At 69.9% G+C, this 57,671-nt stretch carries 45 protein-coding genes (2 of these 45 only partly in view); 17 read left to right on the forward strand and 28 right to left on the reverse strand.

The genetic code is table 11. The features are described from left to right. Positions 1-840 carry the 5' portion of an RluA family pseudouridine synthase gene (locus tag FOZ76_RS10175; protein WP_246129398.1) on the reverse strand. 153 nt of this gene lie to the left of the window's left edge, so 840 of the gene's 993 nt are visible here — the first part of the coding sequence; its start codon is at positions 838-840; its stop codon lies beyond the left edge, outside the window. Between the two features lie 655 nt (positions 841-1,495). Between FOZ76_RS10175 and FOZ76_RS10180 the strand changes: the two genes are divergently transcribed. From FOZ76_RS10180 to phnE (FOZ76_RS10200), 5 genes are all read left to right on the forward strand, one after another. Further along, a complete protein-coding gene (locus FOZ76_RS10180) occupies positions 1,496-4,717 on the forward strand; it encodes an Rne/Rng family ribonuclease (RefSeq protein ID WP_143948072.1) in 3,222 nt (1,073 codons plus the stop codon). A 196-nt stretch (positions 4,718-4,913) separates the two neighbouring features. Continuing rightward, on the forward strand, positions 4,914-5,885 hold the full coding sequence (gene phnD / locus FOZ76_RS10185; RefSeq protein ID WP_143948074.1) for a phosphate/phosphite/phosphonate ABC transporter substrate-binding protein: 972 nt from the start codon (positions 4,914-4,916) through the stop codon (positions 5,883-5,885). Beyond that, positions 5,882-6,763 (forward strand): phosphonate ABC transporter ATP-binding protein, encoded by an 882-nt coding sequence (gene phnC, locus FOZ76_RS10190; RefSeq protein WP_211366181.1) that lies wholly within the window; start codon positions 5,882-5,884, stop codon positions 6,761-6,763. Before phnD ends, phnC begins: the two co-directional genes overlap by 4 nt. Beyond that, positions 6,760-7,581, forward strand: a complete 822-nt coding sequence (gene phnE / locus FOZ76_RS10195) for a phosphonate ABC transporter, permease protein PhnE (RefSeq protein WP_143948075.1) — start codon at positions 6,760-6,762, stop codon at positions 7,579-7,581. Before phnC ends, phnE (FOZ76_RS10195) begins: the two co-directional genes overlap by 4 nt. Next, entirely contained in the window at positions 7,578-8,393 is an 816-nt protein-coding gene (gene phnE / locus FOZ76_RS10200; protein ID WP_143948077.1) for a phosphonate ABC transporter, permease protein PhnE, read from the forward strand. The genes phnE (FOZ76_RS10195) and phnE (FOZ76_RS10200) overlap by 4 nt, the downstream gene beginning before the upstream one ends. 65 nt (positions 8,394-8,458) lie before the next feature. On the opposite strand, the gene FOZ76_RS10205 is transcribed toward phnE (FOZ76_RS10200), so the two are convergent. The 12 genes from FOZ76_RS10205 to FOZ76_RS10260 all read right to left on the reverse strand — a co-directional run bounded on the left by FOZ76_RS10205 (position 8,459) and on the right by FOZ76_RS10260 (position 22,480). Next, entirely contained in the window at positions 8,459-9,124 is a 666-nt protein-coding gene (locus FOZ76_RS10205; protein ID WP_143948079.1) for a glutathione S-transferase, read from the reverse strand. 171 nt (positions 9,125-9,295) lie between these two features. Then, positions 9,296-9,448 (reverse strand): cytochrome bd-I oxidase subunit CydX, encoded by a 153-nt coding sequence (gene cydX, locus FOZ76_RS10210; RefSeq protein WP_143948081.1) that lies wholly within the window; start codon positions 9,446-9,448, stop codon positions 9,296-9,298. 149 nt (positions 9,449-9,597) lie between these two features. After that, positions 9,598-10,749, reverse strand: coding sequence for a cytochrome d ubiquinol oxidase subunit II (gene cydB / locus FOZ76_RS10215; protein WP_143948083.1), 1,152 nt, complete (start codon positions 10,747-10,749; stop codon positions 9,598-9,600). A gap of 3 nt (positions 10,750-10,752) precedes the next feature. Beyond that, positions 10,753-12,342 carry a cytochrome ubiquinol oxidase subunit I gene (locus FOZ76_RS10220; RefSeq protein ID WP_143948084.1) on the reverse strand — a complete coding sequence of 530 codons (1,590 nt, stop codon included), beginning with the start codon at positions 12,340-12,342 and terminating at the stop codon, positions 10,753-10,755. Between the two features lie 25 nt (positions 12,343-12,367). After that, positions 12,368-14,137, reverse strand: a complete 1,770-nt coding sequence (locus FOZ76_RS10225; RefSeq protein WP_143948086.1) for an amino acid ABC transporter ATP-binding/permease protein — start codon at positions 14,135-14,137, stop codon at positions 12,368-12,370. Beyond that, entirely contained in the window at positions 14,137-15,792 is a 1,656-nt protein-coding gene (gene cydD, locus FOZ76_RS10230; RefSeq protein ID WP_246129400.1) for a thiol reductant ABC exporter subunit CydD, read from the reverse strand. Before cydD ends, FOZ76_RS10225 begins: the two co-directional genes overlap by 1 nt. Positions 15,793-16,385: 593 nt before the next feature. Beyond that, positions 16,386-17,261, reverse strand: a complete 876-nt coding sequence (gene accD, locus FOZ76_RS10235; protein ID WP_143948088.1) for an acetyl-CoA carboxylase, carboxyltransferase subunit beta — start codon at positions 17,259-17,261, stop codon at positions 16,386-16,388. Between the two features lie 60 nt (positions 17,262-17,321). Continuing rightward, positions 17,322-18,173, reverse strand: a complete 852-nt coding sequence (trpA, locus tag FOZ76_RS10240; protein ID WP_143948090.1) for a tryptophan synthase subunit alpha — start codon at positions 18,171-18,173, stop codon at positions 17,322-17,324. A 10-nt stretch (positions 18,174-18,183) separates the two neighbouring features. Beyond that, positions 18,184-19,383, reverse strand: a complete 1,200-nt coding sequence (gene trpB / locus FOZ76_RS10245) for a tryptophan synthase subunit beta (RefSeq protein WP_143948091.1) — start codon at positions 19,381-19,383, stop codon at positions 18,184-18,186. After that, positions 19,380-20,051, reverse strand: a complete 672-nt coding sequence (locus tag FOZ76_RS10250) for a phosphoribosylanthranilate isomerase (RefSeq protein WP_143948093.1) — start codon at positions 20,049-20,051, stop codon at positions 19,380-19,382. The genes trpB and FOZ76_RS10250 overlap by 4 nt, the downstream gene beginning before the upstream one ends. A gap of 36 nt (positions 20,052-20,087) precedes the next feature. Then, a complete protein-coding gene (gene truA, locus FOZ76_RS10255) occupies positions 20,088-20,876 on the reverse strand; it encodes a tRNA pseudouridine(38-40) synthase TruA (RefSeq protein WP_143948095.1) in 789 nt (262 codons plus the stop codon). Further along, entirely contained in the window at positions 20,876-22,480 is a 1,605-nt protein-coding gene (locus FOZ76_RS10260; RefSeq protein WP_143948096.1) for a type IV pilus assembly protein FimV, read from the reverse strand. Before FOZ76_RS10260 ends, truA begins: the two co-directional genes overlap by 1 nt. A gap of 203 nt (positions 22,481-22,683) precedes the next feature. Between FOZ76_RS10260 and aptA the strand changes: the two genes are divergently transcribed. From aptA to ftsH, 6 genes are all read left to right on the forward strand, one after another. Continuing rightward, on the forward strand, positions 22,684-24,012 hold the full coding sequence (gene aptA / locus FOZ76_RS10265) for an omega-aminotransferase AptA (protein ID WP_246129402.1): 1,329 nt from the start codon (positions 22,684-22,686) through the stop codon (positions 24,010-24,012). A 288-nt stretch (positions 24,013-24,300) separates the two neighbouring features. Further along, on the forward strand, positions 24,301-25,605 hold the full coding sequence (ugpB, locus tag FOZ76_RS10270) for a sn-glycerol-3-phosphate ABC transporter substrate-binding protein UgpB (RefSeq protein WP_143948097.1): 1,305 nt from the start codon (positions 24,301-24,303) through the stop codon (positions 25,603-25,605). A gap of 44 nt (positions 25,606-25,649) precedes the next feature. Beyond that, positions 25,650-26,531 carry a sn-glycerol-3-phosphate ABC transporter permease UgpA gene (gene ugpA, locus FOZ76_RS10275; RefSeq protein WP_143948212.1) on the forward strand — a complete coding sequence of 294 codons (882 nt, stop codon included), beginning with the start codon at positions 25,650-25,652 and terminating at the stop codon, positions 26,529-26,531. A 13-nt stretch (positions 26,532-26,544) separates the two neighbouring features. After that, positions 26,545-27,396 (forward strand): sn-glycerol-3-phosphate ABC transporter permease UgpE, encoded by an 852-nt coding sequence (ugpE, locus tag FOZ76_RS10280; RefSeq protein WP_143948099.1) that lies wholly within the window; start codon positions 26,545-26,547, stop codon positions 27,394-27,396. 6 nt (positions 27,397-27,402) lie between these two features. After that, on the forward strand, positions 27,403-28,488 hold the full coding sequence (locus FOZ76_RS10285) for a sn-glycerol-3-phosphate import ATP-binding protein UgpC (protein ID WP_143948100.1): 1,086 nt from the start codon (positions 27,403-27,405) through the stop codon (positions 28,486-28,488). Positions 28,489-28,556: 68 nt separating this feature from the next. Beyond that, on the forward strand, positions 28,557-30,380 hold the full coding sequence (gene ftsH / locus FOZ76_RS10290) for an ATP-dependent zinc metalloprotease FtsH (protein WP_425473261.1): 1,824 nt from the start codon (positions 28,557-28,559) through the stop codon (positions 30,378-30,380). 176 nt (positions 30,381-30,556) lie between these two features. Here the strand turns inward: ftsH and FOZ76_RS10295 are convergent, their stop codons facing one another. The 6 genes from FOZ76_RS10295 to FOZ76_RS10320 all read right to left on the reverse strand — a co-directional run bounded on the left by FOZ76_RS10295 (position 30,557) and on the right by FOZ76_RS10320 (position 37,090). Beyond that, positions 30,557-31,306, reverse strand: coding sequence for an ABC transporter ATP-binding protein (locus FOZ76_RS10295; protein ID WP_143948102.1), 750 nt, complete (start codon positions 31,304-31,306; stop codon positions 30,557-30,559). Then, positions 31,299-33,098 carry a branched-chain amino acid ABC transporter ATP-binding protein/permease gene (locus FOZ76_RS10300; protein ID WP_143948104.1) on the reverse strand — a complete coding sequence of 600 codons (1,800 nt, stop codon included), beginning with the start codon at positions 33,096-33,098 and terminating at the stop codon, positions 31,299-31,301. Before FOZ76_RS10300 ends, FOZ76_RS10295 begins: the two co-directional genes overlap by 8 nt. A gap of 4 nt (positions 33,099-33,102) precedes the next feature. Continuing rightward, positions 33,103-34,140: a branched-chain amino acid ABC transporter permease gene (locus FOZ76_RS10305; protein ID WP_143948105.1), complete on the reverse strand. Its 1,038-nt coding sequence runs from the start codon at positions 34,138-34,140 to the stop codon at positions 33,103-33,105. A 153-nt stretch (positions 34,141-34,293) separates the two neighbouring features. Continuing rightward, positions 34,294-35,445: an ABC transporter substrate-binding protein gene (locus tag FOZ76_RS10310; RefSeq protein WP_246129423.1), complete on the reverse strand. Its 1,152-nt coding sequence runs from the start codon at positions 35,443-35,445 to the stop codon at positions 34,294-34,296. Between the two features lie 195 nt (positions 35,446-35,640). Continuing rightward, on the reverse strand, positions 35,641-36,522 hold the full coding sequence (htpX, locus tag FOZ76_RS10315; RefSeq protein ID WP_143948109.1) for a protease HtpX: 882 nt from the start codon (positions 36,520-36,522) through the stop codon (positions 35,641-35,643). Between the two features lie 124 nt (positions 36,523-36,646). Next, on the reverse strand, positions 36,647-37,090 hold the full coding sequence (locus FOZ76_RS10320; protein WP_170235378.1) for a response regulator: 444 nt from the start codon (positions 37,088-37,090) through the stop codon (positions 36,647-36,649). A 317-nt stretch (positions 37,091-37,407) separates the two neighbouring features. Here FOZ76_RS10320 and egtD point away from each other — a divergent pair, with 317 nt between their 5' ends. Both egtD and egtB read left to right on the forward strand, forming a co-directional pair. Then, positions 37,408-38,388, forward strand: a complete 981-nt coding sequence (egtD, locus tag FOZ76_RS10325) for an L-histidine N(alpha)-methyltransferase (protein ID WP_143948111.1) — start codon at positions 37,408-37,410, stop codon at positions 38,386-38,388. Position 38,389: 1 nt separating this feature from the next. Next, positions 38,390-39,673: an ergothioneine biosynthesis protein EgtB gene (egtB, locus tag FOZ76_RS10330; RefSeq protein ID WP_246129404.1), complete on the forward strand. Its 1,284-nt coding sequence runs from the start codon at positions 38,390-38,392 to the stop codon at positions 39,671-39,673. A gap of 71 nt (positions 39,674-39,744) precedes the next feature. On the opposite strand, the gene FOZ76_RS10335 is transcribed toward egtB, so the two are convergent. From FOZ76_RS10335 to FOZ76_RS10355, 5 genes are read right to left on the reverse strand one after another with little or no spacing between them, the layout of a single operon-like run. Continuing rightward, complete coding sequence (locus tag FOZ76_RS10335) at positions 39,745-40,752, reverse strand: lysylphosphatidylglycerol synthase domain-containing protein (RefSeq protein WP_143948114.1); 1,008 nt, start codon at positions 40,750-40,752, stop codon at positions 39,745-39,747. 25 nt (positions 40,753-40,777) lie between these two features. Continuing rightward, positions 40,778-42,043 carry a cardiolipin synthase ClsB gene (gene clsB / locus FOZ76_RS10340; RefSeq protein ID WP_143948115.1) on the reverse strand — a complete coding sequence of 422 codons (1,266 nt, stop codon included), beginning with the start codon at positions 42,041-42,043 and terminating at the stop codon, positions 40,778-40,780. Continuing rightward, positions 42,040-42,843: an endonuclease/exonuclease/phosphatase family protein gene (locus FOZ76_RS10345; RefSeq protein WP_143948117.1), complete on the reverse strand. Its 804-nt coding sequence runs from the start codon at positions 42,841-42,843 to the stop codon at positions 42,040-42,042. Before FOZ76_RS10345 ends, clsB begins: the two co-directional genes overlap by 4 nt. Positions 42,844-42,878: 35 nt before the next feature. Beyond that, positions 42,879-43,760 (reverse strand): TVP38/TMEM64 family protein, encoded by an 882-nt coding sequence (locus FOZ76_RS10350; RefSeq protein WP_143948119.1) that lies wholly within the window; start codon positions 43,758-43,760, stop codon positions 42,879-42,881. A gap of 27 nt (positions 43,761-43,787) precedes the next feature. Beyond that, positions 43,788-44,006 carry a dodecin gene (locus tag FOZ76_RS10355; RefSeq protein ID WP_143948121.1) on the reverse strand — a complete coding sequence of 73 codons (219 nt, stop codon included), beginning with the start codon at positions 44,004-44,006 and terminating at the stop codon, positions 43,788-43,790. A 118-nt stretch (positions 44,007-44,124) separates the two neighbouring features. Here FOZ76_RS10355 and FOZ76_RS10360 point away from each other — a divergent pair, with 118 nt between their 5' ends. Then, positions 44,125-45,036, forward strand: a complete 912-nt coding sequence (locus FOZ76_RS10360; RefSeq protein ID WP_143948123.1) for a recombination-associated protein RdgC — start codon at positions 44,125-44,127, stop codon at positions 45,034-45,036. Positions 45,037-45,106: 70 nt separating this feature from the next. Here FOZ76_RS10360 and pdeM read toward each other — a convergent pair whose 3' ends face one another. Genes pdeM through FOZ76_RS10380 form a run of 4 tightly spaced genes read right to left on the reverse strand, consistent with a single transcriptional unit; the run spans position 45,107 to position 51,070 of the window. Then, positions 45,107-45,769: a ligase-associated DNA damage response endonuclease PdeM gene (gene pdeM / locus FOZ76_RS10365; protein WP_143948124.1), complete on the reverse strand. Its 663-nt coding sequence runs from the start codon at positions 45,767-45,769 to the stop codon at positions 45,107-45,109. Beyond that, a complete protein-coding gene (locus tag FOZ76_RS10370; RefSeq protein WP_143948126.1) occupies positions 45,766-48,399 on the reverse strand; it encodes a ligase-associated DNA damage response DEXH box helicase in 2,634 nt (877 codons plus the stop codon). The genes pdeM and FOZ76_RS10370 overlap by 4 nt, the downstream gene beginning before the upstream one ends. Then, the gene (locus FOZ76_RS10375) at positions 48,396-50,042 is read right to left on the reverse strand and encodes an ATP-dependent DNA ligase (protein WP_143948215.1); all 1,647 of its coding nucleotides are present in this window, start codon (positions 50,040-50,042) and stop codon (positions 48,396-48,398) included. The genes FOZ76_RS10370 and FOZ76_RS10375 overlap by 4 nt, the downstream gene beginning before the upstream one ends. Before the next feature lie 14 nt (positions 50,043-50,056). After that, positions 50,057-51,070, reverse strand: coding sequence for a ligase-associated DNA damage response exonuclease (locus FOZ76_RS10380; RefSeq protein ID WP_143948127.1), 1,014 nt, complete (start codon positions 51,068-51,070; stop codon positions 50,057-50,059). A 191-nt stretch (positions 51,071-51,261) separates the two neighbouring features. Between FOZ76_RS10380 and glgA the strand changes: the two genes are divergently transcribed. The 3 genes in view from glgA to treS are tightly spaced (at most 46 nt apart) and all read left to right on the forward strand, a layout consistent with a single transcriptional unit that may run on beyond the window. Continuing rightward, positions 51,262-52,905, forward strand: a complete 1,644-nt coding sequence (glgA, locus tag FOZ76_RS10385) for a glycogen synthase GlgA (protein WP_143948129.1) — start codon at positions 51,262-51,264, stop codon at positions 52,903-52,905. 22 nt (positions 52,906-52,927) lie between these two features. Then, positions 52,928-56,077 carry a maltotransferase domain-containing protein gene (locus tag FOZ76_RS10390; protein ID WP_143948130.1) on the forward strand — a complete coding sequence of 1,050 codons (3,150 nt, stop codon included), beginning with the start codon at positions 52,928-52,930 and terminating at the stop codon, positions 56,075-56,077. A gap of 46 nt (positions 56,078-56,123) precedes the next feature. Next, positions 56,124-57,671, forward strand: partial view of a maltose alpha-D-glucosyltransferase gene (gene treS / locus FOZ76_RS10395; protein WP_143948131.1) — the 5' end (the start) only. 1,815 nt of this gene lie beyond the right edge of the window; 1,548 of the gene's 3,363 nt are visible here — the first part of the coding sequence; it begins with the start codon at positions 56,124-56,126; its stop codon lies beyond the right edge, outside the window.

Here is a 57,671-nt window from a genome sequence, read left to right on the forward strand (position 1 = left end):
GTGCAGGAACATGCGGCGCAGCCCGTAGCGCCTGGCGAAGAGGTCGCGCACGGCGTCCTCGCCGTATTTGTCGTCGCCGACGATCGGAAAGCCGCTGGCGGCCAGGTGCACGCGGATCTGGTGCGTACGGCCGGTACGCAGCTCCGCCTCGACCAGGGTGTACCCGCCATAGCGCTCGCAGGCGCCGACGATGGTGTGCGCGCTCAGACCGGCGTCATCGACGCGCACGCGCCGCTCGCCGCTCTTGGTGGTCCACTTCAGCAAAGGCAGGCGGATGTGCTGGCGCGCGTTCTGGAAGTCGCCCTGGACCAGCGCGTAGTATTTCTTGGTCGAGCGCCCCTCGCGCAGCATGGCGTGCAGCGCCACCAGGGCGCTGCGCTTCTTGGCCAACATCAGCAGGCCGGAAGTCTCGCGATCGAGCCGATGCGCCAGTTCCAGAAAGCGCGCCTCGGGGCGCGCCGCGCGCAACTGCTCGATGACGCCGAAGGCCACCCCGCTGCCGCCGTGCGCGGCCACGCCGGCGGGCTTGTCGATCACGAGCAGCGCATCGTCCTCGTACACCACCGGGAAGCGGCCCGCCGGGACGAAGCGCGGCGCCTGAGTGGGCAGACGCAGCGGCGGCACGCGCACCAGGTCGCCGGCCTGGATGCGGTAGTCCACCGGCACCCGGCCGCGATTGACGCGGACCTGCCCGCCGCGGATCGCCTTGTAGAGATGGCTCTTGGGTACCCCCTTGCACAGCCGCAACAGGAAGTTGTCCAGGCGCTGCCCATCGTGCTCGGCGTCGATCTCGACGAGGCGGGCGGCGGGCGCGGCGGGCGCTAGGGGCTTTGTTTGCACGATGCGGAAAGCGGCATATAATCGTGAGGCCTGAAACGAGTGTCAGGCGGGGGTTGCAACGCGCCCTGGCGTCGAGACGCGCAATCCAGTCATGTGAAAAAATAACGATTCACGACTGTTGCCGTCGTCTCCGTCGGCGCGCTGGCATTGGGGCGACACGCATTGTACCGCCCACCCGCCCGATTCTCGACGGGCCGTCTCGGCCGCCAATCGTCGCCACTCGGTACAACCGAACGCCATTCCCGGTGTCGGCGATGCGCTCTTTTGCCGACGCAGCAATTCCGTAACCGTCGTACATACACCCCGCGCCCGGCCCCGCACCATCGTGAACCCTTCGCGATATGCACCGAGCGCTCCGCCGGCTCGCAGCCCCTGACATGACCTTACGCGCGTCATCGTTCCGTCACCGCTTCCTGCGCGCCCTCGCGCGGGCGGGTCGGACGATCACGCGCCGTGCCGGCTCGCCGGCCGCGCATTCCGTGTCAGGACCTGGCTCCCCTCCCTGTTCTTTCGCGCCCGCCGGCGCAACGTATCCGCCCGTTCCTGACGGGGCGCGCTGACGCGCGCAGGTTTGGTTTGCCCGTCGGCCATGCCGGATGGCCCGCAAGGCGGTGCGTCGAACATCGACGCGCCAACCTTACGGAGAAGCACATCCATGAAGCGCATGCTGTTCAATGCAACGCACCAGGAGGAACTGCGCGTTGCCATCGTCGATGGGCAGAAGCTCATCGATCTCGACATCGAGACTGCCGGGCGCGAACAACGCAAGGGCAACATCTATAAAGGTGTCATCACCCGCGTCGAGCCCAGCCTGGAAGCCTGCTTCGTCAACTACGGCGAAGAGCGCCACGGTTTCCTGCCGTTCAAGGAAGTCGCCCGTTCCTACTTCAAGGAAGGCGTCGACGTGCGCGGCGCCCGCATCCAGGACGTCCTGCGCGAAGGCCAGGAGATCATCGTCCAGGTCGAGAAGGAAGAGCGCGGCAACAAGGGCGCGGCCCTCACCACCTTCATCTCGCTGGCCGGCCGCTACCTGGTCCTGATGCCCAACAACCCGCGCGGCGGCGGCGTATCGCGCCGCGTCGAGGGCGAGGACCGCCAGGAGCTGCGCGAAGCGATGGACCAGCTCGACGTGCCGCAAGGCATGAGCCTGATCGCACGCACCGCCGGCATCGGGCGCAATGTCGAAGAGCTGCAGTGGGACCTGTCCTACCTGATGCAGCTCTGGCGCGCCATCGAGAGCGCCGCCAGCGAGAACGCCGGCCCGGTCCTGATCTATCTGGAATCCAGCCTGGTCATCCGCGCCATCCGCGACTACTTCTCGCCCGACATCGGCGAGATCCTGATCGACACCGACGAAATCGCCGAGCAGGCCACCGCGTTCATGAGCGTGGTGATGCCGGACAACGTGCAGCGCGTCAAGCGCTACCGCGACGACGTGCCGCTGTTCTCGCGCTTTCAGATCGAACACCAGATCGAGACCGCGTACTCGCGTACCGTGCCCCTGCCCTCCGGCGGCGCCGTGGTGATCGACCACACGGAAGCGCTGGTCGCGGTCGACGTGAACTCGGCGCGCGCCACGCGCGGCAGCGACATCGAGGAAACCGCGCTGCGCACCAACCTCGAAGCCGCCGAGGAAGTCGCCCGCCAGTTGCGCCTGCGCGATCTGGGCGGCCTCATCGTCATCGACTTCATCGACATGGAAGACAGCCGCAACCAGCGCGCTGTCGAGCAGTGCCTGCGCGAGTCCCTGCACGTCGATCGCGCGCGCGTACAGATGGGCAAGATCTCGCGCTTCGGCCTGATGGAGCTGTCGCGCCAGCGCCTCCGCCCGGCGTTGAACGAGGGCTCGCACATCACCTGCCCGCGCTGCAACGGCACCGGCGTGATCCGCGACACCGAATCCTCCGCCCTGCACGTGCTGCGCCTGCTGCAGGAAGAGTCCATGAAGGACAACACCGCGGCGGTGCACGCCCAGGTGCCGGTCGAAGTCGCCACCTTCCTGCTCAACGAGAAGCGCGGCGACATCGCCAAGCTCGAAGCCCGTCTCAAGGTCAACGTGGTGCTGATTCCCAACAAGCACCTCGAGACGCCGCACCACCACCTGGAACGCCTGCGCCACGACGATCCGCGCCTGGAAGAAGCCAAGTCCAGCTTCGAGCTGGTCGAAGCGCCCAGCACGATCATGGACTGGGTGCCGCCGGGCGCCGATGTCAAGGTCAAGCCGGAAGCGCTGGTCAAGGGCATTACGCCCTCCCAGCCGGCGCCCACGCCGTCCCAGCCCGTGCCGGCAGCCGCGGCCGCCGCCGCCCCGGCCATCATGGAACGTCCGCCCAAGAGCTTCCTGCGCCGCCTGGCGTCGTGGCTGGGCCTGGAGAGCGCCCCGGCCCCCGTGGAAGCCGCGCCCGCCGCGCCGGCAGCCCCCGCTGCCAAGTCTGAAGGACAGGGCCGCCGCGGTGGCCGTCAGGGCGAACGCGGCAACGGGAACCGTCGCCCGCCGCGCCGCGCCGAGGACGGTGCCGCCCGTGCCGAGCGGGCGCCGCGCACCGAGCGCAGCGAACGCGGCGAGCGCGTGGAAAAAGCCGACAAGGCCGAGCGCAGCCGCCGCTATGACGCCGACCAGCTCGACCTGAGCGCCGAGCGCACGTCCGCCGAACTCGCCGAAGCCGCCGAAGGCCAGGACGCGCGCGGCGCGCGTGGCCGCCGCGGCCGTCGCGGCGGTCGCCGTGACGAGGCGCGCGCCGAGCGCACCGACGAGGCCGTGCAAGCCATCGATACCGCGGCCGGCGCCAGCGTCGCCGCCACGGCCGAGATTGCCGCCGCAGCCCCCGCCGCGCTCGCGCCGGAGAAGAAGCTGGCCGACATGGACTTGCCCGACCTCGAACTCGCGCCGTCGGCCGACATCGAGGAAGGCGCCGAGGAAGGTGGCGAGTTCGCCACCACCGACGAGAACGGCGAACCGGAACGCGCGCGCCGCCGTCGCCGCCGCGGCCGTCGCGGACGTCGTTCGGGTGAGGTCGAGGGCAGCGCCGACCAGGCAACCGAGGGCGGCGACGCCCCGGCCGCCGAGCCAGCCGATGCCGCCGCCCTGCCCGTGGCCGCGGCGACTGCGGTGAGCACGGTCGGCATCGCCGCCCATGACGTGAACGAAACCGCCGCCCCGGCAGCCGAACGGCCCGCAGCCGGCGACCTGCCGGCCTCCGAGCCCGTGGCCGCGACCCCGGCCACGCCGGCGAGCCCGGTCGAAACGGCTTCCACGGCCGCGCCGGTGCAGGCCGACGTCTCCGAGCCTGTGGCTGTCGAGCCCGAGCCCGTGCAACCGGCGGCGACGGTGTCCGCCGCTGCTGCTACCGCGGCCCAACCGGCCGCCGCCGAAGCACCGGCTGCGCCGGCGAACGCAGCGCCTGCCGCACCCGCCGCCGAAGAGGTCCAACGCGCGCCGGCGCCCGAGGCCGCAAGCGCCTCGCCGCAAGCCCCGGAGGCGTTCACGCCGGATGCCGAGCCCCACGCGGCGCCGGCCGTCTCGCCGGCCGACACCATCGCCCCGGAAGATGCCGTGCCCCATGCGCCGGCGCATCCGGCCGAAGCCGCCCAGGGCGTCACGGAGCCCGTCGCGCCGGCATCGATGCCCGCCGCCGCGCCTACGGCACAGCAACCGGCGCAGCAGCCGGCAACGGCCAGCGCCGCGGCCCCCGGCCTGCACGCCGCAGTCGAAGCCGCCGGCATGCAGTGGATCGAGACCGACCCGGCACGGCTCGCCGCCATCCGGGCCGAGATCGCCAGCGCCCCGCGCGCCACGCACCCTCCGCGTGAACGCAAGCCGGCGCCGGTCGTGGCCAACGAGCCGCTGATCCAGGTCGAGACCCGCCGGCAAGGCTGACCGCAGCCCTCCTCGCGGCCCAAGCCCTGCGCGACGTCTGTCGTGCAGGGCTTTTTTCTTGCATCTTGCTTTCAAAATGGGCAAAACCCCCGGCACTTTCCGGTATTTTGCCGTCAACCCGTTTATGCGTCGGCGTCACGGGCTTGTCACATGAGGTATCCACAATACGTGGACTCCTCATGACAGGTCCGACGACATGAAACAGTTTCTCAGTCTCTCGCTGGTGGGTGTTGCTTGCGCCTTTGGCGCGCCGGCTTTCGCAGCGGAATGCCCGCGCGGCGCCCTGGACGCCAAATTCTGCGACGTGGACGACGACATGGTGGCGGACGCGCCGACCGACCCGAAGCAATGGGTCGACCCCGGCACCCTGATCTTCGCCTATACCCCGGTCGAGGATCCCGAGGTCTACCGCGGCGTGTGGGACGAATTCCTGCGCCACATGGAGAAAGTCACCGGCAAGAAGGTCCAGTTCTTCCCGGTGCAGTCCAACGCGGCCCAGCTCGAGGCCATGCGTTCCGGACGGCTGCACGTGGCGGGCTTCAACACCGGCAGCAATCCTCTCGCGGTGAACTGCGCCGGCTTCGTGCCCTTCACGATGATGGCCGACAAGCAGGGCGTCTATGGCTACGAGATGGAGATCATCGTGCCGGCCGCCAGCCCGGTGCAGAGCATCGAGGAGCTCAAGGGCAAGACCATCGCCTTCACGTCGCAGACCTCGAATTCCGGCTACAAGGCGCCCTCGGCGCTGCTCGCCAGCAATTACGGCATGCAGGCCGACAAGGACTACAAGACCGCCTTCTCCGGCAAGCACGACAATTCGATCATCGGCGTGGCAAACGACGACTACGATGCCGCCGCAGTGGCGAACTCGGTGCTCAACCGCATGGTCGCGCGCAACGCGGTGGACTCGGCCAAGCTGCGCAGTATCTACAAGTCGCAGTCCTTTCCCACCACCGGCTACGGCTACGTCTATAACCTCGAGCCCGGGCTCGCCGCCAAGGTCAAGGACGCCTTTTTCACGTTCGACTGGGAGGGTAGCGCCCTGCTGAAGGAATTCGGCAAGTCCGAGCCGGCACAGGAAGCCTTCATCCCCATCACCTACAAGGAACACTGGGCGGTGGTGCGTGGCATCGATCAAGCCATGAACGTGTCTTACGCCTGCCAATGAGCACGCCAGCCCGACCCGCCGCGCTGCTCGAACTGCAGGGGCTGGCCAAACGCTACCCCGGCGGCGAGCTTGCCCTGGACCGGGTCGATCTCGCCGTGCCGGCGGGTCAGGTGCTTGCCCTGATCGGGCCTTCGGGCGCGGGCAAGAGCACCCTGATCCGCTGCATCAACCGCCTGGTCGAGCCCAGCGGCGGCGACGTGCTGCTGCAGGGCCGCAGCCAGTTGCGCCTGGGCGCGCGCGAGCTGCGCCTGGCACGCCGTCAGCTAGGCATGATCTTCCAGGAGTACGCCCTGGTCGAGCGCCTGACGGTGATGGAGAACGTGCTCTCCGGACGGCTGGGATACACCGGCTTCTGGCGAAGCTGGGCCCGGCGCTTTCCCGCCGTGGACGTGGGCCGCGCGTTCGAGCTGCTCGAACGCGTCGGTCTGACCGGTTTCGAGAACAAGCGTGCCGATGCGCTGTCTGGAGGACAGCGCCAGCGCGTGGGCATCGCCCGCGCGCTGATGCAGGAACCGCTGCTGCTCCTGGTCGACGAGCCTACCGCCAGCCTGGACCCGCGCACCTCGCGCCAGATCATGCGGCTGCTGTGCGAGATCTGCCGCGAACGCGGGCTGTCGGCCATCGTCAACATCCACGACGTCGGTCTCGCCGCGCAGTTCGCCGACCGTATCGTCGGCCTGCGCAAGGGGCGGCTGGTCTATGACGGAAAGCCCGCCGGCTTGACCCCGGAGGTGCTGACCGAGATCTACGGCCAGGAGGACTGGCAGACCGCGGGACACGCCGACGATGCTGGCCAGATCGCGGACGGCGCCGCCGCCGGCGCGCCGCCATCCGACGCCCGCAGCGCCGCCTGGCACTCGGCCCCGACACCCGCATGAACCCGCCGATCCCGAGCCGCCCCGCGCCGCCACCGGCGCAGTGGCGCAAACCGCCGTTCATCCGGTCGGTGCGTTGGCGTGCCCTGCTCCTGCTTCTCGTCCTCGCCTACCTGGTGGCCGCCTTCGCGTCGATTTCGGTCGACTGGACACGGGTGGCGCAGGGCCTGGTACGCGGATGGCGCTTCGTGGCGGCCTTCGCCGAGCCGGACTTCGTCAGCCGTTGGCGGGAGATCAGCGAGGGCCTGCTCGAGAGCCTGGCCATGGCCGTCGCCGCCACCGCTCTGGGCGTGCTGCTGAGCATTCCCGTCGGCCTCGGCGCGGCGCGCAACCTCAGCCCGCTGCCGGTGTATCTCGCATGCCGCGGCTTCATCGCAGTGACGCGGGCGTTTCCCGAACTCATCATTGCCATCCTGCTGGTCAAGATGTTCGGCTTCGGCCCGCTCGCCGGCATGATCACGCTGGTGATCGCCTCCATGGGCTTTCTCGGCAAGCTGCTGGCCGAGGAGATCGAGACGGCGGATCGCGGCCAGCTCGAAGCCGTGCGCGCCACCGGCGCGCGCTGGCCGCAGTGGATCGTGTACGCGGTGCAGCCGCAGGTCATGCCGCGCCTGATCGGCTTGTCGCTGTATCGCCTGGACATCAACTTTCGCGAAGCCGCGATCATCGGCATCGTCGGCGCGGGCGGCATCGGCTCGACGCTCAACACTGCCTTCGACCGCTATGAGTTCCAGACCGCCGCCGCGATCCTGCTGCTGATCATCGGCATCGTGATGCTCTGCGAGTACGCCTCGGGCCACGTGCGCCGGAGGTTCCTGTGAGCGGCCGTCCCGTCGAGCCCGCGCCGATCTGGCAGCGCCGCACGGCGGCCGCGCAGCGCTGGTCCTGGCTGTGCTGGGCCGGCGCCGCCCTGATTTTCGCGGCAAGCTGGAAGCTCGTCTCGGACAACACGATCTGGGCCTTTGCCGCCGACGCCCCGGCCGCCGGGTGGGACATGGTGTCGCGCATGTGGCCGCCGCGCTGGAGCTACCTCGGCCAGCTTCTGCGACCGCTCTGGGACACGCTGAACATCGCCACCCTGGGCACGGCGCTGGGCACGTTGATCGCCGTTCCGCTGGCGTTCCTGGCGGCACGCAACACGACCCCGAGCCGCTGGCTGATGCGTCCGCTGGCGCTCACCATCATCGTCGCGTCGCGATCGATCAACTCGCTGATCTGGGCGCTGCTCCTGGTGACCGTGGTCGGACCGGGCGTGCTCGCCGGCATCATCGCCATCGCCCTTCGCTCGATCGGCTTCATCGGCAAGCTGCTGTACGAGTCGATCGAGGAAATCGACGTCGGCCAGGTGCAGGCCATCAGCGCCACCGGGGCGAGCCGGTGCCAGGTGCTGAGCTATGCCGTGATGCCGCAGATCATGCCGACCCTGGTCGGCACGACCGTCTACCGCTGGGACATCAACATCCGCGAGTCGACGGTGCTCGGCATCGTCGGCGCGGGCGGCATCGGCCTGCCGCTGGCCGCGTCGGTCGACACCCTGGCGTGGCCTCAGGTGACAGTCATCTTCGCCGCGATCCTGCTCACCGTGTTTGCGGCCGAATGGGTATCGCTGCGGGTCCGCCAGGCTCTGATCTGATGGCTTGCACCCGGGCCCGGAGCCCGGGAAAGGCTGTGGACTGCAGGTCAGACCCGGTTGCGGACCTATTTCTTCTGCGCCGCGGCGGCCGCTGCGCGCGCCGCCTGCTTGCGATCGTCCCCCACCCGGCGCACGTGCGGCCGCTCGCCGACCATCTCCAGGTAGCGCTTGACCCGATCCGCGCCGAGCGCCTCGGCGAGCAGGTCCTCGCCATACACCTGCCTGCAGGCCGAGCCCACCAGCGGCAGGTGCACGATGGCCGCGCAATCGGCCTGCGAGAACACCGGCCCGCCGAAATACGGATCGAAGCGGGCCAGCCGTGCCAGGGCCTTCAGATTGCGTTCGAGCTCGCGGCGCACCGAGGCGTTCAGGTCGGCATTCTTGGGCGCGCCGAAGAACGCCTGCGGATACAGCTTGCGGGCGACCAGCTCGACGTGCAGCTCGAGGTACTGGATCAGTTCACGACACTTGGCGCGATGGTAGACATCCTGCGGAAACAGCGACACCTGGGGATAGGCGTCCTCCAGGTATTCCACGATGGTGTGCGATTCGGAGATCGGGCCTTCGTCGGTCATGATGAAAGGCACTTTGCCGAGGGGTGAGTAGCGCAGCATGGCCTCTTCCTGCGAAACTGGCTGTTGCACCTCCTTGAACTCGACTTCCATTTCCAGCAGCGCCAGCTTGACCTTGTTGTAGTAGTTGCTGATCGAAAAACCGTGTAGTTCCAGCACGTATCGTCTCCTCGTAGGCATGGGCGCGACTCGCCGCCCGGCGGGCCGTTCGCCCATGTTACCCCCTGCGCCGCGCGCCGAGGCGGCAATCAGCGGCCCTTCGGCCGCACCGGGCGGCGCGAAAGGCGCGGCCAGAACCGAACGCACAGGGGGCGATAGCGTCGACAGGCCCTAGGCCGCGTCCTCGGACGACCCGACGCTGGCCGAGCCGCGCGCCGCGGGCCGGCCCGTGCCTTCCCGCTCCATCAGTTCGTACCACATGGCGTTGAGCACCGCGAAGGTCGCGGCCAGGCCCAGCCCAAGTATCCACGCGAAGTACCACATCGTCGTTTCCTCTTTACGGTTTGTCTGGTGAGTCTTGCCGTCCGGTGACGGGCACATGCCCGCGCCGGACGCAGGGCGCCTGAGGCGCCGGGGTGGACCGATCTCGCCAGCCTTGCCCGAACGGCGAGGCTGGCGCTTCGGTCCCGTGGTCAATAGGCGTGGCCGCCGTCCTCGATGCTGCTACGGTCGACTTTGCCCCACAGCACGCGATACACCCAGGTCGTATACGCCAGGATGATCGGCATGAAGATCAGGGTCACGACCAGCATGATGAACAGCGTCAAGTGGCTGGACGAGGCATCCCACACCGTGAGGCTGGCGCGCGGATCGGCCGAGGACGGCAACAGGAAGGGGAAGGTTGCGAAGCCGACGGTCAGGATGATGCTCAGCACGGACAGCGAGCTGGCCAGCATCGTGGCCCCTTCCCGGCGGGCGCGCATCAGCACGAAGGCGAGCAGGGCGCCGCCCACGCCCAGCACCGGCGCGATCCAGGTCAGCGGCTGGGCCGCGTAATTGTCGAACCAGGCGCGGCCGGCGACCTCGACCGTCTTGCGCAGCGGATTGGACACGCCGGTCGGATCGATCGTGCTGACGATGCGATAGCCGTCCACCAGGTACCACAGCACCACGCCGCCCAGGGCGAACAGCACGGCCGTGAGCAAGGCGGCGATGCTGCCGAAGGCGCGCGCACGCTCGCGCACCGGGCCCGTGGTCTTGAGCACCAGCCAGCTCGCGCCGTGCATGGCCAGCATCGCCACCGAGACCAGTCCGCACAGAATGGGGAACGGCGTCAGCAGCCCGAAGAAAGTGCCGTCGTAGAAGATGCGCAGATCGTCGGTCAGGCGGAACGGTACGCCGAGCAGCACATTGCCGATGGCCACGCCGAAGATCAGCGAGGGCACGAAGCCGCCGATGAAAAGCGCCCAGTCCCAGCCGCTGCGCCAGCGCGCGCTCTCGTTCTTGCTGCGGTACTTGAACCCCACCGGGCGCAGGATGAGCGCGAAAAGGATCGCGAACATCGCCAGGTAGAAGCCGGAGAAGGACACCGCGTAGAGCGGCGGCCAGGCGGCGAAGATCGCACCGCCGCCGAGAATCAGCCAGACCTGGTTGCCTTCCCAGACCGGGCCCACGGCGTTGATGACGATGCGCCGCTCGAGATCGGTGCGGCCGACGAAGGGCAGCAGCATGCCGGTGCCCAGGTCGAAGCCGCCCGTGACGGCGAAGCCGATCAGCAGCACGCCGAGCAGCAGCCACCAGATCAGGCGCAGGGTGTCGTAGTCAAGCAGTGTGTGCAGGATCATGGCCTACTCCGAAGTGACGAGGCGTTGCGAGACCTGGTCGGTGACCAGCGGCACTTCCCGCCCGGGATCGGGCTCCGGCCCCTTGCGTATGGCCTTGAGCATGAGCGACATCTCGATGACGATGAGCACGGTATAGATCGCGCCGAAGCCGATGATGGTGCCGAGCACGGTGTAGGGGCTCAGGCTGGACACCGCCGAAGCCGTGGGCAGCACGCCCTCGATCACCCACGGCTGGCGGCCGTACTCCGCCACGATCCAGCCCAGTTCGGCTGCGATCCAGGGCAGCGGAATCGACCACACCGCCACCTTGAGCAGCCAGGGCCGGCCGGCGAGGTTGCGCCGCGCGGACAGGATGAAGAAGACGGCCATCAGCACGATGAAGTACATGCCGAGCAGCACCATGATGCGGAACGACCAGAACAGCGGGGCCACGCGCGGTACGGTGTCGCGCGCGGCCTGCGCGATCTGCTCGTCGGTGGCCTGACGCGGATCGTCCACGTAGGGATGCAGCAGCAAGGCATAGCCCAGCTCGAGCACGTGCTCCTCCAGCGTGGCGACGTCCTCGGGGCTGGCCGATTCCCGCCCGCCGGCGGCGCGCACCTTGAGCATGGCGTCGTACGCCTGGATGCCGTTGCGGATGCGCTGCTCGGCAGACTCGATGAGATCCTTGATGCCCGGGATCTCGCCGGTGAGCGAACGCGTGCCGATCAGCCCCATCATCATCGGAATGTGCACCGCGTAGCGGTTCTCCTGGCCGTCCTGGTCGGGGATGCCGAGGATGGTGAACGCCGCCGGCGCGGGCTGGGTTTCCCACATGCCTTCGATGGCCGCGAGCTTCATGTGCTGGTGCTCGGTGGCGAGGTAGCCGCTCTCGTCGCCCAGCACCACCACCGACAGCGCAGCCGCCAGGCCGAACGAGGAGGCCACGGTCATCGAGCGCTTGGCCAGGTCGATGTGCCGCCCCTTGATCAGATACCAGGCCGATACGCCCAGCACGAACACCGCCGCGGTGACATAGCCCGCCGACACCGTGTGCACGAACTTGGCCTGCGCCACCGGGTTCATGAGCACCGCCATGAAGTCGGTGACTTCCATGCGCATGGTCTCGGGGTTGAAGGTCGAGCCCACCGGGTTCTGCATCCAGCCATTGGCAATCAGGATCCAGAGCGCCGAGAGGTTCGAGCCCAGGGCCACGCACCAGGTCGCAACGAGGTGGCCGACGCGCGAGAGCTTGTCCCAGCCGAAGAAGAACAGCCCGACGAAGGTGGCTTCCAGGAAGAACGCCATCAGGCCCTCGATCGCCAGCGGTGCGCCGAAGATATCGCCGACGTAATGGCTGTAGTAGCTCCAGTTCATGCCGAACTGGAACTCCATGACGAGCCCGGTGGACACCCCGAGCACGAAATTGATGCCGAACAGCACCCCCCAGAACTTCGTCATCTGCCGCCAGATCAATCGGCCCGTCATGACGTAGACGGTCTCCATGATGGCGATCAGCACCGACAAGCCCAGTGTCAGCGGCACGAACAGAAAGTGATATAGCGCTGTGAGCGCGAACTGAAAGCGCGATAGCGCGACGACATCCAAGTCCATACTTCTCTCCTTCCCCAAGGAAAACTCAATCCGGGCGCAAGTCCCTCAGCCCACGTTCGAATGCCGGCTCGCCGCGTCGTGCGTCGGTGAGCAGCCTGCCGTCGGACAGGATCAGCAGGCGGTCCGCAAGCTGCGCCTCGCGGCGCAGATGCGTGGCAATGAGCAGGGTGCGGCCATGCGCGTGTTCGGCCAGCCGGGCCAGGACGTCGCGGGCGGTGGCCGCGTCCAGCCCTTCGGTGGGCTCGTCGAGCAGCCACAGCGGCGCGGGATGCAGGAACAGGCGGGCGAGCGCCAGGCGGCGCGCCTGGCCGCCGGACAGGCCCAGCCCCTGCTCTCCCAGCGGCGTGTCGAGGCCGCGAGGCAATGTATGGACATGATCGGCCAGCCCGGCATCGGCCAAGGCTCGCCACAGGCGTGCTTCGTCGGCGCGCGGATTGGCCAGGCGCAGGTTCTCGCGCACGCTGTCGCGAAAGATGTCGGAACGCTGCACGAGCCATGCGCTGGCCGGCGCCTCGACACGCCCCGTCCAGGCATCGGCCTCGCCCGCGATCAACGCGAGCAGGCTGCTCTTGCCGGCGCCGCTCGCGCCGAGCACGGCCACGCGCTCGCCGGCGTCGATGCGCAGCGTCATCGCGTGCAGCACGGGCCGGCCCGAACCGGCGGGCGTCCAGCCCGCTTGCTCCAGGCGCAGCGCGGCCTCGTGCGGCGCGGCGGCCTTGGCCGGGGCCGTGCCGGCGCGCAGGCGCGGCGCCGTGCGGCGTACGGCCACCAGCATGCGGCCCGACTCGACCGCGCCGCGGCGCAAGGCGGCCAGCGGCTCGGCCGCGCCGAGCAGAAAGAGCAGCACCAGCATGGCCTGCGGTGCATCGATCCGGCCGGCGGCGAACCAGGCACCCACGCCGGGGATCAGCGCGGCCAGCGCGACGGCCTGCACGGCGCCGAGCAGGAAGGCGGCGCGCGCATCCACGCGGCTGCCGGCGAGATCGGCGGCAGCGAGCCGCCGCTCCAGCCTTTCGATGCCGTCGACGGCGAGCGCCAGGCGCCCGGCCATGGCCAGCTCGACCTGCCCCGAGACGAGATCGATGGTGCGCGAGCGCAGCGCCTCGAGCGCCAGCGCGCGCCGGGCCGCCGAACGCGCCGCCGCGCGCCCCGTGTGCAGCAACACCAGCGCACTGGCCAGGGCCAGCCAGAGAAACAGCGAGAGGCCGGCCCACGGGGCATACCAGGCGAGCAGCGCCCCCGCGGCCAGCCAGGCGAGCAGGGCACAGGCGGCCGGCACGATCAGGCGCAGGTACAGGCCGTCGAGCGCGTCGACGTCCGATGTCAGGCGAAACAGCGCCCGCGCCGGGCGGGCCAGCAGTTCGCGCGCGCCAGAGGCCGCCGACCAGCCGGCGAAAAGCCGCAGCCGCAGCGTCGCCAGAGCGGCCAGCGTGGCGTCGTGCGTGAACACCCGCTCGCCATAGCGCGTGAAGGTGCGGCCGACGGCCAGCAGGCGTATGCCGGCGGACGGCACGAACACATCGAAGGCCAGCGCCGTGCTCAGCGACAGGCCGGCGATCGCGGTCGCCGTGATGAACCAGCCCGACAACCCCAGCAGGGCCATGCCCATGGCCACCGTCAGCGCCGCCAGCGCCATCCCGGCGAGCAAGGTGCGGCGCCGCTGGCCGCCGATCGCGCAAAGCACCGTGCGCAGGTCGGTAGCGGCGGTGGCGGTGGCGGCGGCCCGGGGCGTGGACGCCCCCGCGCCCTGCCCGGTCCGGCCGGCGACGGGATCGGTGCGATGCTCGGTGGACATTACGCAGCCTCCGCGCGTGGAGCGGGATCGGCCAGCTCGACGCTGCAGCCCAGCCGGGCGACGAGGCGCGGGTCGTGCGTGGCCACGAGCAGCGTGCGGCCCTCGCCGAGCGCAAGCAGGCTGTCGATGACCGCATCCGCGGTGGCGCGATCCAGGTGCGCGGTGGGTTCGTCCGCCAGGATCAGATCGCATGCCGGATCGGCTGCAGCCCGGGCGATGGCCAGGCGCACGGCCTCGCCCCCGGACAGGCCGGCGGCGCCCTCGCCCAGACGAGCCGCACCGCGCCGCTCGGCCACGAGATCCAGGTGCGCCAGGCCGAGCGCCCGCCGCACGGCGGCGGCATCGACGCCGGGCCGGCCCAGGCGCACGTTGCCGCCCAGCGTGGCGGCGAAGAAATGCGGGCGCTGGCCGACCCAGGCCATGCGCGCACGCAGCCGGGCGGCGTTGGCGCCATGCAGGGTTTCGCCCTGGATCAGCACGCGACCGCTGTCCGGCGCGAGCAGGCCCGCCACCAAGGCCAGCAGCGTGGATTTGCCGGCGCCGCTGTCGCCGGTGATCGCCAGGTGCCCGCCCGCGGCCAGCTCCAGCGAGAATTCGCGCAGCGGCGCCGACGCATGGCCCGGGTAGGCGAAGCTGACCGCATCGAGGCGGACTTCGGGTGGAACGCGGGCGCCGGCCGCAGGCGCCGCCGCGGACGCGCCGCCCGGCAGCGGCAACACCTCGCGCCCTAGCGCCGCGAGCGCGGCCTCGCCGGCCTCGCCGGCTGCGCGGTCGTGCCAGACGCTCGCCAGCTCGCGCAGGGGTTCGAAGAATGCGGGCGCCAGCAGCAGCACGAACACGCCCTGGCCCAGGCTCAGGCTGGCGCCCCAGGCGCCGAAAGGCAGTTGGCCAAGCAGGTGAAAGCCGACATAGACGGCGACCAGCGCCACGCCCAGCGCGGAGAACAGCTCCAGCACCGCCGAGGAAAGAAAGGCGATGCGCAGCACGGCCATGGTGCGGATGCGCAGCGACTGCGACAGGGCGCGCAAGCGCCGCCGCGTATAGGCCAGGGCGCCGAGCCCGCGCAGGCTGGCCAGGCCGCGCAGGCGATCCAGCACATAGGCGTTCAGGCTGCCCAGCTCGCGCAGGTGGGCCTCGCTCGCGGCCTGCGCCCGCCAGCCCACCAGGGCCATGAAGATCGGAATGAGCGGCGCGGTGAAGACCAGGATCAGCGCCGCCAGCCAGGAAACGCAGGCCACCGCGGCAGCCAGCGCCAGGGGCACGACCTGCACCTTGACGCGTGCCGCCCGGTAGCGCGTGAGATAGGGAGTAATGGCCTCGGCCTGCTCGGCCAGCGCGCTCGCGGCGGCCCCGGCCGCGACGCGGCGAGCGTCGAAAGGCGAAGCGCCGGCCAGCGCGCGCAGGCCGGCCCTGCGGCGCTCGCCGACCTGCGCGCGGGCCCGGGCGTAGCTCAGACGCACGCCCCAGGCATCCGCCGCCGCACGCGCCAGCGCCAGCACCAGAAACGACCCGCCGATCAGGGCCAGCCAGTCCAGGCCGGCCTGCCCCGCCGCCAGACGCTGCGCGACCCAGGCCAGCAGGGCCGCCTGGGGCAGCCACAGCAAGGCCGCGAAAGTCTGCAGGGCAATGCCGAAGGATGCCGACGGGATACTCACTGGACTACCCTCCTGTCGCTGGCGCGACATCCTCCCCACGGGAGGAATCGCGCCACCTTCGGACGGCCGGGCGGTGGCGCTCATGCGCGTACTCCCGGACGGCGACGCGCCCGGCTTACGCGCGCCATGCGCGGCGACGGCTCGCGCAGGCAGGCCCGACAGGACGCAGCAGCGCCGGCGCCACAACGCAACGCCGCCGTGCGCGCCCCATCGAACGTGCTCATATCGGGATGCATATGGATACATCCGACGCACACGTCCGGCCGTTGCCTTCCAGAAAACCCTCGTACCGTCATTGTCGGATCGCCAGACGCTGCGCGAACCCTTCAGGTGAAGAGCCGCCGGAGCGATTGAATAACCTAGTTTACGTCAGGGATATTACGTCTGGAATGGGGCATTATGACTCAGGGGCCCCAAGCCCATGCCTCATTGCGGGGCATGCGCTGTCACGCCGCATCGTTTCGCGCGCCGGGCGCGCCGCAGGCGTTGCGCGCGAACGACAGACGCACACGCTCTCGCCGCCCGCATGGGGCGGCGAGAGCGGCGGTCGAATGCAGGATGGGCCGGCGAGCGCCGGCCTCAGGCACCCTTCGTCAGGAGAGGACGGCCTCGGCGGGCTGGCGCGTGAGCAGGGCCAGCAGTTGCGCGATCTCGTCGCGCATGCGGCGGCGGTCGACGATCATGTCGATGGCGCCCTTCTGCAGGAGGAACTCCGCGCGCTGGAAGCCTTCCGGCAGCTTCTCGCGCACCGTCTGCTCGATGACCCGCGGGCCGGCGAAGCCGACCAGGGCCTTGGGCTCTGCGATGACCACGTCGCCCACGAAAGCGAAGCTGGCGGACACGCCGCCCATGGTCGGGTCGGTCAGCACGCTGATGAAGGGCAACTGGTGCTGCGCGAGCTGCGTCAGTACGGCGTTGGTCTTGGCCATCTGCAGCAGCGACAGCAGGCTCTCCTGCATGCGCGCGCCGCCCGAGGCGGCAAAACAGAGATAGGGGGTGTGCTGCTCGATCGCGGCGCGCACGCCGACGGCGAAACGCTCGCCGACCACCGAGCCCATGGAGCCGCCCATGAACTGGAACTCGAAGGCCGAGGCAACCAGCGGAATGCCGCGCACGGACCCGCTCATGACGACCAGGCCTTCGGATTCGCCGGTCTGCGCCGCCGCTTCCTTCAGGCGATCGGGATACTTCTTGGTGTCCTTGAACTTGAGCGTATCGACCGGGCCGATGTCGCCGCCGAGTTCCGTGCGGCCCTCGCGGTCCAGGAAGGCGTCCAGGCGGTCGCGCGCACTGATGCGCAGGTGGTGATCGCACTTGGGGCAGACCTGCAGGTTCTTGCGCAGGTCATCCTGGTACAGGACCGATTCGCAGGCCGGACACTTGGTCCACAGGCCTTCCGGAACACGGCGCTGGGTCTGGTTCTCCGACGTCTTGATACGTGGCGGAAGCAGTTTCTCGAGCCAGCTCACGATGTAGGATCCTTTGTTGGGTAGACGAAAAAGCCCGGGCCTGGGCCCGGGCGCATTGGGTCAGGCGGCCTTGCCCTGGCGGGCGTCGAGCGCGCTGCGGATCGTGGCGAGCCACTGCCCTGCCGCGCGCGCGGCCGCTTCCGGCTGTGCGGCGGCATCCACGCCCTGCACGGCCTGGGCGATGGTGTCGACGAGCTTGGAGCCGATCACCACAGCGTCGGCCACCTCGGCCACCGCGCTGGCGCTGGCCGCGTCGCGAATGCCGAAGCCCACGCCCACCGGCAGCGTCACGCTGCGGCGGATGCGCGCCACGTTGCGCGCCACGTCGGCGGTGTCCAGGTGCCCCGCCCCCGTCACGCCTTTGAGCGAGACGTAATAGACGTAGCCGCGCGCGACCTCGGCAACCGTGGCGATGCGCGCATCCGAGGACGTCGGAGCGAGCAGGAAGATCGGGTCGATCTGCCGCCCGCCGAGCAGACGCGAGAACTCGTCGACCTCTTCCGGCGGATAGTCCACCGTCAGCACACCGTCCACCCCGGCTTGGGCGGCCGCATCCACGAAGGCCGCGGCGCCCATGCGCTCGATGGGATTGGCGTAGCCCATCAGGACGATGGGGGTGTCAGCGTCCTGCGCGCGGAACTCGCGCACCATGCCGAGCACGTCGCGCAGGCTCACGCCGTTGGCCAGCGCGCGCTCGGCGGCGGCCTGGATGACCGGGCCGTCGGCCATCGGGTCGGAGAACGGCACGCCCAGCTCGATCACGTCGGCGCCCGCCGCCACCAGGGCGTGCATGGCCGCGACGGTGACCGCCGGGGCGGGATCGCCCGCCATCAGGTAGGGAATCAGGGCCGTGCCGCCCTGGCGGGCGGCGAAGGCGGCGGACAGGCGGGGGGAGGATTTCACGGTCGTCATGGCGATCTCCTCACAGTTGCAGCCCGGCGCGCTCGGCGACCGTGTGCATGTCCTTGTCGCCGCGGCCGGACAGGTTGACCAGGATGATCTGATCCTTGGCCATCGTAGGCGCGATCTTCACGGCGTGCGCGATGGCGTGGGCCGATTCCAGCGCGGGCATGATGCCCTCGATGCGGCAGCAGCCGTGAAAGGCCGCCAGGGCTTCGTCGTCGGTGATGGTGACGTAGCTCGCCCGCCCCGAATCCGCCAGCCAGGCGTGCTCGGGGCCGACGCCCGGATAGTCCAGCCCCGCCGAGACCGAATGCGTCTCGGTGATCTGGCCGTGCGCATCCTGCAGCAGATAGGTGCGGTTGCCGTGCAGCACGCCGACCGTGCCGCCGGTGATCGAGGCGGCATGCTTGCCGCTCGCTAGGCCGTGGCCGCCGGCTTCGACGCCGATCAGCTTGACGTCGGGGAAGTCGAGATACGGATGGAAGATGCCGATGGCGTTGGAGCCGCCGCCCACCGCGGCCACCACCACGTCGGGCTGACGCCCGGCGTCGCGCGGCATCTGTTCGATGCACTCGCGGCCGATGATGACCTGGAAGTCGCGCACCAGCGAGGGATACGGGTGCGGGCCGGCCACCGTGCCGATGATGTAGAAGGTGTTCTCGACGTTGGTGACCCAGTCGCGCATCGCCTCGTTCATGGCGTCCTTCAGCGTGCGCGAGCCGGATTCGACCGGCACCACCGAGGCGCCCAGCAGCTTCATGCGGTAGACGTTGGCGGCCTGCCGGCGCACGTCCTCCGAACCCATGTAGACCACGCATTCCAGGCCGTAGCGGGCGGCCACCGTGGCGGTGGCCACACCGTGCTGGCCGGCGCCGGTCTCGGCGATCACGCGCGGCTTGCCCATGCGCTTGGCGAGCAGGGCCTGGCCGATGCAGTTGTTGACCTTGTGCGCGCCGGTATGGTTGAGGTCCTCGCGCTTGAACCAGATCTGGGCGCCGCCCAGCTCGCGCGACCAGCGGCGGGCGTGATACACCGGGCTCGGACGGCCCACGAAGTGCTCGAGTTCGTCCTGGTATTCGGCGAGGAACTCGGGGTCCTCGCGATAGCGCTCGTAGGCTGCGGCCAGCTCGTCCAGTGCGTGGACCAGCGTTTCCGCCACGAAGGTGCCGCCATAGGGGCCGAAGTGGCCCCGGGCGTCGGGATATTGGTAGGTTGTCATGTCGTCTCGCGCGCGGCGTCCTCGTCGTGACGCCGCACTTGCTCGGCAAACTGTCGCATTTTCCCGGCATCCTTGATGCCGGGCTCGGATTCGACGCCGCTGCTCACATCCACGGCGTAGGGGCGGACCTCAGCCAGAGCCTGGCGGACCCTTGCGACATGCAACCCACCAGACAAAACGAGCGGACGCGCGTTTTCGCTGCGGGCGACGGCGGTAAGCGAAGACCAATCGAAACTCCTGCCGCTGCCACCGTATCCGGTTGAATGGCTGTCGAACAGCCAGCCGGCGGCAAGCTCATGGGCAAGACATGATTCTAGCAAAGCGTCGGGCGTATCCAGGCCCGGCGCGCCGACTCGGAAAGCGCGCAGGTACGGCAGGCCCTGGCGCAGGCATGCCTCGGGCGATTCGTCGCCGTGGAACTGCAGCAGGTCCGGCCGCACGGCGGCGGCGATCTCGCGCAGCCTGCCCTCATCCTCGTTCACGGTGAGCGCGACCACCGAGACGAAGGCCGGCACGCGGCGGCGCAGCTCGGCCGCGCGCTCGAGCGTGAGGCAGCGCTTGCTGGCCGGGTAGAAAACCAGGCCGATGGCGTCGGCGCCGGCCGCGACGGCCGCGTCGATATCCGCTTCACGGGTGAAGCCGCAGAACTTGATACGCGTGCGGGACATGGCAAAGGCGCAAAAGCGCCGCAAGGCGCGGAGCAATCAAAGATTGTCGCGTATTTCGGCCGATGCGTCCAAACAGGGCAGATCGTGGCCCGGGTATTCGACCTCGGTGAGGTAGAGCCCGCCGGCGGCGTAGGTGGGCGCGGCCAGGCTGCGGTTGCGCGCATGCAGCACCTCGCCCGGCCAGCTCGCCGGCCTGCGGCCCTGCCCGACGTAGACCAGGCTGCCGATCAGGTTGCGCACCATGTGGTGCAGAAACGCGTTGGCGCGCAGCGAGAACACCAGAAAGCGGCCGCGGCGGGCGATGTCCAGCCGCTGCAGCGTGCGCACGGGCGACGCCGCCTGACATTGCGAGGAGCGAAAACTCGTGAAGTCGTGTTCGCCGAGCAGCGGCTGCGCGGCCGCGCGCATCGCGTGCTCGTCCAGCGGCCGAAAACTCCAGCCCGCGCGCCCCGCCCACAGCGGCGAGCGTACCGGATCGACCAGCAGCAGATAGACATAGCCCCGCGCCGTGGCCGAGAAGCGGGCATGGAAATCGTCCGGTACGGGCTGCGCCCAGCGCACGGCAATGCTGGCCGGCAGATGGGCGTTCAGGCCACGCACCCAGGCCACCGGAGCGCGCTCGACGGGCGCATCCAGGTGCACGATCTGCATCGCGGCATGTACGCCCGTGTCGGTGCGACCGGCGCAGACGGTGCCGACGCGGGTGCCGACAAAGGCTTCGATGGCGTTTTCGAGCATGTCCTGGACCGTGCGGCCGCCGGGCTGGGTCTGCCACCCCAGCCACGGCGCACCATCGTAGCCGAGGCCGAGGGCGATACGGGGCATCAGCGGGGCTTGGGCGGAGAATCGAGATCGAGGTCGAAGTCTACATCGAGCGTCTTGGCCGGTGGCGGCCGGCGCCGCTTGAACACCAGCAGCAGGACGACCAGCACGAACAGGACGGCCAAGGCGACGGCCTGCCAGGTATTGCGCTCGAGCCAACTGCCATCCGCCGCGCCGTTGCGAGCGCCGATCGACGATACGGCCGGCGCATTGTCACCGGGCTGGGCATTGCCGCTCGCCGTACCGCCGCCGTTCGCGGCAGTCGCCGGCCCGCCCGCCGTCGCAGCCGCGCCGGAGGCCGCCGCCCCCGGCCCGTTCGCGCTGGAGGTGCCGGACGGCGCGGCACCGGGTGCGGACGAGGCCCCCGCGGCGCCGGCGGCGCCGGCCCCGGCCATACCGCCCGGCTGCCCCGGCTCGCCCTGCTGACCAGGCACGCCGCCCTGGCCGGCGACGGTGTTGCCCTCGCCGCCGCTGCCGCCCGCCGCAGCGTCGGCGGCAGGCCCTGCTCCCTGCCCGGCAGCCGTCGCGCCCTGCCCTGCGGCCGCGTCCGCCCCGGCGGGCGCATCCCCGGCGCCGGCCTGCAGCCGCGCCAGGGCGGCATTCTGCATGTCGAGCAAACGGCGCAATTCGGCCACGTTGGCCTCGAGCGTGCCGGAGCGCGACTGCGCGTCGGCCAGCGCACGCTCCGTGGCGGCGCGCTCGTCGAGCAGACGGTCGATCCGGGCCTGCTCGCCGGTAGCGCCGGCGCCGGCGTCGCCGCCCGCCGAGAGCCTCAGCTCGTCGCGCCCCGAAGGCGGCAACGCCGAAGCGCCGGCCCCCTCGATGCGGCCGCTGGCCTGCGCCGAGCCCGAGGTGGCCGCCACGCTGGCGGCCGAGGCGCCGGCACGCGCGCGATAGCCGGAGAACGCCTGCATGTGCCGCGCGTACAGCTCGCGCGCCTCGGCCGCATCGATCGCACGGATCGTGGCGGCATCGGGTACGGACAGGCGCTGGCCGGCGCGCAGGCGATTGAGGTTGCCGTCGATGAAGGCCCCGGGATTGGCGCGCAGCAAGGCGGCCATGACCTGGTAGACGCTGGCGCCGCCATAGCCGTCGCGCGCCTGGATGCGCCTGGCGATGGCGCCCGCGGTGTCGCCGCGCCGAACGAGCAGGAAATCGGGCGCCGGCGCGCCGCCCGCCGCGCTGGGCGCCGCCACCGGCACCAGCGAGATCGGGCCGACGTTGGCGTGCAGCGCCGGCGGCAGCATCAGCACGAGCCGGCGGCGCTGCACGCCCTGGGGCGATTGCAGGCTGAGCGCCAGATCGGCCACCGGCTGCGTGACGGGCCCGGACGACGTGATGACCGCCACCAGCCCGTCGCCGGCCGTGGCCGGCTGCAGGGAGACGCGCACCGGCAGGGCGACGCGGCCGGACAAGCCGGCGTCGGCCGCATGGCCGGCATCCACATTGAGCAACAGCGACGATGCGTTCTCGTCGGGCGCGAGCCGCGTGACGGGAATCTCCACGCGCAACGGCTGCCCCACGCCGGACAGCGTGCGGGCACGGCCGAATTCCGCGGCCTGGGCCACACCGACGCAGGCCATCACGGCGGCGCCGAGCACGGACATCCGCGCCACTCCCAGGACCCGCCATTGCCATGCAGACCGCCGAGTAGGCCGAGGACGCACGTCGACTCCGTTACAGGAAGATGCAAACCAAACCAAAATAGCATCGCCCCGCAGCCCTGGCAATAGCCTATGCGGCCGGGCTCGCGCACACACGGCGGGCGGCGTTGGTATAGTTGGATCGACCTCTTGCAAGGAAGTCCGCCATGCCCCGCTCCACCCCCGCCGATGCGCTCGACGCCCTCTGGATGCCCTTCACGGCGAACCGCGCGTTCAAGAAAGCGCCCGTGCTGTTCGCGTCCGCCGAAGGCATGCACTACAAGACGCCGGAAGGCCGCAGCGTGCTCGACGGCACCTCGGGCCTGTGGTGCGTCAACGCCGGTCACGCGCGCCAGCCGATTCTGGCGGCGGTGCGTCAGCAACTCGCCGAGCTCGACTACGCGCCGGGCTTCCAGACCGGCCATCCCCAGGCCTTCGCCGCCGCGCGCGCCGTCGCGGCGCGCATGCCCGCGGGCCTGGACCGCATCTTCTTCGCCAACTCGGGCTCCGAAGCGGTCGACTCCGCCCTGAAGATCGCCCTCGCCTACCATCGCGCGGACGGCCAGGCGCAGCGCACCCGCCTGATCGGGCGCGAGCGCGGCTACCACGGCGTGGGCTTCGGCGGCATTTCGGTGGGCGGCCTCGGCGCCAATCGCCAGGCCTTCAGCGGCAACCTGCTGCCCAGCGTGGACCACCTACCGCATACCTACGACGCCGAACGCCAGCGCCACTCGCGCGGCCAGCCGGCGTGGGGGGCGCACCTGGCGGACGAACTCGAAAGGCGCATCGCACTGCACGGGGCGCACACCATCGCCGCGGTCATCGTCGAGCCGGTGGCCGGCTCGGCCGGCGTGCTGGTGCCGCCCGCCGGCTACCTCGCTCGCCTGCGCGAGATCACGCGCCGGCACGGCATCCTGCTCATCTTCGACGAAGTCATCACCGGCTTCGGGCGCCTGGGCGCGCCCACGGCCAGCGCCTACTTCGACGTCACGCCCGACCTCATCACCCTGGCCAAGGGCATCAGCAATGCCGTGGTGCCCGCCGGCGCCGTCGCCGTGCGCCGCGAGATCCACGACACCATCCTCGACGCGGCGCCAGACGGCGCGATCGAATTCGCGCACGGCTACACCTATTCCGGGCATCCGCTGGCCGCCGCCGCGATCCAGGCCACCCTGGCCCTGTACGACGAGGAGGAGCTGTACGCCCGCGCGGGCATGCTGGCGACCGACTTCGAACTCGCCGTGCACCGCCTGGACGACGCGCCCCACGTGCAGGATGTGCGCAACCTCGGCCTGATGGCCGGCATCGACCTGGCGCCGCGCGACGGCGAACCCGGTGCGCGCGGGCGCGCCGTGTTCCAGGGCTGCTTCGAGCGCGGCGTGCTGGTGCGCTACACCGGCGACACGATCGCCCTGTCGCCGCCCCTGATCGCCGAGCCCGGCCAGATCGAGGAGATCGTGCGCACCCTGCGCAGCGTACTGGACGGCCTGGCGTGACGGCATGACCGCGGGCGCCGGCGTGGCGCCGCGGCCACGTCCGGACTTTCCCGGCTTCCGGGCGCGCGCCGCCGGCGCTATAAGCAGAAGCAGAAGAAAGCGCCGGCCGCGTACTGCGCGATCCACGGTATGCGGATTGCTGGAGGGCGCTGCACCCGGCCCGGGCACGCCACACGTCGCACGCCACATGCGGCGGCATGCCGAGGCCGTCACGAGGCAGTAACAACAACGACCTATCCTGCTTCGTTTCTTGCCCCGCCCCGCGGGGCGGACGCCTTCGGAGGAATCATGCGTAAGCGTTGGTGCATTCTCAGCATCGCCGGCCTGCTGGCCGCGAGCCCGGCCATGGCCGCCACGGAGATCCAGTTCTGGCATTCGATGGAGGGCGCGCTCGGCGAACGGGTCAACGACATCGTCGAGGCCTTCAACAAGAGCCAGTCCGACTACCAGGTGCGTGCCATCTACAAGGGCAACTACGGCGAGTCGATGAACGCCGGCATCGCGGCCTTCCGGGCCGGCAACGCGCCCGACATCCTGCAGGTGTTCGAGGTCGGCACGGCGACCATGATGTACGCCAAGGGCGCCATCCAGCCGGTGCAGGAGATGTCCGAGAAAGTCGGCGACCCGATCGATCCCAAGGATTTCATCGGCGCAGTGGCGGGTTATTACGCCTCGGCCGACGGCAAGCTGGTGTCCATGCCCTTCAACAGCTCGACACCGGTCTTCTACTACAACAAGGACGCCTTCAAGAAGGCCGGCCTCGACCCCGACGATCCGCCCAAGACCTGGCAGGCCGTGGCCGACGCCGGCCAGAAGCTCAAGGCCGCCGGCCAGGAGTGCGGCTTCACCACGTCGTGGCCGTCGTGGGTGCAGCTCGAGACCTTCTCGGCCTGGCACAACGTGCCCTACGCCACCGAGGCCAACGGCTTCGGCGGTCTGGACGCGCGCCTCGCCGTGGATTCGGACCTGCACGTGCGCCACATGGAGAACCTCGCCAAGCTCTCCAAGGAAGGCATCTTCGTGTACGGCGGGCGCGGCGACCAGCCCAACGCGCTCTTCACCTCCGGACGCTGCGCGATGATCATGGGTTCGTCGGGCATGCGCGCCAACATCATCAAGAACGCCAACTTCGAATTCGGCATCTCCACCCTGCCCTACTACGAGGACGTCGAGGGCGCTCCCCAGAACTCCATCATCGGCGGCGCTTCGCTCTGGGTGTTCGCCAACAAGCCCGAGGCCAACTACCAGGGCGTGACCCGGTTCTTCAAGTTCATCGCGAGCCCGGAGGTCGCCGCGCGCTGGCACCAGCAGACGGGCTACGTGCCGGTCACCAAGGCCGCGTACGAGGAGACCCGCAAGTCGGGCTTCTACGAGCAGAACCCCGGCACCGAGGTGGCGGTCGAGCAGCTCGACGTGGAGACCACCGACCAGTCCCGCGGCGTGCGCCTGGGCTACCTGCCGCAGATCCGCGAGATCGAGGACGCCGAGATGGAACGCATCTTCTCCGGCCAGGTACAGGCCAAGGCCGGGCTGGCCAACGTGGTCGCGCGCGGCAACGAACTGCTCCAGCGCTTCGAGAAGAGCGTGAAGTAAACCGCAGCGACGAGGGGGGCGGCGCGGGCCGCCCCTTGCCCTCCATGGAAAAGCGCGTCGTCTTCAGCCACAAGCTTCTGCCCTACCTGCTGCTCGCGCCGCAAGTGGCGATCACGCTCGTCTTCTTTTTCCTGCCCGCGGGCCAGGCGCTGTGGCAGTCGATGCGCATCGAGGACGTCTTCGGCCTGTCTTCCCAGTTCGCCGGGCTGGACAATTTCCGCGAGCTGTTCGCCAACCCCGATTACCTGCAGTCGTTCCGCGTCACCGCCGTCTTCTCGCTGCTGGTCGCGGTGATCGGGCTGTCGGTGTCGCTGCTGCTCGCGGTGATGGCCGACCGCGTCATCAAGGGCGCCTCGGTCTACAAGACCCTGCTGATCTGGCCGTATGCCGTGGCCCCCGCCGTGGTCGGCGTGCTCTGGCTGTTCCTGTTCTCGCCCTCCGTGGGGATACTCGCGGTCGCGCTCAACCAGCTCGGCCTGCCCTGGAACCCGCGGCTGGACGGGCAAGACGCCATGGTGCTGGTGGTGATCGCCGCGACCTGGAAGCAGATCTCCTACAACTTCATCTTCTTTCTCGCGGGCCTGCAGTCGATCCCGCGCTCGCTGCTCGAAGCCGCGGCCATCGACGGCGCGGGCCCGACGCGCCGCTTCTGGAGCATCGTCTTCCCGCTGCTCTCGCCCACCACGTTCTTCCTGCTGGTGGTGAACATCATCTACGCCTTCTTCGACACGTTCGCCGTGATCGACACGACCACCCAGGGCGGGCCCGGCACCGCCACCGCCATCCTGGTCTACAAGGTCTACAGCGACGGCTTTCGCGGGCTCAACCTCGGATCGTCCGCGGCGCAGTCGGTGATCCTCATGCTCATCGTCACCGCGCTCACCGTGGTCCAGTTCCGCTACATCGACCGCAAGGTGCAATACTGATGGCCGAACCCGCATGATCGAACGCCGCCCCTGGCTGGATTTGCTCGCCCACGCCGTCCTGCTGCTGGGCCTGGCCATCGTCGCCTTCCCGCTCTACGTCACGCTGGTCGCCTCGACCCAGACGGCGCAGGAAGTCGCGGCCGCCCCCATGTCGCTGGTCCCGGGCCCGCACTTTCTCGAGAACTATCGGCAGGCGCTGTTCTCCGGTTCGGGCGCCGGCGCGGCCAGCCCGCCGGTGGCGCGCATGATGTGGGTGAGCTTGGTCATGGCGCTTGCCATCTCGCTGGGCAAGATCGCGATCTCGCTGATCTCGGCCTTCGCGGTCGTGTACTTCCGCTTTCCGCTGCGGATGTTCTTCTTCTGGATGATCTTCGTCACGCTGATGCTGCCGGTGGAGGTGCGCATCGCGCCCACCTACAAGGTCGTCGCGGACCTCGGCATGCTGAACAGCTACGCCGGCCTGACCCTGCCGCTGATCGCCTCGGCCACCGCCACCTTCCTGTTCCGCCAGTTCTTTCTCACCGTGCCCGACGAACTGGTCGAGGCCGCGCGCATCGACGGCGCCGGCCCCATGCGGTTTTTCCGCGACATCCTGCTGCCGCTGTCGCGCACCAGCATCGCCGCGCTCTTCGTGATCCAGTTCATCTACGGCTGGAACCAGTACCTCTGGCCGCTGCTCATCACCACCGAGGAGAACATGTACCCCGTGGTGATCGGCATCAAGCGCATGATCAGCGGCGGCGACAGCGTCACCGAGTGGAACATCGTCATGGCCACCGCCATGCTCGCCATGCTGCCCCCGGTCCTGGTGGTGATCCTGATGCAGAAATGGTTCGTCAAAGGGCTGGTCGATGCGGAGAAGTAAGACAACATGGCAAACCTGAGCCTGCGCGACGTCACCAAGTCCTATCCCGGCGGCAACGCCGTCATCCACGGCATCTCGCTGGAGATCGTCGATGGCGAATTCATCGTCATCGTCGGCCCCAGCGGCTGCGGCAAGTCCACCCTGCTGCGCATGGTCGCCGGCCTGGAGAGCATCTCCAGCGGCGAGATCCTGATCGGCGGCGTCGTCGTGAACCGGCTCGAGCCGGCCGATCGCGACGTCGCCATGGTGTTCCAGAACTACGCCCTCTATCCCCACATGTCGGTGTTCGAGAACATGGCGTACGGCCTGAAGATCCGCCGCTTCTCCAAGGCCGAGATCCAGGCGCGCGTGCAGGTCGCGGCCGACATCCTGGAACTCGGCCCGCTGCTCGAGCGCCGGCCGCGCCAGCTCTCGGGCGGCCAGCGCCAGCGGGTGGCCATGGGCCGGGCCATCGTGCGCGAACCCAAGGCCTTTCTCTTCGACGAACCGCTGTCCAACCTGGACGCCAAGCTGCGCGTGCAGATGCGCCTGGAGATCCAGCGCCTGCACAAGCGCCTGGGCACGACCAGCCTGTACGTCACCCACGACCAGGTCGAGGCCATGACGCTGGGCCAGCGCATGGTGGTCATGAACAAGGGGCGGGTGGAGCAGGTGGGCACCCCCACCGAGGTCTTCGAGCAGCCGGCGACCACCTTCGTCGCCGGCTTCATCGGCTCGCCGCCCATGAACCTGGTGCCGGTGCGCGTGGCGGCCGACGGCGTGGTGCACACCGAGGACGGCGTGCGCCTGGCCTTTGACGCGGATACGGTACCGCCCCACGTCCGGGGCCGGGATGTGATCGCCGGGCTCAGACCCGAGCATGCCGTGCTCGGCGCGCCGGGCCTGCCGTTGACCGTGGAGATGGTGGAGACGCTGGGCTCGGAGCAGCTCGTGCATGCGCGTTGCGGACGCACGGCCGTGGTGCTGCGCCATGCCACCCGGGTGGCGGCCCAGGGCGGGCCGGCCGCCGGCGACGAAGTGAATGCCGGCCCCGACAGCCGGCATCCGCTGCACTGGTTCGACGCCGACAGCGGCCGCCGGCTGGAGGTCTGATCTCGGTCCTTGAGAATCCGCCGTACTATCACCACCTCGACGACAGGGTTTATGCCTTGGAGGATGGTATGGCGATGAAGAACATGGACCGCAAGACCCAGTTCAACTTGTGGTACTGGGTGCTCGCCATGCTCGGGTTGATGGTGTTCCAGTCCATCTACACCAGCACGCAGCACACCGCGCGCATTCCCTACAGCGAATTCCTGGCCCAGGTGGACCAGGGGCGCATCGCCGAAGTCGCCGTCTCGGACACCTACGTGCGCGGCACCTACACCAGCCCGCAGGACGGGCGCACGCACTTCATCACCACCCGGGTGCCGCCGGACCTCGCCGACGACCTGCGCGAGCGCGGCGTGGTGGTCAGCGGCGAGATCGAAAGCACCCTGCTGCGCGACATCCTGTCCTGGGTGCTGCCGCTGGCCTTGTTCATCGGAGTCTGGGTCTGGATCCTGCGCCGCATGGGCGCGGGCGGCATGGGCGGCGGCCTGATGCAGATCGGCAAGAGCAAGGCGCGCGTCTACGTCGAGAAGGACACCCGGGTCACCTTCGACGACGTGGCCGGCGTCGATGAGGCGAAGGCCGAACTCAAGGAAATCGTCGACTTTCTGAAGTCGCCCAAAGAGTACGGCCGGCTGGGCGCGCGCATGCCCAAGGGCATCCTGCTGGTCGGCCCCCCGGGCACCGGCAAGACACTGTTCGCGCGCGCCGTGGCGGGCGAGGCCGGGGTGCCGTTCTTTTCCATCTCGGGCTCGGAATTCGTCGAGATGTTCGTCGGCGTGGGTGCGGCGCGCGTGCGCGACCTGTTCGAGCAGGCCCGCGCCAAGGCGCCCGCCATCATCTTCATCGACGAGCTCGACGCCCTGGGCCGCGCCCGCGGGATCGGCCCGGCAGGCGGACACGACGAGAAGGAACAGACGCTCAACCAATTGCTGGTCGAACTGGACGGCTTCGACGCGTCCTCGGGGCTGGTCCTGCTCGCCGCCACCAACCGTCCGGAAATCCTCGACCCCGCCCTGCTGCGCGCCGGGCGCTTCGATCGACAGGTCCTGGTGGACCGCCCGGACAAAGTGGGCCGGGTACAGATCCTGCACGTGCACCTGCGCAAAGCGCGGCTGGCGACCGACGTGGACCCCGAACAAGTGGCCGCGCTGACCCCGGGCTTCACCGGCGCCGACCTGGCCAACCTGGTCAACGAGGCCGCCCTGCTCGCCACCCGGCGCAACGCCGAGGCGGTCACGATGGAGGACTTCAACAACGCCATCGAACGCATCGTCGCCGGCCTGGAAAAGCGCAACCGCCTGCTCAACCCCAAGGAGCGCGAAGTCGTCGCCTACCACGAGACGGGCCACGCCCTGGTCGCCACCGCCCTGCCCGGCGTCGACCCGGTGCACAAGGTGTCGATCATCCCGCGCGGTGTGGGCGCGCTGGGCTACACCATCCAGCGCCCCACCGAGGACCGCTTCCTGATGACGCGCGAGGAACTGGAAAACAAGATGGCCGTGCTGCTCGGCGGGCGCGCGGCCGAGTGGATCGTGTACCAACATTTATCCACCGGCGCCGCCGACGACCTCGCCAAGGTCACCGACATCGCGCGCGCCATCGTCACCCGCTACGGCATGAGCCCGGCCCTGGGGCACGTATCGCTGGAGCGCGACCAGCGTTCCTTCCTGAACGACGGCATGCCCGGCATGCCGGCCCGACGCGACTACGCCGAGGCCACCGCGGCGCTGATCGACCAGGAGGTGAAGAAAATCGTCGACGCCGCGTTCGAGCGCACGGTCGGGCTGCTGGAGGAACGGCGCGCCGCGCTGGAACATACGGCGCGGCTGCTGCTGGAGAAGGAGACGCTGGGAGAGGAGGAATTGCGGCGGGCCCTGGGGGTGGGGGCGTAAGCCACCCCACCCACCCGCAGCAGCAGGATGCATAGCACTACCATCCATCCTACCGGATCGACCGAGCAACGGCCGGCGCCCTGCTCATCCCCCGAGCGGGGCATCGCGCAAACCCATGGCGAGCGCCAGCCCCGCCACAGTGCCGACGGGGGCCGCACCTGCCATGCGGCCGTGGCTCACGCCTTGCGACCTTTGCCCAGCCCCAGATAGCTCTCCACCACCCGCGGATTGTCCGCCAGCTCGCGCGCCGGGCCGTGCAGGACCACTTCGCCCGTCTCCAGCACATACCCGTAGTCGGCCACCTGCAGCGCGGCGCGCGCGTTCTGCTCGACCAGCAGGGTCGCCACGCCGGTTTCGCGCAGGCCGGAGATGATGTGGAAGATCTCGCGCACGATGCGCGGCGCGAGGCCCAGGCTGGGTTCGTCCAGCATCAGCAGGCGCGGCTTGGCCATGAGGGCGCGGCCGACGGCCAGCATCTGGCGCTCGCCGCCCGAGAGGGTGCCGGCGTGCTGGGCGCGGCGCTCCTTCAGGCGCGGGAAGAGGCGAAAGACGTTCTCCATCTCGTCGCGCCAATCGCGCTCGCCCGCGCGAAAGCGGCGAAAGCCGCCCAGCAGCAGGTTGTCCTCGACCGTCATGCTGGCGAACAGCTCGCGCTTCTCGGGCACCAGCGACATGCCGACGGCCACGCGCCGCTCGACGCGCCAGTCCTGCACCTGCTGGCCGTCGTAGACCACCAGGCCGTCGGCGGAACCGGAGGTCGGCAGCGCGCCCATGATCGCGTTGAGCAGGGTGGACTTGCCGGCGCCATTGGCGCCGATGACGGTGACGATCTGGCCCGCGCCGACCTGCAGCGCGGCCTCGAGCACGGCGTTGACCTTGCCGTAGCGGGCCGACAGGCCCGTGACCTCGAGCAGCTTGTCAGGCATGGGCCGGCTCCTCGTCGTCCAGGCCGCCCAGGTAGGCCTCGAGCACGGCGGGATTGTTCTGCACCTCGGCCGGCGGACCCTCGGCGAGCTTGGTGCCGAAGTCCATCACCACGAGATGGTTGGTGAGTTCCATGACGAATTCCATGTCGTGTTCGACCAGCAGGATGCTCATGCCCTCGGCGCGCAACTGCTTGAGCACGGCGCCCAGCGCCTGCTTTTCCTTGTAGCGCAGGCCGGCGGCGGGCTCGTCGAGCAGGAGCAGCACCGGGTCGGCGGCCAGCGCCCGCGCGATCTCGACGATGCGCTGCTGGCCGAGCGCGAGATTGCCCGCCTGCTCGTGCAGGTAGTCGCCCAGGCCCACGCGCTGCAACTGCACCGCGGCCTCGTGCAGCAACCGGGCCTCGCGGGCGCGATCGGTGCGCAGGGTGCCGGCGAGCACGCTGACGTCAGAGCGCAGGTGCGCGCCCAGCGCGACGTTCTCGAGCACCGTCATGGTGGGCAGCAACTGCACGTGCTGGAAAGTGCGGCCCACGCCCAGCTTGGCGATATCGCGCGCGCGCCGGGTATCGATGCGCCCGCCCATGAAGCTGACCTTGCCGCCGGTGAGCGGCAGCACCCCGGTGATGAGGTTGAAGGTGGTGCTCTTGCCGGCGCCGTTGGGGCCGATCAGGCCGACGATCTCGCCTGCGCGCACCTTGAAGCTGATGTCGTTGACCGCGACCAGGCCGCCGAACTGCTTGCGCGCAGCGTCCACCTCGAGCACCAGTTGGCCCGGCTCTGGACGCAGACGGCGGGCCAGCGCCGGGGCTTCGGGCGGCGGCGCGACGGCCTTGCCGCGGGTCGCCGCGCCGCGGCGGAACGGCGCCGAGACGTAGGCCCACAGACCGCCCGGCGCATACTGCAGCACGACGACCAGCAGCACGCCGAAGACGATCATCTCGAAGTTGGCGGTCGAATCCAGCAGGCGCGGCAGCCAGCTCTGGATCTGGTCCTTGATGATCAGCACCAGCGCGGAGCCGAGCAGCGCGCCCCACACGTTGCTCGCGCCGCCGACCACGGCCATGAAGAGGTATTCGATGCCGTAGTTCAGGCCGAACGGGCTGGGGCTCACGGCGCGCTGCATGTGCGCATAGAGCCAGCCCGACACGCTGGCCAGCAGGGCCGCGTAGACGAAGATGATGGTCTTGTAGGCCGCGGTGTTCACGCCGAAGGACTCGGCCATGCCGGCCCCGCCCTTGAGCGCGCGGATGGCGCGGCCCGGGCGCGAGGTGAGCAGGTTGCTCGTGGCCCACACCGCGAGCAGCACGGCGATCCAGATCAGATAGTAGATGCTGCGCCCGCTGGCGAACGAATAGCCGAACAGCGTGATCGGCTGGATGCCGGCGATGCCGTCGTACTTGCCGAAGGCGGCGATGTTGCCGAACAGGTAGTACAGGCTCAGGCCCCAGGCGATCGTGCCCAGCGGCAGGTAGTGCCCCGAGAGGCGCAGGGTGATGGCGCCCAGGATGAAGGCGATGGCCGCCGTGCAGGCCAGGCCGACCAGCAGGCCGACCCACGGCGACCAGCCGAGCGCGGTGGTGAGATAGGCCGTGGCGTAGGCGCCCACGCCGACGAAGGCGGCCTGGCCGAACGAGGTCAACCCGGCCACGCCGGTGAGCACGACCAGCCCGACCACCACCAGGGTGGCCAGCCCGATGTAGTTGAGCTGGGTGATCCAGAATTCCGGCGTCGCCGACAGCAGCGGCAGGACGACGATCAGGGCGATGAAGACGAACAGGGGAAGGCGGCGCATGGCTTCACTCCTCGTCGTCGATGTGGTGGCTGGTGAGCGAGCGCCACAGCAGCACGGGGATGATGAGCGTGAACACGATGACTTCCTTGTACGCGCTCGCGGCGAACGAGCCGAACGATTCCAGGATGCCCACCAGCAGCGCGCCGGCGGCGGCGATGGGATAGCTCACCAGCCCGCCGACGATGGCGCCCACGAAGCCCTTGAGGCCGATCAGGAACCCGGTGTCGTAGTAGATCGTGGTGACGGGCGCGATCAGGATGCCCGAGAGCGCGCCGATGAAGGCGGCCACCGTGAAGGTGAGCGCGCCGGACATGTTGGTGCTGATGCCGACCAGGCGCGCGCCGCGCCGATTGACCGCGGTGGCGCGCAGCGCGCGTCCGTACAGCGTCTTCTCGAACACCAGGAAGAGCGCGACGATGAGCACGACGGCGGTGGCGACCACGAACAGGCTCTGCGCGGACACCATGGTGAAGCCCAGGTCGACGTTGCCCGAGACGAAGGCCGGGGTGCGCCAGCCCTCCGCGCCGAAGAACACCAGGGCCATGCCGGTGAGCGCGAAGTGCACCGCCACCGACACGATCAGCAGCACCAGCGGCGTGGCTTCGGCCAGCGGCTGGTAGGCGATGCGATACAGCATGGGGCCGAGCGGCACGACCAGCGCCAACGTGACGAGGACGTCCAGGATCAGGGGTAGCTGCATCTGCGCGAGCATGGGCACCAGCCACCACATGAGCAGGGGGTAGGCCACGCACATCGCATAGACCTTGGGCAGGCCGCTGTAGCGCCGCGTGCGCCAGGCGCCCCAGGTTTCCATGACGGCCGAGCCGATGCCCGCGATCAGCAGCAGCCAGACCGTGCCCGGCACGTTGCCGTTGACCAGCATGGCCAGCGTGAGCGCGCCGAAGGCGACGAACTCGCCCTGCGGAATGAAGATGACGCGCGTGACCGCGAACACCAGGACCAGGGCCATGGCCAGCAGCGCGTAGATCGCGCCGTTGACGATGCCGTCCTGGATGAGAATCAATGCAATGGTCGAGTCCATTCGCCTGCCTTGTCTGCAGCTTTCTTACCAGTATTAACTATTCATAGCCGAGGATCGAGCTAGCGTTTTCCCGGGAGCATCCAGCCAAGTCCGCACGAACAAAGGCCGCGACGCGGGTCGCGGCCTTTGTTCGTGCAATTCAACCCCGCCGAATTACTTCAGGTATACCCACTTGCCATCCTGGATCTGCACCATGACGCGGGCCCGCTCGTCCAGACCGGCATGGTCGCTGGCGGACATGCTGAACACCCCGTGCGTGGCGGGCACTTCGCTCACCTGCTCGAGCGCATCGCGCAGCGCAGCGCGGAACGCCGGCGTGCCCGGCTTGGCGCCGCCCTCGAGCGCCTTGGGCAGCGCGGCAGCAAGCAGCAGACCGGCATCCCACATGTGGGCGCCGAAGGTCGAGACCGAGCTGGCGCCGTGCGCCGCTTCGTACTTCTGGATGTACTCGAGCGACGGCTGCTTGGCGGGATGGTCGTCGGGCAACTGGCTCGCCACCAGGACCGGACCGGAGGGCAGCTTGGTGCCTTCGCCATCGGCGCCGACCACGCGCAGGAAGTCGTTGTTCGCCACGCCGTGGGTCTGGTAGATCGGGCCCTGGAAGTTGCGCCCGCGCAGCTCCTTCTGCGGCAGCGCGGCCGGCGTGCCGGCGCCCGCGACCAGCACGGCGTCGGGACGGGCGGCGATCAGCTTGAGCACCTGGCCCGTGACCGAGGTGTCGGGCCGGGCGTAGCTCTCGCGGGCGACGACCTTGATGTCATGCTTGCCGGCGGCCTTCTCGAACTCCTCCAGCCAGCCCTGGCCGTAGGCGTCGGCAAAGCCGATGAAGCCGACCGTCTTCACCTTGTCGGCGACCATGGTCTCGGCCAGCGCGCTGGCCATCAGGGAATCGTTCTGCGGGGTCTTGAACACCCACGTGCGATTGCCCTCGACCGGCTCGACCAGGCGGGCATTGGCCGCCACGGTGATCATCGGCACCTTCTCGTCGCCGGCGACGTCGCTCATCGCGAGCGAGCCGGGCGTGGCCGAGGTGCCGAACACGATGTCGACCTTGTCCTCGGTGACCAGCTTGCGCATGTTGCGCACGGCCTGGGTCGTGTCGGTGGCATCGTCGAGGACGATGTACTGAACCTTCTGGCCGGCGATCTCGGTGGGCAGGAGGGCCGCGGTGTTGCGCTCGGGAATACCCAGCGAGGCGGCCGGGCCCGTGCTCGAGACGGTGACCCCGACCTTGACCTGGGCGCTCGCGCCAAAGGCCACGGCGAACAGAACCGCGCCGGTCAGCGCGGACAGGCGGAACGACATCGATTGCATGAGCGTCTCCTCGACAGCGATGTTTTTTCAATTGGTGACAACGACGGGCGACTATACCCCACTCGCCCGCGCTTTTGTGTATCAGTGGCCCATAGCAAAGGGCCGCCGGCTGCCCGGCGGCCCTGCTCGTTGCGCACGGGCGAAACGCACGGGGAATCCGGCGCGTCGGCAGGCCCTTGCCCGTGGTCAGACGACCGGCGCCTCGTGCAAGCGGCGGATGCGCGCCTCGATCGGCGGGTGCGAGGCGAACATGGCGCTGATCGCCTGGCCGCCGGAAATGCCGAAGGCCTGCATGCTCTTGGGCAGCTCGCCCGACTGCAGGTTGCCCAGGCGCATCAGCGCGCGGATCATGGGCTCGCGCCCGCCCAGCAGGTGGGCCGAGCCGGCATCGGCGCGATACTCGCGGCGGCGCGAGAACGCGGCGACGATGAGCGAGGCCAGCACGCCGAACACGATTTCACAGGCGATGACCGTGACGAAGTAGCCGATCCCCACGCCGCGCTCGTTCTTGAAGACGACGCGGTCGATGAAATAGCCGACCACCCGGGCGAGGAAGATCACGAAGGTGTTGACCACACCCTGGATCAGGGTGAGCGTGACCATGTCGCCGTTGGCGACGTGCGCCACCTCGTGCCCCAGCACCGCGGCCACTTCCTCCTCGGTCATGCTCTCGAGCAGGCCGGTGGACACCGCCACCAGCGCGCTGTTGCGAAAGGCGCCGGTGGCGAAGGCGTTGGGCGCACCCTCGTAGATGGCGACTTCGGGCATGCCGATGCCGGCGCGCTGGGCGAGCTGGGCCACGGTCTCGACCAGCCAGGCCTCGCGGGCGTTGGCCGGGCGCTGCGGGTCGAGGACGCGCGCGCCGGTGCTCGCCTTGGCCATCGTCTTGGACAGCAGCAGCGAGATGATGGCGCCGCCGAAGCCGACCACCGCGGAGAAGACCAGCAAGGCGTTGAAGTTGATGCCCTCGGCCGTCACCATGCGGTCGACGCCGAGGATGCGCAGCGTGATGCTCAGGACCAGCACCACCGCCAGGTTCGTCAGCAGGAAAAGCGCGATTCGTTTCATGCGTGGAGTTTCCGGGAGGAAGATGGCGGCCGATATTACCCCACCCCACGGTGGCTGGTAAGAACGCGTGCGTGCCGCCCGCGCGCCCAGGCCGCCGAATCCGGTTACGACACGGCCGAGTCGATTAAGTTTCCACGTCCTCGAGCGGGCCGCCCCGCCGGGTGCGGCCCATCGCTTCGCGCAACGCTTCCAGGGTGACCGGCTTGGGCAGATAGGCCTGAAAGCCGCCCTTCAGGGCGCGCTCGATACCTTCGCGATCGCCGAAGCCCGAGAGCGCGAAGGCCGGCACGTCGCGCGTGCGCGGCCGCTCGCGCAGGGCGCGGATGAGGGCGTAGCCATCCATGCCCGGCATGCCGATGTCCGAGAGGATCAGGTCGAAATCCTGCGCGTCGGCGCGCAGCACCGCCTCGGCGCCGCCTTGCGCGGTGCAGACTTGCGCACCCTCGAGCCGCAGCAGCGCGGAGAACGCTTCCAGTGTCTCGTGGGAATCGTCGACCAGCAGCACGCGCAACCCGCGCAGGGGCCAGGGCTTCAGGCCATCGTTCGCCGTGGCTCGCGGCAGCCACAACCGCGGACGTCCCCCCGGCTGCCCGAGGCCGGGGCCGCGTGCCGGCGCCCAACTCAGGGGATGCCGGCTCCAGCCAGGCGCGCCCGGCGAACGGGCGGCGGTGGCGCGCGGCCGCGATGGGGGTTGTCGATACGTGGATTTCATGACGATGATGGGGAATGCCTGGCGGCTGGGCTCTCGGGTGTAGCGAAGCAAGCACCATACCTGTCGCAGGCCCTACGGCCGCCCCGGCCGAGCCAGGATCGCTCTTTGCTTGCCGGGCGAACCCCCCGCGACGCGGGGCATGCGGACGCAACGCCAAACCTCACGGAGCCGTCATGTCAGCAACCCTCGAGACCGTCGACACTGCACCACGCTATTACCAGACCTTCCATCCGGACACGCATGCGGTGCGCGCCGAACTCGAGCAGGGGCTGTGCGCTCCCAACGCCTGGGTCCCGCCGAAGTTCCTGTACGACCCGCTCGGCTCGTGCCTGTTCGGCGCGATCACCCAGTTGCCGGAGTACTATCCGACGCGCACCGAGCAGGCCATCATGGCCCGCTATGCCGACGAGATCGCCCAGCGCGTGGGCGGGGTCGGCGCGCTGATCGACCTGGGCGCCGGCGACTGCGTCAAGGCCGAGCGCCTGTTCGGCCGCCTGTGCCCGCGCCAGTACGTGCCGGTGGACATCTCCACGGAATACCTGCGCGGCGCGGTCGCACGGCTGCACGCCGGCTACCCGGGGCTGGACATCGTCGCCCTCGGCCAGGACTTCTCGCACACCCTGAGCCTGCCCGAGGACGTGCTCGATGACGGCCGCCTGTTCTTCTACCCTGGATCGAGCATCGGCAACTGGTCGCCCGAGCAGGCGCTCGGGATGCTGCGCCAAGTGCGCGAAGCCTGCGGCGAGCGCGGCGGCAGCCTGCTGATCGGCGTGGACCGGGTCAAGGACGAGCGCACGCTGGTACGCGCCTACGACGACGCCCTGCAGGTGACCGCGGCCTTCAACCGCAATCTGCTGCTGCACCTGAACCGCGTGCTGCGCGCCGACTTCGCGCTGGCCGACTGGCGCCACCTCGCCTGCTTCGACGCGGCGCGCAGCCGGGTCGAGATGCATCTGCAGGCAAATGCGCCCGTCACGGTCAATTGGCCCGGCCACAGCCGGGAATTCTCCGCGGGCGAGACCATCCATACCGAGTGTTCGTACAAGTACGAGCCCACGGATTTCGCCGCCCTGCTCGACGCCGCGGGTTTCAATGACATCGCCCACTGGACCGACGCCCAGGGCTGGTTCTCGGTATTCCATGCACGCGCTTGACATGATTCATCTTTCCGACCATCGCCTGGCCGAGCGCTACGCCGCGGTGCGCGCCACCACCCGCGCCCTGGCCGACGGGCTGAGCCCGGAGGACTGCCAGGCACAGTCGATGCCCGATGCCAGCCCGGTCAAATGGCATCTCGCCCACACGACCTGGTTCTTCGCCACCTTCGTCCTGGAGCGCTGGCGGCCGCGCCTGCCCGCCTTCGATCCGAGTTTCCGCGTCCTGTTCAACTCCTACTACGAGACGGTGGGCGACAAGCACCCGCGGCCGCAACGCGGCCTCGTCACCCGCCCGGGGCTCGAGCGGGTGCAGGAGTACCGGGACTATGTCGACGACGCCATGCAGGAACTGCTGCACACGGCCGCCGACGATACGGCGCTCGCCGCGCTGGTCGAACTCGGCCTGCACCACGAACAGCAGCACCAGGAGCTGATCCTCATGGACCTGAAGCACCTGTTCTCGTGCAACCCGCTGCTGCCCGCCTACCGCGAGGCCGCCGCGCCGCGCAGCGCCTGGCCCACGGCCCCGCAGCCCCTGCGCTGGGTCGAACAGCCCGCCGGCGTGCACGCCATCGGCCATGGCGGGCCGGATTTCGCCTTCGACAACGAGAGCCCGCGCCACGACGTCCTGCTGCGCCCCTGGGCGCTGGCGCACCGCCCGGTGACCGAGCCGGAATATCTCGCCTTCATCGAGGACGGCGGCTATCGCCGGCCGGAACTCTGGCTGTCGATGGGATGGGACATCGTGCGCACCCGCGACTGGCAGGCGCCGCTCTACTGGCGCCAGGCGCAGGACGGCGCTTGGCAGGTGTTCACGCTGCGCGGCGAGCGGGCCCTCGCCGGCGACGTTCCGGTCTGTCATCTCAGCTACTTCGAGGCCGACGCCTACGCGCGGTGGGCCGGCGCACGCCTGCCCACCGAAGCCGAATGGGAAGTCGCCGCGGCCGGCCTGAGCCTCTTGCAGCCGGCCGCCAACACCCTGGAATCCGACGCGCTCGGGCCGCTGCCGGCGCCGGCCGGCGACGCCACGCTGAGCCTGGCGCAGATGCTCGGCGATGTCTGGGAATGGACCTCCTCGAGCTACGCGCCCTACCCCGGGTTCCATCCGGCCGAGGGCGCGATCGGCGAGTACAACGGCAAGTTCATGTGCAACCAGTACGTGCTGCGCGGCGGCAGCTTCGCCACGCCCGCCTCGCACCTGCGCGCGAGCTACCGCAACTTCTTCCCTCCGGACGCACGCTGGCAGTTCGGCGGCCTGCGCCTGGCGCGCGATCTCGGCTGAGCGGCGCCGCCGGGCGGGTTGCCTGGGGCCTGTTGACGCTATGGGCTATGGCCCCTCCTGCGCGTCCGGCCCTAGCGCTTGGCTGGCTGAGCGGGCCTGCCTTCCCAGCCGGCCTGGCCCTTGCCTGTCTGCTGGCGCTTCGCGGTGGCCTCGGTGATGGCGTACACCACGCCCGCCACGGCCAGCGGCGCGAGGTAGTGGATGAGGCGAAAGGCCACCAGGGCGGCGAGCAGGCCGCCATGGCCCACGCTGGGGCCGAGCACGGCGAGGAACACGGCCTCCGTCACGCCCAGGCCGGCGGGCACGTGGCTGATGACCACGGCGATGGCCGAGAGCAGAAACGCGCCCAGTACATCCAGGTACGACACCGAATCGGAAGGAATCAGGGTGTAGATCACCGCGGCCACCGTCGCCCAGTGCACCATCGAGAGCAGCACCTGCAGCAGCGACATGCGAAACGAGGGCAGCCGCAGCGCATAGCCGCGCCACGAGACCTCGCGCTTGCGCGCGAGCAAGGCCACGCCCATGTACATCAGGAACACGGCGAACAGCACGCCACCGGCCGCGCGCGGCACCCAGGCGGGCGCCCAGTCCGGGGGCAGGCTGATCGCGCCGCTGAGCAGCACCAGGCCGGCCATGCCGAGATAGCCCAGCCAGTTGGTGAAGATCGAGAACGCCACCACCTGCGAAATGACGCCGGGGCTCAGGCCGAGCCGCGAGTACAGGCGGAAACGGAACGCCATGCCGCCGATCAGCGCGCCGAAGTTGAGGTTGAACGCATAGCTGACGAAAGTCACGCCGACGACCCGCGCGGCCGGCAGCCGGTGGCCGGTGTAGTGGCGTGCCAGCAGATCGAAGCTGATGTAGAGCGCGTAGCTGGCGCAGGTCAGGAGGGCCGCCGGCACGATGCTCGAGGCCCCCAGGTTGCTCAGGGCCTCGCGCACCTCGGCCCAGTCCACCTCCATGGCCTGCCAGACGATCAACCCCACGACCAGCACGAAGAAGACGATGGCGAACGGCTTGCGCAGCCTGGGCCAGAGCCGGCGTACGGTGGCGAAGTGCTGGTTCAGAGGGATCATGGGCTCGGGCCTGGGCGCAGGGGCATCACGTAGCCCTTTGCTCGTTTTCTTCCACCACCGGCGTGGCGACGTGGTGCAGTTGCTGGGCCGAGCGCAGCGCCGGCCGGTGCGCGGGCAGCCAGCCCGCAATGGCCGGAAAACGCCGCAGGAAATGGAACATCAGCCAGCCCAGCCCGAGGCGCCAATAGCGCGTGAGCGTCGAACTGCTGCGCTGCGCGAGCTGGCAGTGCCGATGCATGAGCTGGCTCAGTTGATCGCGCAGCTCCATGGAAAACGCCCGGTCGTGGATGACCACGTTGGCTTCCAGGTTGAGCGACAGGCTGAGCGGATCGAGGTTGCTCGAACCGACGGTGGACCATTCGTCGTCGACCACCGCCACCTTGCCGTGCAGGGGCCGTTCGCAGTACTCGTGGATCTCGACCCCCGCCTTGAGCAGATAGTCGTACAGCACCTTGGAGGTTTCCCTGACCCACGGCATGTCGGGCTCGCCCTGCAGGATCAGCCGGACCTTCACGCCGCGCTTGGCCGCGCGGCGCAGGTCGCGCAGGAAACGGTAGCCCGGCAGGAAATAGGCGTTGGCGATGATGATCTCGCGCTGCGCGAGCCGGATCGCCATGCGGTACTGCTTCTCGATATCCGTGCGGTGCCGATCGTTGTCGCGCAGCACCAGCGCCACGTCCGCGTCGCCGGCCTGCGCCAGCGGCGGTTCGCTGTCGGCGGCGCGGCGTGCGGCCGCGGCGGCGCGCCGGCGGCCGAAGCGCTTGGCGTGGCGGCTCTCGCCGGCCGGGCTCAAGGTGGAGCGCGCCGCATGATGCAGCTCGGCCACGATCGGCCCGCGCAGCTCGACGGCGTAATCCTGCTTCGCCCCGGGGCCGTAGTCGCCCAGGTGGTCGGCGCTGAAGTTCAGCCCGCCGATGAACCCGACGGCGCGATCGACCACCACGATCTTGCGATGCAGGCGGCGAAAGAGATTGGTGCGAAAACCAAAGGCGCGCGGCCGGGGGTCGAACACCAGCAGTTGCACGCCGGCATCGGCCAGGTCGTCCAGGAAAGCCTGCGAGAACGAGGGCGAACCGTAGTCGTCCACGGTCACTGTCACCCTGACGCCCCGGCGCCCCGCGCGCACCAGCGCATCCTTGAGCGCGATGCCGACTTTATCTTCGAAGAGGATGAAGGTCTCGATCAGGATTTCCTGGCGCGCGGCCTCGATCGCCTCCAGGATCGCCGGGTAATAGGCCTCGCCGTTCTCCAACAGCTTGATGGCGTTGCCTCGAGTCCATTTGAGTGTCATAGCGTGAGCCCTGCCACCAAGGGTGCGTGATCGGACAGGTGGGACCAGGGCCGCCCGGTCAGCGCCCGGGCGCTGTCCACCTGCACATTGCGCGTATAGATGCGGTCCAGCCGCAGGATCGGGCAGCGCGCGGGGAAGGTGCGCGGTGCGCGGGAATCCCGGTCGGCGAAGACGTCGACCATGCCGACCCGCTCGGACAACACGTCGTGCGCGCGTTCGCGCCAATCGTTGAAGTCGCCGGCCACCACCAGTGGCGCATCCGCGGGCACCGCTTCCTCGATCATGTGGCACATCAACTGCAGTTGGCGCTGCCGGTGCGATTCGCGCAGGCCCAGATGCGCGCAGATCACGTGCAGATTGTCCGTGCGGCCGGGCAGTTGCATTACACAGTGCAGCAGCCCGCGCTTTTCCGGCGGGCCGATCGATACGTCGCGGTTCTCGTAGCGCAGGATGCTGAACTTGGAGAGCACCGCGTTGCCGTGGTCGCCATGCGGATACACCGCGTTGCAGCCATAGGCGAACTGCGGCCAGATGGTGTCCGCGAGGAACTCGTATTGCGGATTGTCGGGCCAGCCCGCGTGCCGGGCGGAATGCCGGGTATGGCTACCCAGGACTTCCTGCAGGAAGACCAGGTCTGCGCCCACCTCGCGCACGGCTGCGCGCAGCTCGTGCAGGATGAAGCGCCGGTTGAAGAAGGTGAAGCCCTTGTGTGCGTTGAGGGTAATCACCTTGAGGGGCAGGGGCTCCGGGCGCGCCTCGGTTAGGGCGCTAAGCGCGACAGGGTTGGCGGAACAAGTCATGGATGAGTCGAAGCAAATGGCATTCCCGTCGGGCCTCATGTTCCCGGGCCCGGCAGCGCATCGCCGGCGTCGACGGCCGCCGCCGCGTTCGGCTGCACCTGCGCGCGGCGCTGGCGGGCCTGGCTCAGGGCATTCACCAGGCGCTGCACGCCCCAGGCTACCGCGATCATGGCGGCCGCCGCCAGCACCACGATGCCGACCGAACGCGCATCCGGATGCTGCAGCGCGCGCGCCAGTTGATGGGCGAAGGCCACGGTGAGCACGATGCCCGGCGCCATGCCGAGCAAGGTGCCGATGAGATAGTCGCGCAGGCGTATGCGCGCCGCCCCCGCCATCACGTTGACCAGCGTGAAGGGCGCGACCGGCAGCACGCGCAGCACCACCATGGCCAGCACGCCCTGTTCGGCGAGCTTGTCGCTCAGGTTGTTGATGCGCCGGCCCGCGATGCGCCGCACCTTGTCGCCGCCCAGCACACGGCCCAGCGCGTAGGTGACCAGCGCGCTCGCCATGGTGCCCGCCAACGCGTAGATGCCGCCCTGCCAGGCGCCGAACACCAACCCGGTCACGGCGATCAACACCGTGACCGGCATGGCGATCAGCCCGCCCAGCACGTAGCAGCCCACCACGGCCAAGGCCGCGTACGGCAGCGCCTTCAGGCCATAGGCCAGATGCATCAGGGTGCCCAGGCGCAGGTAGTCGGCCAGCGGCGTCCAGCGCCACAGGCCGACCATCGCCAGGCTGGCCAGCGCGACGCCGCCCAGCAGCAGCCGGCGCTTGCGCCGGCGCCCCCAACGCTCTTCAGGCGATGGCAACGCGCGCGCCACCCAGCGCGCCCGCAAGCCTGCCCGGCCGCCTGCGCTTTGCGCGGCCTCGCCGATGGGCGTGGGCGTGGCCTGGGGCCTTTCTTGCGGGGACATGGGCGGCGCGCTCCGTCACGGGCTTGTTCAATCTTCGGCGCGATCCACGCGCATGCCGACCTTCACGCCGACCTGCCAGTGCGCGATCTTGCCTCCGGTCAGGTGGCCCCGGACCTCGGTCACCTCGAACCAGTCCAGGTGCTTGAGCGTCTCGGACGCTCTGTCCAGCGCGTTCTTGATGGCGTCGTCCGACGACACGGGCGACGAGCCGACCAGTTCTATCTTCTTGTAGACGTGTTCCGTCATGGCGTTCTCCAGCAGGGGGGTTTGCGACGCACTTCACAGAGCAGAATCCGTACCCGCCCGGGTAAACCGGGTCGGCCGCCCGACGGGGTTAGAATCGTCCCTTTGCCCGACTGCCGCCATGTGGTTCAAGAATCTGCAGATCTATCGCCTCGCCACGCCGTTCCGGCTGAGCGCGGCCGAACTCGAAGACAAGCTCGCGCCGCTGGCTTTCACGCCCGGCAGCAACCTCGAAAAGGAACGCCAGGGCTGGATCGCGCCGCGTGAAGGCGAAGGGCTGGTGCACACGGTCGGCGGGCAGTACCTGCTCGCGCAGCGGGCCGAAAAGAAGCTCCTGCCCGCCTCCGTGATCAACCAGTTCGCCAAGGCCAAGGCCCAGGAGATCGAGGAGCAGCAGGGCTTCAAGCCCGGGCGCAAGCAGATGCGCGAGATCAAGGACGCCGTCACGGACGAGTTGATGCCGCGCGCCTTCAGCATCTGGCGCGACACCCGCGTGTGGATCGACCCCAAGGAAGGGCTGCTGGCCATCGACGCGAGCAGCGCGGCCAAGTGCGACGAGATCATGCAACTGCTCAACAAGTCGATCGACCGGCTGGGCGCGCGCGCGCTGCAGACCGAAATCTCGCCGGTGTCGGCGATGACCGGCTGGCTCGCCGCGGACGAGGCGCCGGCCAACTTCACCATCGACGAAGACACCGAGCTGCGCTCGCCCGCGCAGAGCAAGGCCACCGTGCGCTACGTGCGCCACGCGGTCGATCCGGAGGACGTGCGCCGCCACATCGCCGCCGGCAAGCAGTGCACGCGGCTGGCGCTGACCTGGGCCGACCGCGTCTCGTTCGTGCTGGGCGAGACCCTGTCGCTCAAGCGCATCGCCCCGCTCGACGTGCTCAAGGAAAATGCCGACGCCGGCGCGGTGGACGAGGCCGAGCGTTTCGACGCCGACTTCGCCCTGATGACGGGCGAACTCGCCAAGCTCATCCAGGATGTGCTCGCCATGCTCGGCGGCGAAAAGCGCGAGGCCGTGGCCGCCTGAGCACGCGTCCGCTCGAGGTTCCTTGATCCTCGCGGGGGCGCGCCGGGCGCGGCCCATTCCCCGGGCGCACTCAAGGCACGCGCAGCACTCGCCCGTCGGCCGCCACGAACTGCGCGTGGCCGGCGCGGCGCGGCAGCGGATGGCCGCCGGTGAAGTCGCCGAAGGCCGGCAGCAGGCCCAGGCCGGGGCCGAAATCGAAGCACGGCAGGCGCGCCGAATCGCGGCCCGGCCCGTGCAGGATGCGCACGGGATGCAGATGGCCGGCGAGCGCGTAGGCGCCCTCCACCTGCATCGGTTCATGGCACAGCGCGAACGGCCCGAGCCGCCAGGGCTCGGTCTGCACCGCCAGATCCGGCCAGGCAGAGAGCGGCCCGGCGGCGCGGTCGTGGTTGCCGCGCACGAGCACACAAGCCACACCCGCATGCCGGGCCCGCCACTCGGCAAGCGCGGGCGCGCCCAGGGCGGACGCGGATTCGCGGGCGTGCACCAGATCGCCCAGCACGATCAGGCGCGACGCCCCGGTCAGGCTCAAGGCGCGTCCCAGCCGCGCCAGCGTCGCCCGCGTGGTGCCCGCGGGCACGGGCTGGCCCCAGGCGCGGAACGCCGCGGCCTTGCCCAGATGCACGTCGGCCACCAGCAAGGTGGCCCGGGCCGGCCAGTACACCGCCAGCTCGGGCAGCAGCCACAGGGTCTCGCCGGCGCAGGCCACGGCCGCCGCGCCCGCGGGCATCATGACCGCCTCCGCGGGCGGCGCGGCCCCCGGCCGGCGCGCTTGCGCGCCGGCGTGTCGCCCAGCGCGAACACGACATCGGTGGGCTCGGCCGCGCCGCGCTCGCCGCCGGCGGCGGCTTCCAACTGCGCGAGCATGCGCGCCACCCGGTCGCCCAGCTTCTCGGTCGAGAGCTTCTCGCGAAAGCGCTCGACCATCAGCGCGAAGGCGAAGGGCGAGACGTGCTTCAGCTCGATCCACACCTGGCGCGCCGCCTGCATGCGCACCAGGGTCTGCCGCAGCCTGGCGACGTCCAGCTCCTGCGACAGCACCTCGCGCTCGGCCTGCGAGAGCAGCAGATTGGCGCGGTCGTACTGCTCGAACACGCGAAAGAACAGGCTGGCCGAGGCCTGCAACTGACGGCTGGACTGCCGCGCGTGCGGCGGCCCCTGCACGACCAGCCCGGCGATCCGGGCGATCTCGCGAAAGCGCCGCAGGCGCAGCTCGCCGGCATTCAGGCTGGCCAGGGCATCCTCCAGGACGGCGCTCTCGTCGAGCAGTCCTTCGGCGAATACCGCGCGCCAGTCCACGGGCGTGGCGCTGAGCAGCTCCAGACCGTAGTCGTTGACCGCCAGCGAGAAGGTGGCGGGCTGGCGCCGCCCGATGCGCCAGGCGAGCAGACTGGCCAGCCCCATGTGCGCCAGCCGGCCCGCGAACGGATACAGATAGGCGTGCCAACCCTCGCGCGTGCGCAGGGTCTCGATGAGCAGGGTGCCGGTGACGGGCAGGGCCGACCATGCCGCCTGGACCGCCAGCAAGGGCGCCGCGGCCTGCATCTCTGGCACGTCGAGCTCGCCTTGGGCGGCGCGGGTGAGCCGGGCGACGAAGGCGTCGGCCAGCTCGCTGGACAGCGGCATGCGTCCGCCGTTCCAGCGCGGCACGGCCGGGCGGCCGGCGCCGGCGCGCCGCACGTAGGCCGTCATCTGCTCGACGCGCACCAGCTCCAGCGGCCGCCCGGCGAACAGGAATACGTCGCCGGGCGCCAGGCGGGCGATGAAGCCCTCCTCCACGGTGCCCAGCGCCCCGCCCTGCCCGCCGCGCTGCCAGTAGCGCACGGTCATGCTGGCGTCGCTCACGATGGTGCCGATGTTCATGCGATGGCGGCGTGCGAGCCGGGCGTCGGGCACCCGCCACACGCCCGCGTCGTCGGCAAGCACGCGCCGGTACTCGGGGTAAGCGGTCAGCGAGGGCCCGCCCTGGCGCACGAATTCCAGGCACCACTGCCATTCGGCCGGCGTCAGCTCCCGGTACGAGCACGTGCTGCGCACTTCGTCGTACAGCGCCTCGGGCCGAAAGCCGCCGCCCAACGCCACCGTGACCAGATGCTGGACCAGTACGTCGAGCGGCTTGTCGGGCGGGGGCCGGGCCTCGACCTGTCCGGAGCTTACGGCGTCGCGCACGGCGGCGGCCTCGATGAGTTCCAGGCTGTGCGTGGGCACCAGCGTGATTCTGGACGCGCGCCCCGGCGCGTGCCCCGAGCGCCCGGCGCGCTGCAGCAGGCGCGCCACGCCCTTGGCCGAGCCGATCTGCAAGACCCGCTCGACCGGCAGGAAATCCACCCCCAGGTCCAGGCTCGAGGTGCAGACCACGGCCTTGAGCGTGCCGGCGCGCAGGCCGGCCTCGACCCATGCGCGCACTGCCCGGTCCAGCGAGCCGTGATGCAGGGCGATCAGCCCGGCCCAATCCGGCCGCAGGTCGAGCAGGGCCTGGTACCAGAGCTCGGCCTGTGAGCGCGTGTTGGTGAAGACCAGGGTGGTGCCGCTGTGCTCGATCTCCTCGGCCACCTGCGGCACCATGCGCTTGCCCAGGTGGCCGGCCCAGGGAAAGCGCTCCGGCCGGGCCGGCAGCAAGGTATCGATGCGCAGCGCCTTTTCGCGCGGGCCGCGCACGAGGACGCCGTCACCGGCGTTGTCGCCCAGCAGCGTGGCCAGGGCTTCGTCGAGGTTGCCCAGGGTGGCGGACAGGCCCCACACGCACAGATCCGGCACCCAGGTGCGCAGGCGCGCCAGAGCGAGCTGCACCTGTACGCCGCGCTTGTTGCCGAGCATTTCGTGCCACTCGTCGACCACGACCAGGCGCACGCTGGCCAGCTCGCGTGGCGCGTCGGCGCGCGCGAGCAGCAGCGACAGGCTCTCCGGGGTGGTGACCAGCCCGCTCGGCAGGCGCCGCGCCTGCGCCGCGCGCTCGCTGCTGCCGGTGTCGCCGGTGCGGCTGCCCACCCGCCAGTCGGGCGCGAGCGCGGCCAGCGGCGCCTGCAGGGCCTGCAAGGTGTCGGCGGCCAGCGCCCGCATGGGGGTCAGCCAGAGCACCCGCAGCGGCTGCGCGCGCGCCGCGCCGGCGCGCGCCGGCAGGGGCGCCGCACCCGCGTCCGCGAACGCCATCAAGGCGCCCAGCCAGACCGCATAGGTCTTGCCGGCGCCGGTGTCGGCATGCAGAAGGCCGCTGCGCCCGGCGGCGATCGCCGCCCAGACCTCGCGCTGAAAGGCAGCCGGCCGCCAGCCGCGTTCGGCGAACCAGGCGTGCGGCGCAGGCGCGGACAGCGCCACGCCGCGCGCGGCAGCTTTCGGTGCGTCCGGCCGCACGCGCGCCGTCATGGCGCGGCCAGGGCTTCGAGCATGGCGAGCGTGTCCGCCTCCTCCACGGGCTTGTCCAGTCGCCAGCGCAACATGCGTGGAAAGCGCACGGCGACCCCGCTCTTGTGCCGCGCGCTGCGCGCGATGCCTTCGAAACCGATCTCGAACACGAGTTCGGGCCGCACGCTGCGCACCGGGCCGAAGCGCTCCACGGTGTGCCGCCGCACGAAGGCGTCCACGCGCCGGATCTCCTCGTCGGTGAGGCCGGAATACGCCTTGGCGAAGGGCACCAGGGCGCGCCCCGAGGTACCCGGCGGGGCGTCCCAGACCGCGAAGGTGTAGTCGGTATAGAGGTTCGCGCGCCGGCCGTGGCCCGGCTGCGCGTAGATCAGCACGGCGTCCACCGACAGCGGATCGATCTTCCACTTCCACCAGATCCCGCTGGTGCGCGTGCGGCCCACGCCGTAGCGGGCATTGCCCTGCTTGAGCATCAGGCCTTCGACGCCCAGGGCGCGCGAGGACTCGCGCCGTTGCGCGAGCGCCAGCCAGTCGCTGCCTTCGAGGCGCGGCGACAGCCGCAGATGCGGGTGGTCCAGGGCGGCCACCAGCGCCTCCAGGCGGCTGCGCCGCTCGGCCTGCGCCAGATCGCGCAGGTCCTCGCCGCCCGTCTCCAGCAGATCGTAGGCGAGCAACGCCACCGGCTGCTCCTGCAGCAGGCGCGCGCCGACGGTCTTGCGGCCGATGCGGCGCTGCAGGCGGGCGAAGGGCTGCACCCGGTCCTCGGCCCAGACCACGATCTCGCCGTCAAGCACGGTGCCATAGGGCAGCGCCTCGCCCATGGCGGCCAGTTCGGGGAAACGGTCGGTGACCAGCTCTTCGCCGCGCGACCAGATCCAGGCGCGCCCGTCACGCTGCACGACCTGCGCGCGGATGCCGTCCCACTTCCATTCGATCAGCCAGTCGGACGGCGCGCCGAGCTGGGTCTCGAAGTCCTCCAGCGGCAACTGCAGCGGATGGGCGAGGAAGAAGGGGTAAGGATGCCCGGCGTCGGCCGCGTCGCGGCCCTCGGTGGGCGCGACCAGGGCCAGATAGGCCGGCGCATCGGGCGTGGCCATTCGGTCCGTATAGCCGATCAGGCGCTGGGCGATGCGCTTGGCGTCCACACCGGCCACCGCGGCCAGCGCGCGGGTGACGAGCAGCTTGGAGACGCCCACCCGCAGCGATCCCGTGATCATCTTGGCGAACACGAAGCGCGCCTGGCCGTCCAGCCGGGCAAAGCTGTCGTGCAGGCTGTCGGCCAGGGCCGCGGGCGCCATGCCGCGCAAGGGCAGCAGGCGCTCGGTCATCCAGTGCGCCAGCCCGCCCTCGACCGTCATGCCGGCGGCAGCCCCTGGCAGGAGCAGCGCGATCGTCTCGGCCAGATCGCCCACGTGCTGGTAGCTGGCTTCGAACAGCCATTCGGGCAGGCCGGCCTCGGCCTGGGCGAAGGCCTGCAAGGCGCGCACCGGGACGAGCTGGCGCGGCTTGCCGCCGGCCAGGAAGTACACCGCCCAGGCCGCGTCCTCGGCCGGCGCGCTGCCGAAATAGGCTTCCAGCGCCGCGCGCTTGGCGTTGGTCGAGGTGGTCGCGTCCAGCGTCGAATAGAGTTCGGCGAATGCCGCCATGCCGTGCGCGTGGGTCATGGCGCCCGCGCCGCCGGGGCCGAGGCTTCGTCCTCCTCGTCGCCGTATTCGGTGTGGAAGGTGCGCGCATCCAGCCCCTGCTCGGCAAACCAGCGTTGCATCACCGCCGTGCTGCCGTGCGTCAGGTAGACGCACTCGGCACCCGTGGCGGCCACAGCGCTGCACAGGCCATCCCAGTCGGCATGGTCGGAAACGATGAAGCCGCGGTCCACGCCGCGCCGGCGGCGCGCGCCGCGTACCTGCATCCACCCGCTGGCAAAGGCGTCGGCATGCTCGCCGAAGCGGCGCGTCCAGCTCGAACCGCGCGCCGAGGGCGGCGCAACGACCAGGGCGCGCCGCACGTCCGCGCCCGCTTCGGTCGCGAGCCGGGTCGGCGGCAGCCGCACGCCCGCCTCGCGATAGATGCCGTCGACGGTATCGACCGCGCCATGCACGAGGATGGGCCCCGGCGCGTCCGTCAGGTGATGCAGGATGCGCTGCGCCTTGCCCAGGGCGTAGCTGTACAGCACGCTGGCCCTGCCCTCTGCGGCGTTGGCCTCCCACCACGCCTGGATCTGCGCCATCAGCATCGCCTGGGGCAGCCAGCGATAGACCGGCAGGCCGAAGGTGGATTCCGTGATGAAGGTATGGCAGGGCACGGGCTCGAAGGGCGCGCAGGTGCCGTCCGCCTCGGTCTTGTAGTCGCCCGAGGCCACCCACACCTCGCCGCGGTGCTCGACGCGCACCTGCGCCGAGCCCAGGACATGACCGGCCGGGTGCAGGCTGACGGTGGCCTCGCCCAGGCGCAGATGCTCGCCGTAGGCCACGGTCTGCAGCGCAATGTCGGCACCGAGCCGCGCGCGCAGCAGGCCGGCGCTCTCCTGCGTGGCCAGATAGCTGCCGTGGCCGCCGCGCGCGTGGTCCGAATGCGCGTGCGTGATGACCGCCCGGGGCACGGGCCGCCAGGGGTCGATGTGAAAGTCTCCGGACGGGCAATAGAGGCCTTCGGGCCTGGCCACGATCAGATCCATGGCTCTCCTTTGATGGCGCGCGGCGGCGCCTGCGGATGAGCCGGCTCAGCAATCGATATGCCGCGCGGCGCGTTCGGGCCCGAATGGCACACGTCTTGCTTTGATGAGGCTGGCCGATACGGGCACCTGCACGGTCCCGCGCCGGCCCAGGTAGAAATTACTGGCCGCGGCAGATTTTGCCGCGGCCTCCCATGCGACGAGCCTGCGCCCAGCCCGCGGCGCTGCCACATGCCATTCAGGAGTCCATCTTGTTGAAAGTCCTAGTCGTCGCCTCCGAGGCGCTCCCCCTGGCCAAGACCGGCGGGCTGGGCGACGCAGTCAGCGGCATGGCGCGCGCCATGCGCGAAGCAGGCCTCGATGTGACACTGCTGCTGCCCGCCTACCGCGGCACGCATCGCCACCTGACGGACACGCGCACATTGTGCGAGCTGCACCACCTGCCGGGCGGCCCGGCGAGCCTGGTGGCCGGCCGCCTGGCGTCGTTCGATCTTCCCGTACTGCTGCTGCGCAACGACGCGCTGTACGATCGGGACGGCTCGCCGTACATCGACGCCCGGGGCGAAGAGCATCCCGACAACGGCGTACGCTTTGCCGCCTTGGCGCATGCCGCCACGCGCATTGCGGCCGGCCGCACGCCGTGGGCGGTGCCGCACGTCGTGCACGCCAACGACTGGCACGCCGGCCTGGTGCCCCTGCTCATGCGCGCGGCCAAGGTGCGGCGCGTGAAGTCGGTGCTCACCATCCACAACCTGGCGTTCCAGGGCCTCTACCCGATGCACGACGCGGCGCGCTACGGGATTCCCGCCGAGTACTGCGGCCTGGACGGTTGCGAGTTCTGGGGCCGCATCAATTTCATGAAGGCCGGCATCCGCTACGCCGACCGCGTCACCACGGTGAGCCACACCTATGCGCGCGAGATCCTGACCCCGGCCTTCGGCCACGGCCTGGACGGCCTGCTGCGCGAGCGCCAGGCGCAGCTCGTCGGCATCCCCAACGGTATCGACGAGAGTATCTGGAACCCGGCCATCGACCAGCACCTGCCGGACGTCTACAGCGCGGACGACCTGCGCGGCAAGCCGAGCTGCAAGCGCGCCCTGCAGGAATCCTTCGGCCTGATCGCCGACCCGCAGGCCACCGTGCTCGTCTCCGGCAGCCGGCTGACGCCCCAGAAGATGGCCGACGTGGCCGTACGCGTACTGCCCGACGTGCTGGATGCGCACGGCCAGCTCCAGGTGGCGATCCTGGGCTGCGGGGATCGCGCCATCGAGGACGAGGCGCGCGCGCTCGCCGCGCGCTACCCGGGCCGCGTGGCCGCCCACATCGGCTACGACGAGCAACTGGCCCACCTGCTGCATGCCGGCGGCGACATCCTGCTGCACGGCAGCCGCTTCGAGCCCTTCGGTCTGACGCCCATCTACGCCATGCGCTACGGCACGCTGCCGGTGTGCTCGCGCGTGGGCGGCATGGCCGATACCGTGCGCGACCCGGGCGAACATGCCGACGACCTCGATCTGGCGGATGCCACCGGCCTGCTCTTCGACGGTGCCGAGGCTGCACATCTGCGGCATGCCATCGAGCGCGCCCTGCGCCTGTATGCCCGCAAGGATTTGTGGCGCGCGATGCAGCGCAGCGCAATGACCGCCGATCACGGCTGGAGCGCGAGCGCCGGCCGCTACATCGACCTGTACCGCCATCTGGCGCCTCCCCTCGCCGCGGCTCGCAGCGAGACCACGGCCATCGCCGTGCCGGCGCCGGAACCCGCGGCCGCCTCCACCCCGGCGCACGCCCTCTGGCCGCGCGTGGCCGCGCCCGTCATGGGCGCGGCCTGCGCCTGATCGCCGAACTTCCCGAGCGTCCATGCCTATGTCGAACCGCAGCAGCAGGCCCCGTCTCTACGCTTTGGCGCCACGTCACGACGCCACGCTGGCAGCACCGTTGGACAGTCCGGGATGGGCCGCGGCGCTGCGACGGGCCGAGGCCCTGGGTTTCAGCCACATTCTGTGCGCCCCGGGCTGGACCGGCGCCCCGGAAGATGCCCTGGCGGTGGACGAGCCCACCGCGGCCGATCCGGCCTTCGGCATGCTCGGTCTGGACGACTGGCTGCGCGGGCTGGCCGCCGCCTGCGAGCGGCAGGGCCTGTCGCTCTGGCTGGACCTGTCGTTGGCGCGGGCAAAGCGTGGCGGCTCGCTGCACCAGTCGCATCCCGACTGGTTCTCGGCACAGGGTGCCGACGGCGCGCTCGACCCGCGCCTCAGCCCGCGCGAGCGCAGCACGGTCCACGTGCAGCAGATCGACGGCAACGCCCCCATCGGCCTGGTCGAATTCTGGATGGAACGCATGGTGGCCATGCTCGAGGCCGGCGTGCAGGGTTTCCGACTGCTCGATCCGGCCGCCCTGCCCGGGCGCGCCTGGCGCTCGCTGATCGAAGGGGTGCGCGCCCGCGTCCCCGCCTGCGCCTTCACGGCCTGGACGCCCGGCATGAACCCGCAGCAGGTGCAGGCGCTGGAAGGCGCCGCGTTCGACGCGGTCTACAGTTCGCTGCCCTGGTGGGACTACCGCGACGACTGGTACGTGGCCGAACACGAGCGTCTGGCCCGCGCGGGCCGGGTGATCGTGCCGGTGGCCGACCCCGACGCCGCATCCCGGCAGCCGCCGCCCGCGCGCGCGCTGCTGCGGGCGCTGCGCACCGCCGCTGAGCTTGGCGACGGCCTGCTCATGCCGCGCTGGGTCGACCCCGGCGAAGACGCCGATCGGCACTGGTCGCAGGCCATTGCCAAGGCCAACCTGGCGCTGTCGCGGCGCGCCCCGGGCCATGCGCGCCAGATCCGCCGCCTCGGGGGCGACACGCTGGCCGTCACGTGGATGCATCGCAAGGATCGCGCGGGCGACACCCTGGTCGCGATCAACACGTCGCTCGAAGAGCCCGCGCGGCTCGACTGGGACCTGGCGCGCAGCCGCCTGGCCAAGGCCCTGCCACATTCGGCGGCCCGCGACGAGGAGCTGCCCGCGGCAGGCGTGCTCGCCGTCACCCTCGCGCCCGCGCCGCAGGTCGTCACCCTCAAGCGCAAGGTGGGCACGCTGCGCCAGCGCGAGGCGCTGGATGCCGCGATACACATGCCGCGCATCGCGATCCAGGACATCCGCCCGAGCACCGAGGACCCGACCCACCTCGTCAAGCGCGTGGTCGGCGAGGCGCTGGTCGTGCATGCCAACATTTTCATGGACGGCCACGACGTGCTCGCCGCCCGCCTGCTCTGGCGCGCGGCGGACGAGGACGGCTGGCATGCCGAGCCCATGGTGGCACTGGGCAACGATGCCTGGCGCGGCAGCTTCACGCCCGAACGCATCGGGCGCCACGAATACACCGTGCAGGCCTGGCGCGACGTGTTCGGCACCTACCGCAGCGAGCTCGCCAAGAAACACGCCGCCGGCATCGACGTTTCCCTCGAAGTGATCGAGGGCCGCCAGTTGCTCGAGCGCGCCGGCGTGCCGCATGGCGAGGACATCGACGCCCAGGCCCTGCTGGGCGCGGAAGTGGGCGCCGCCATGGCGAAAGCCGACCTGCGCGAGTTCGAGCACACGCACCTGCCCGCGCAGGCGCTGGCGGTCGAGCGCCGGGCGGCGCGCTTTGCGAGCTGGTACGAAATGTTCCCACGTTCGCAAAGCGGCGACCCGCAGCGCCACGGCACCTTCCGCGACGTGATCGAACGCCTGCCCTACGTGCGCGACATGGGTTTCGACGTGCTGTACTTCCCGCCGATCCATCCGATCGGCCGGACCAACCGCAAGGGCCGCAACAACAGCCTGAAGGCCGGGCCCGACGACCCGGGCAGCCCCTACGCCATCGGCGGCGAGGCGGGCGGCCACGACGCCATCCACCCGGAGCTGGGCACGCTCGATGACTTTCGCGCGCTGGTCAAGGCCGCGGCCGAACACGACCTGGAGATCGCGCTCGACTTCGCCGTGCAGTGCTCGCCCGATCATCCCTGGCTGCGCGAGCACCCCGAATGGTTCTCCTGGCGTCCCGACGGCTCGATGCGCTACGCCGAGAATCCGCCCAAGAAGTACGAAGACATCGTCAACGTCGACTACTACGGCAAGCCGGGCAAGCGCCGGATCAGCGGCAACGCCGCCCTCTGGCTGGCGCTGCGCGACGTGGTGCTCTTCTGGTGCGACGAGGGCGTGCGCACGTTTCGCGTGGACAATCCGCACACCAAGCCGCTGCCCTTCTGGCAGTGGATGATCGCCGAAGTGCAGGCGCGCTACCCCGACGCGATCTTCCTTTCCGAGGCCTTCACGCGCCCGAACATGATGTACCGGCTGGCCAAGATCGGCTTCTCGCAGTCATACACCTACTTCACCTGGCGCAACGACAAGCGCGAGATGACGGAGTACCTGGAAGAGATCGCCAACCCGCCGGTGGCCGATGTGTTCCGCCCCAACTTCTTCGTGAACACGCCGGACATCAACCCCTACTTCCTGCAGACCTCGGGGCGCGGCGGCTACCTGATCCGCGCCGCGCTGGCCACCACGCTTTCGGGGCTCTGGGGCATGTACAACGGCTTCGAGCTGTGCGAGGGCGCGCCGGTGCCGGGCAAGGAGGAGTACCTCGATTCCGAGAAGTACGAGGTGCGCGCCTGGGATTGGGAGCGGCCCGGCAATATCCGCGCCGAGATCGCCGCGCTGAACCGCATACGCCGCGCCAACCCCGCGCTGCACACGCACCGCGGCGTGCAGTTCCTGGGGGCCGACAACGAGCAGGTGCTGTACTTCTGCAAGGCCACGCCGGAGCGCGACAACGTCCTGCTGATCGCCATCAGCATGGACCCGCATGCGCCGCAGGGCGCCACCATCGAAGTGCCGCTCTGGCAGTTCGGCCTGCCCGACGACGGCCGCCTGCGCGTGCACGATCTACTGCACGAGAACCGCTACGACTGGCACGGCAAGTACCAGCGCGTGGACCTGCATCCCGACGCACCCTACGCCATCTTCCGCGTCTCGGCCTAGCCGCCGCAGCACCGATCAGCCAACCCGAACCACGGAAGCCCGACTCATGAACAAGCGCCCGTCATCCGTCGTCAACGCGGCCAACCGCGACGACCCGCTCTGGTACAAGGACGCGGTCGTCTACCAGTTGCACATCAAGTCGTTCTTCGACGCCAACAACGACGGCGTGGGTGACTTTCCGGGGCTGCTGCAGAAGCTGGACTACATCGCCCAGCTCGGCGTGGACACGATCTGGCTGCTGCCGTTCTATCCCTCGCCGCGGCGCGACGACGGCTACGACATCGCGGACTACCGCGGCGTGCATCCCGACTACGGCACGCTGGCCGACATGCGCCAGTTCGTGAAGGAGGCGCATGCGCGCGGCCTGCGCGTCATCACCGAGCTGGTCGTGAACCACACCTCCGACCAGCATCCGTGGTTTCAGAGGGCGCGCCGCGCCAAGCCCGGCTCGGCCTCGCGCGACTACTACGTCTGGTCCGACGACGACCGCAAGTACAACGGCACGCGCATCATCTTCCTGGATACCGAGAAGTCGAACTGGACCTGGGACCCGGTGGCCAAGCAGTACTTCTGGCACCGCTTCTATTCGCACCAGCCGGATCTCAACTACGACAACCCCAGGGTCATGAAAGAGGTGTTGTCGGTGATGCGCTACTGGCTGCAGACCGGCGTGGACGGCCTGCGGCTGGACGCCGTGCCCTACCTGGTGGAGCGCGAGGGCACGAACAACGAGAACCTGCCGGAGACGCACGCGGTGTTGAAGCGCATCCGCGCCGACCTGGACGACGCCTTTCCCAACCGCATGCTGCTCTCCGAAGCCAACCAGTGGCCCGAGGACGCGCAGGAATACTTCGGCAACGGCGACGAATGCCACATGTCGTTCCACTTCCCGCTGATGCCGCGCATGTACATGGCGATCGCCCGCGAGGACCGCCTGCCCATCGTGGACATCATGCGCCAGACGCCCGACATCCCCGAGAACTGCCAGTGGGCGATCTTCCTGCGCAACCATGACGAGCTCACGCTGGAGATGGTCACCAGCAGCGAGCGCGACTATCTGTGGGACTTCTACGCCGCCGACCGGCGCGCGCGCATCAACCTGGGCATCCGCCGGCGCCTGGCCCCGCTGCTCGAGCGCGACCGCCGCCGCATCGAGCTGATGAACAGCCTGCTCTTCTCCATGCCGGGCACGCCCGTCATCTACTACGGCGACGAGATCGGCATGGGCGACAACATCCACCTGGGCGATCGCGACGGCGTGCGCACGCCGATGCAGTGGTCGCCCGATCGCAACGGCGGCTTCTCGCGCGCCGATCCGGAACGCCTGGTGCTGCCGCCGCTGATGGGGCCGCTGTACGGCTACGAGGCGGTCAACGTGGAAGCCCAGGAGCGCGATCCGCATTCGCTGCTGAACTGGACCCGCCGCATGCTGGCCATCCGCCGCCAGCACCGCGCCTTCGGCCGCGGCAGCCTGAAGTTCATCTACCCGGGCAACCGCAAGATCCTGGCCTATCTGCGCAGCTTCGAGGAGCGCACCATCCTCTGCGTGGCCAACCTGTCGCATGCGACCCAGGCGGTCGAACTGGACCTGCGC

The sequence above is a fragment of the Verticiella sediminum genome (genome assembly GCF_007558815.1).
Classification (GTDB): domain Bacteria; phylum Pseudomonadota; class Gammaproteobacteria; order Burkholderiales; family Burkholderiaceae_B; genus Verticiella; species Verticiella sediminum.

Bases quoted from the DNA above. Each gene is read 5' to 3' on its own strand.
- FOZ76_RS10180 (WP_143948072.1), top strand. From the start codon at position 1,496: ATGAAGCGCATGCTGTTCAATGCAACGCACCAGGAGGAACTGCGCGTT.
- phnD (WP_143948074.1), top strand. From the start codon at position 4,914: ATGAAACAGTTTCTCAGTCTCTCGCTGGTGGGTGTTGCTTGCGCCTTT.
- phnC (WP_211366181.1), top strand. From the start codon at position 5,882: ATGAGCACGCCAGCCCGACCCGCCGCGCTGCTCGAACTGCAGGGGCTG.
- phnE (WP_143948075.1), top strand. From the start codon at position 6,760: ATGAACCCGCCGATCCCGAGCCGCCCCGCGCCGCCACCGGCGCAGTGG.
- cydX (WP_143948081.1), bottom strand. From the start codon at position 9,448: ATGTGGTACTTCGCGTGGATACTTGGGCTGGGCCTGGCCGCGACCTTC.
- cydB (WP_143948083.1), bottom strand. From the start codon at position 10,749: ATGATCCTGCACACACTGCTTGACTACGACACCCTGCGCCTGATCTGG.
- FOZ76_RS10220 (WP_143948084.1), bottom strand. From the start codon at position 12,342: ATGGACTTGGATGTCGTCGCGCTATCGCGCTTTCAGTTCGCGCTCACA.
- FOZ76_RS10225 (WP_143948086.1), bottom strand. From the start codon at position 14,137: ATGTCCACCGAGCATCGCACCGATCCCGTCGCCGGCCGGACCGGGCAG.
- trpA (WP_143948090.1), bottom strand. From the start codon at position 18,173: ATGACGACCGTGAAATCCTCCCCCCGCCTGTCCGCCGCCTTCGCCGCC.
- trpB (WP_143948091.1), bottom strand. From the start codon at position 19,383: ATGACAACCTACCAATATCCCGACGCCCGGGGCCACTTCGGCCCCTAT.
- FOZ76_RS10250 (WP_143948093.1), bottom strand. From the start codon at position 20,051: ATGTCCCGCACGCGTATCAAGTTCTGCGGCTTCACCCGTGAAGCGGAT.
- truA (WP_143948095.1), bottom strand. From the start codon at position 20,876: ATGCCCCGTATCGCCCTCGGCCTCGGCTACGATGGTGCGCCGTGGCTG.
- FOZ76_RS10260 (WP_143948096.1), bottom strand. From the start codon at position 22,480: ATGTCCGTGCTCGGCGCCGCCGTGATGGCCTGCGTCGGTGTGGCCCAG.
- aptA (WP_246129402.1), top strand. From the start codon at position 22,684: ATGCCCCGCTCCACCCCCGCCGATGCGCTCGACGCCCTCTGGATGCCC.
- ugpB (WP_143948097.1), top strand. From the start codon at position 24,301: ATGCGTAAGCGTTGGTGCATTCTCAGCATCGCCGGCCTGCTGGCCGCG.
- ugpA (WP_143948212.1), top strand. From the start codon at position 25,650: ATGGAAAAGCGCGTCGTCTTCAGCCACAAGCTTCTGCCCTACCTGCTG.
- ugpE (WP_143948099.1), top strand. From the start codon at position 26,545: ATGATCGAACGCCGCCCCTGGCTGGATTTGCTCGCCCACGCCGTCCTG.
- FOZ76_RS10285 (WP_143948100.1), top strand. From the start codon at position 27,403: ATGGCAAACCTGAGCCTGCGCGACGTCACCAAGTCCTATCCCGGCGGC.
- ftsH (WP_425473261.1), top strand. From the start codon at position 28,557: ATGGCGATGAAGAACATGGACCGCAAGACCCAGTTCAACTTGTGGTAC.
- FOZ76_RS10295 (WP_143948102.1), bottom strand. From the start codon at position 31,306: ATGCCTGACAAGCTGCTCGAGGTCACGGGCCTGTCGGCCCGCTACGGC.
- FOZ76_RS10300 (WP_143948104.1), bottom strand. From the start codon at position 33,098: ATGCGCCGCCTTCCCCTGTTCGTCTTCATCGCCCTGATCGTCGTCCTG.
- FOZ76_RS10305 (WP_143948105.1), bottom strand. From the start codon at position 34,140: ATGGACTCGACCATTGCATTGATTCTCATCCAGGACGGCATCGTCAAC.
- FOZ76_RS10310 (WP_246129423.1), bottom strand. From the start codon at position 35,445: ATGTCGTTCCGCCTGTCCGCGCTGACCGGCGCGGTTCTGTTCGCCGTG.
- htpX (WP_143948109.1), bottom strand. From the start codon at position 36,522: ATGAAACGAATCGCGCTTTTCCTGCTGACGAACCTGGCGGTGGTGCTG.
- egtD (WP_143948111.1), top strand. From the start codon at position 37,408: ATGTCAGCAACCCTCGAGACCGTCGACACTGCACCACGCTATTACCAG.
- egtB (WP_246129404.1), top strand. From the start codon at position 38,390: ATGATTCATCTTTCCGACCATCGCCTGGCCGAGCGCTACGCCGCGGTG.
- FOZ76_RS10335 (WP_143948114.1), bottom strand. From the start codon at position 40,752: ATGATCCCTCTGAACCAGCACTTCGCCACCGTACGCCGGCTCTGGCCC.
- clsB (WP_143948115.1), bottom strand. From the start codon at position 42,043: ATGACACTCAAATGGACTCGAGGCAACGCCATCAAGCTGTTGGAGAAC.
- FOZ76_RS10345 (WP_143948117.1), bottom strand. From the start codon at position 42,843: ATGACTTGTTCCGCCAACCCTGTCGCGCTTAGCGCCCTAACCGAGGCG.
- FOZ76_RS10350 (WP_143948119.1), bottom strand. From the start codon at position 43,760: ATGTCCCCGCAAGAAAGGCCCCAGGCCACGCCCACGCCCATCGGCGAG.
- FOZ76_RS10355 (WP_143948121.1), bottom strand. From the start codon at position 44,006: ATGACGGAACACGTCTACAAGAAGATAGAACTGGTCGGCTCGTCGCCC.
- FOZ76_RS10360 (WP_143948123.1), top strand. From the start codon at position 44,125: ATGTGGTTCAAGAATCTGCAGATCTATCGCCTCGCCACGCCGTTCCGG.
- pdeM (WP_143948124.1), bottom strand. From the start codon at position 45,769: ATGATGCCCGCGGGCGCGGCGGCCGTGGCCTGCGCCGGCGAGACCCTG.
- FOZ76_RS10370 (WP_143948126.1), bottom strand. From the start codon at position 48,399: ATGACGGCGCGCGTGCGGCCGGACGCACCGAAAGCTGCCGCGCGCGGC.
- FOZ76_RS10375 (WP_143948215.1), bottom strand. From the start codon at position 50,042: ATGGCGGCATTCGCCGAACTCTATTCGACGCTGGACGCGACCACCTCG.
- FOZ76_RS10380 (WP_143948127.1), bottom strand. From the start codon at position 51,070: ATGGATCTGATCGTGGCCAGGCCCGAAGGCCTCTATTGCCCGTCCGGA.
- glgA (WP_143948129.1), top strand. From the start codon at position 51,262: ATGCGACGAGCCTGCGCCCAGCCCGCGGCGCTGCCACATGCCATTCAG.
- FOZ76_RS10390 (WP_143948130.1), top strand. From the start codon at position 52,928: ATGCCTATGTCGAACCGCAGCAGCAGGCCCCGTCTCTACGCTTTGGCG.